Below are 56,830 nucleotides of genomic sequence, written 5' to 3'. Positions count from 1 at the left end.
TGCCCGCTCGCCGCGCCGTGCAGCGGCCCCTCGATCACGCCGAGCCCGGCGGAGACCGCCGCGTAGGCGTGGGCACGGGCCGACGCGGCGACGCGCACCGCGAGCGTGGAGGCGGCCAGGTCGTGGTCGGCGAGGAGGGCGAGGGTCGCGTCCAGGGCACGCAGCGACGGCTCGTCGGGCTCCCGCCCGGACAGCCGGGTCCAGAGGCGGTGCGCCAGGGGGCCCTCGTCGCGGCGGTCGTGTCCCGCCGGCGGCAGGGCGGCGACGAGCGTGGGGATGAGGCTGCGCGCCGTGCCGAGCACGGCGTCCTCCGACAGGTCGAAGCGCAGGGGGTCGGCGGTCGCCGCGGCGATCGTCGCGACGCGCAAGAGGTCGGTGGGCGCGGCGTGTCCGGGCAGCGCGCTGACGGCGCGGCGGGCGACGGCGACGGAGGCGGCGGGTGCGGTGAAGGCGGAGTCCGGGCGCAGCTTGCCGGTCCACAGCCACTCGGCGACCTCCTCGTAGGTGTGCCCGGTGGCCAGGTCGACCGCGTCGACACCGCGGAAGTAGTAGCGGTCGCTCTCGATGAGCGTGATGCACGTCCGTACCGACAACTCGCCCCCGGAGCCGGAGCCGGAGCCGGAGCCGCCGGCGCTCTCCCGCCTGTTGCGCCGGGCCAGTGCCTCGACCTCCCCGGCGTCGAACGTGCTGCTCCGGCCGCCCGGCACCCGCCGGCTGCTGAGCTGGCCGCGGCTCACGTACGCGTACACGGTCTCCGGCTTCACGCCGAGCAGCTCGGCGGCTTCCTTGGTGCTCAGCCGCCGTTCCGCGTCGGGTGGGGCGGACTCTTGATCGCGCATATGGGTCACCGTATCCGCCTGGCGGACCATTGATTGATGTATTGATTCAATCAATATTGACAGGAATAAAGTCAACCATGGACAGTCTAATCAAGTCCAGGGAGGTAGACGTGTCCGTCAACAGGTCCGCAGCCGCACTCGTCGACGCACCACGGGGACTCGCCGGTGTCGTCGTCACCGACACCCGCATCGGTGACGTCCGTGGTCTCGAGGGCTTTTACCACTACCGCCAGTACTCCGCCGTGGACCTCGCGCGGACCCGCTCCTTCGAGGACGTCTGGCATCTGCTCGTGCAGGGCGAACTCCCGGACCCCGGGCGGAGCGCGGCCTTCGCGGCCGAAACCGCCGAGCTGCGGAGGCTGCCCGACGAGGTGCGGGCGGCCCTGCCGGCCATCGCGGCGGCCGGCGGGCGCTCCGGCCCGCTCGCCGGGATGCGTACGGCGCTGTCGCTGCTCGGCGCCGCGAAGAGCTTCAGCCCCGTGTACGACACGGACACCGCCCGGCGTCGGCAGGACACTCTCGAGGCCACCGCGGCCGTACCCACGCTGCTCACCGCCCTGCACCGGCTGGGGAAAGGACTCGAGCCGGTCGCGCCGCGCGAGGACCTGTCGTACGCGGCGAACTACCTCTACATGCTGACGGGTTCGGTCCCCACGGAGCGGCACGCGCGGGCGATCGAGCAGTACCTGATCTCAACCATTGATCATGGATTCAATGCGTCAACCTTCACCGCCCGGGTGATCGCGTCGACGGGCGCGGACGTGGCGGCGTGCCTCGCCGGCGCGGTGGCCGCGCTGTCGGGGCCGCTCCATGGCGGTGCGCCCAGCCGGGCACTGGACACCCTGGACGCGATCGGCACCCCGGACCGGATCGACTCCTGGGTGCGTCAGCGGGTGCTCGCCGGTGAGCGCATCATGGGCTTCGGGCATGCGATCTACCGCACGGAGGACCCGCGCTCCCGGATGCTGCGGGAGGTCGCCCAGGGGTTCGGCGGCCCGCGGGTCGACTTCGCGGTCGAGGTCGAGCGGCACGTCGAGGCGATCCTGGCGGAGCTGAAGCCGGGCCGTGAGCTCCACACCAACGTCGAGTACTACGCGGGTGTGGTCATGGAACTCTGCGGCCTGCCCCGCGAGATGTTCACGCCGACGTTCGCCGCCGGGCGCGTGGTGGGCTGGAGCGCCAACATCCTGGAACAGGCGGAGGATACGAAGATCATCAGGCCGGTGGCACGGTACGTGGGGCCGGAGGCGCCGGTACCGGTGCCGGCCTGAGGCACGGCGGCGCGGCCCCCACGAGTGCCACTGACGACCGTTCACTCTTCGCGGCTCTCATGGCTCGTATCCTGGCTCGGCATCCCATCCTCGTACGTGTGCCGGGAACCCGAGCCGGTGCACCCGTCGGCATGAGAGAGGTCGCACGGTGAGCCACCCGAGCCCGAAACCGCGGCAGATCCCGGTCGTCGTCCTGGCCGGATTCCTCGGCTCGGGAAAGACCACACTGCTCAACCACCTGCTCCACCGCAGCGGCGGCAGCCGCATCGGCGCCATCGTCAACGACTTCGGGGCCATCGAGATCGACGCCATGGCCGTGGCCGGAGCACTCGGCGACTCGACGGTCTCGCTCGGCAACGGATGCCTGTGCTGTGCCGTCGACGCGAGCGAACTGGACGAGTACCTGGAGCGCCTCGCGGACCCCTCACTCGGTATCGACGTCATCGTCATCGAGGCCAGCGGGCTGGCCGAGCCGCAGGAACTCGTACGGATGGTGCTCGCCAGCGAGCATCCGGGGATCGTGTACGGCGGTCTTGTCGAGGTCGTCGACGCCGCCGAGTTCGACGACACCCGGTCCAGGCATCCCGAGATCGACCGGCACCTCGCGCTGGCCGACCTCGTCGTGGTCAACAAGGCAGACCGGGCGGCGGACGGTGAACGCGTCCTCGGGCTGGTCCGCTCCCTCGTCGACCGCGCCGCCGTCGTACCGGCCACCTACGGCCGCATCGACCCCGAGTTCCTCTTCGACTGCCGGCCGAGTGAGGAGCGCATCGGCCAGCTGTCCTTCGACGACCTGCACGAGCACGGCGGGGACGGCCACAAGGGCCACGACGGCCATGCGGGGCATCTGCACACCGGCTACGACAGCCTGTCGTTCGTCTCACGGGAGCAGCCCCTCGACCCGCGCCGGCTGATGGAGTTCCTCGACAGCCGGCCGGAGGGGCTGTACCGGATCAAGGGCTATGTCGACTTCGGGCCGTACGACGTCCGGAACCGCTACGCCGTCCACGCCGTCGGGCGGTTTCTGCGCTTCTACCCGGAGCCCTGGCCGGCCGGCGGCGAACGCCTCACCCAGCTGGTCCTCATCGGCTCCGGCATCGACGTCTCGGCCCTCGACAAGGGACTCGACTCGTGCCGGAGCGACGCCCCCCACGCCGACGAGCACGGCATGTGGGGCGTCCTGCGGTTCGTCCAGGGCTCGGAGGAGGAGCCGGCGGTCTAGACCGGGCCCGCCACCATCGCCACCGTCTTCGCCAGGGACACGCCCGAGCCGTCCCGGCGCGGGTCCATCTCCGGGAGGTCGGCCGGCGTGCCGTTCTTCTGCGCGGCGAGGGCCGGGGCAGGGCCGGCCCAGGCCAGGGACAGGCAGTCCTCACCCTTCAGGAACCGCTGGCAACGCACGCCGCCGGTGGCCCGGCCCTTGCGCGGGTACTGGTCGAATGGGGTCAGCTTGGCCGTCGTCTGGACGGAGTCGTCCAGCGTGCCCCGCGAGCCCGCCACGGTGAAGACGACGGCGTCCGCCGCCGGATCCACCGCGGTGAAGGAAATGACCTTCGCGCCCTCGGCGAGCTTGACGCCCGCCACACCGCCCGCCGGGCGGCCCTGGGGACGCACCACCGAGGCCTGGAAGCGCAGCAGCTGGGCGTCGTCGGTGATGAAGACCAGGTCCTCCTCGCCCGTGCGCAGCTCCACCGCGCCGACGATCCGGTCGCCCTCCTTGAGGGTGATCACCTCCAGCTCCTCCTTGTGGGACGGATAGTCCGGCACCACACGCTTGACCACGCCCTGTTCCGTGCCCAGCGCCAGGCCGGGCGACGACTCGTCGAGGGTGGTCAGGCAGACGACCGTCTCGTCGTCCTCCAGGGAGACGAACTCGGCCAGCGGGGCACCTCCCGCGAGGTTCGGCGTCGGCATCGACTCCGGCAGCTGGGGCAGGTCGATCACGTTCAGCCGCAGCAGCCGGCCCGCCGAGGTGACCGCGCCGATCTCGCCGCGGGCGGTGGCCGGTACCGCCGAGACGATCACGTCGTGCTTGACGCGCTTGGCTCCGGCGGAGTCCGCGAACGGCTCGCCGTTCGCCGTGCGGGCCAGCAGACCCGTCGAGGACAGCAGCACGCGGCACGGGTCGTCGGCCACCTGGAGCGGCACGGCGGCGACCGGGGCACCGCCCGACTCCAACAGGACCGTACGCCGGTCGGTGCCGAACTTCTTGGCGACCGTGGCCAGTTCGGAGGAGACCAGCTTGCGCAGCTCCGCGTCCGAGTCGAGGATCCGGGTCAGCTCCTCGATCTCCGCGTTGAGCCGGTCCTTCTCCGCCTCCAGCTCGATGCGGTCGTACTTGGTCAGGCGGCGCAGCGGCGTGTCGAGGATGTACTGCGTCTGGACCTCACTCAGCGAGAACTGCTCCATCAGGCGCTGCTTCGCCTGCGCCGAGTTCTCGCTGGAGCGGATGAGGCGGATGACCTCGTCGATGTCCAGCAGGGCCGTCAGCAGACCCTCGACCAGGTGCAGCCGGTCTCGCTTCTTGCCGCGGCGGAACTCCGACCGCCGCCGCACGACGTTGAAACGGTGGTCGAGATAGACCTCGAGCAGCTCCTTCAGACCCAGCGTGAGCGGCTGGCCGTCGACCAGGGCCACGTTGTTGATGCCGAAGGACTCCTCCATCGACGTCAGCTTGTACAGCTGCTCCAGGACCGCCTCCGGCACGAAGCCGTTCTTGATCTCGATGACCAGGCGCAGGCCGTGCTCACGGTCGGTGAGGTCCTTGACGTCGGCGATGCCCTGCAGCTTCTTCGAACCGACCAGGTCCTTGATCTTGGCGATGACCTTCTCCGGGCCGACCGTGAAGGGCAGCTCGGTGACGACGAGGCCCTTGCGGCGGGCCGTCACCTGCTCCACCGACACGGTCGCCCGGATCTTGAACGTGCCGCGGCCCGACTCGTACGCGTCCCGGATGCCGGAGAGTCCGACGATGCGGCCGCCCGTGGGCAGGTCCGGGCCCGGTACGTGCTTCATCAGGGCGTCGAGGTCCGCGTTCGGGTGCCTGATCAGGTGGCGGGCGGCGGCGATGACCTCGCGCAGGTTGTGCGGCGGCATGTTCGTGGCCATGCCGACCGCGATGCCCGACGCGCCGTTGACCAGGAGGTTCGGGAAGGCGGCGGGCAGCGCCACCGGTTCCCGCTCCTGACCGTCGTAGTTCGGGTTGAAGTCGACGGTGTCCTCGTCGATCGACTCCGTCATCAGACTCGTCGCCTCGGCCATCCGGCACTCGGTGTACCGCATGGCGGCCGGCGGGTCGTCGTTGCCCAGCGAGCCGAAGTTGCCGTGGCCGTCGACCAGGGGGACGCGCATCGAGAAGGGCTGGGCCATGCGCACGAGGGCGTCGTAGATCGACGCGTCGCCGTGCGGGTGCAGCTTGCCCATCACCTCGCCGACGACACGGGCGCACTTGACGTAGCCGCGCTCGGGGCGCAGCCCCATCTCGTTCATCTGGTAGACGATGCGGCGGTGCACCGGCTTGAGGCCGTCGCGGGCGTCGGGCAGGGCACGGGAGTAGATGACCGAGTACGCGTACTCGAGGAAGGAGCCCTGCATCTCGTCGACGACGTCGATGTCGAGGATCCTCTCCTCGTACGAGTCGTCGGGCGGCGGGTTCTTCGTGCTGCGGCGGGCCATCGCTGCCGGCTCCTCCTGTTACTGGTCGCTCGCCTGCGGGGCGTTCATGCCGGCCCCCGGGCGAGCTGATGCTGCTGCGATCCGGATCTGACGCCGACCATTGTGGACCGCCGCACTGACAACCGGGGACCAGGACCCGGATCCGGACCTGGCGGCGCCGTCCGGCACGGTCGCGGCCGGACACGTCGTCCCGCTCCGCGCGAACGCCCGCCGGGAACTTCACCAGGCCCTCGCGCGCTTGCATACAGTGGCAGGACTCGGCAGGAAAACCGCGGTTTGATCAACCGCTTCGCGATCGAAGGGACGTACATGCCCATGGGTCACACGGCCACAGCCCAGGCAGGCTCCGGGGGCCTGACAGCGACCGAGCACCGCCTGGCCAACGGCCTGCGCGTGGTGCTCTCCGAGGACCACCTGACCCCGGTCGCGGCGGTGTGCCTCTGGTACGACGTCGGCTCGCGCCACGAAGTCAAGGGCCGTACCGGCCTGGCTCACCTTTTCGAGCACTTGATGTTCCAGGGTTCCGCCCAGGTGAAGGGCAACGGCCACTTCGAGCTCGTCCAGGGCGCCGGCGGCTCGCTGAACGGCACCACCAGCTTCGAGCGGACCAACTACTTCGAGACCATGCCCGCCCACCAGCTGGAGCTGGCCCTCTGGCTGGAGGCCGACCGCATGGGCTCCCTGCTGGCCGCCCTCGACGACGAGTCGATGGAGAACCAGCGGGACGTCGTCAAGAACGAGCGCCGCCAGCGCTACGACAACGTCCCCTACGGCACCGCCTTCGAGAAGCTGACCGCCCTCGCCTACCCGGAGGGCCACCCCTACCACCACACCCCGATCGGCTCGATGGCCGACCTGGACGCGGCGACCCTGGAGGACGCGCGCGCGTTCTTCCGCACCTACTACGCGCCGAACAACGCCGTGCTCTCCGTGGTCGGTGACATCGACCCGGAGCAGACCCTGGCCTGGGTCGAGAAGTACTTCGGCTCCATTCCCGGTCACGACGGCAAGCCGGCCCCGCGTGACGGCTCGCTGCCGGAGATCATCGGCGAGCAGCTGCGCGAGGTCGTCGAGGAGGAGGTCCCGGCGCGTGCCCTGATGGCCGCCTACCGGCTGCCGCAGGACGGCACGCGCGAGTGCGACGCGGCCGACCTCGCCCTCACCGTCCTCGGCGGCGGCGAGTCCTCCCGCCTCTACAACCGCCTCGTCCGGCGGGACCGTACGGCCGTGGCGGCCGGCTTCGGCCTGCTGCGGCTCGCGGGAGCGCCCTCCCTGGGCTGGCTGGACGTGAAGACGTCCGGTGACGTGGAGGTGCCGGTCATCGAGACCGCCATCGACGAGGAGCTCGCCCGGTTCGCCGAGGAGGGCCCCACGGCCGAGGAGATGGAGCGCGCCCAGGCCCAGTTGGAGCGCGAGTGGCTGGACCGGCTCGGCACGGTCGCGGGCCGTGCCGACGAACTGTGCCGGTACGCCGTGCTGTTCGGCGACCCGCAGCTCGCCCTGACCGCCGTGCAGCGCGTGCTGGAGGTCACGGCGGAGGAGGTCCAGGAGGTCGCCAAGGCCCGCCTGCGGCCCGACAACCGCGCGGTGCTCGTCTACGAGCCCGTCGCCGACGAGGACGCCGAGAGCGACGCGACAGACGCGGACACCGCAGCCGCGGCCGGAGACGAGAACGAGGAGGCGGCCAAGTGACCGAGCTCGCCACGATGGACTTCCACCCCCAGCCGCAGGCGGGCGCCGCCAAGCCGTGGGCCTTCCCGGCCCCCGAGCGCGGCACGCTCGACAACGGCCTGACGGTGCTGCGCTGCCACCGCCCCGGCCAGCAGGTCGTCGCCGTGGAGGTGCTGCTGGCCGCACCCCTGGAGGCCGAGCCGGCCGGCCTGGACGGGGTGGCCACGATCATGGCCCGGGCCTTCTCCGAGGGCACCGACAAGCACTCCGCCGAGGAGTTCGCCGCCGAGCTGGAGCGCGCCGGCGCCACCCTCGACGCGCACGCCGATCACCCCGGCGTCCGGCTCAGCCTGGAGGTGCCGGCCTCCCGGCTCGCCAAGGGACTCGGCCTGATCGCCGACGCCCTCAGGGCACCCGCGTTCGCCGACAGCGAGGTCGAGCGGCTGGTCCGCAACCGCCTCGACGAGATCCCGCACGAGCTGGCCAACCCGTCGCGGCGCGCCGCCAAGGAGCTCTCCAAGGAGCTCTTCCCGGCGGACTCACGCATGTCGCGGCCCCGGCAGGGCACCGAGGAGACGGTCGCCGCGATCGACTCCGCGGCCGTACGCGGCTTCTACGAGAAGCACGTCAGGCCCGCCACGGCCACCGCCGTGGTCGTCGGCGACCTCACCGGTGTCGACCTCGACGCGCTGCTCGGGGACACGCTGGGCTCGTGGACCGGCTCCTCGGCCGAGCCGCGCCCGGTGCCGCCGGTGACCGCCGACGACACGGGCCGGGTCGTGATCGTGGACCGGCCGGGCGCCGTCCAGACGCAGCTGCTGATCGGCCGCATCGGCGCGGACCGGCACGACCGTGTGTGGCCCGCGCAGGTGCTCGGCACGTACTGCCTGGGCGGCACCCTCACCTCCCGCCTGGACCGCGTCCTGCGTGAGGAGAAGGGCTACACCTACGGGGTGCGGGCGTTCGCCCAGGTCCTCAGGTCCGCCCCGGACGGGACCGGCGCCGCGATGCTCGCCATCAGCGGTTCCGTGGACACGCCCAACACCGGCCCGGCGCTTCAGGACCTGTGGACGGTGCTGCGCACCCTCGCCGCCGAGGGACTGACCGACGCCGAGCGGGACGTCGCCGTGCAGAACCTGGTCGGCGTGGCGCCGCTGAAGTACGAGACGGCGGCGGCCGTCGCGTCCACGCTGGCCGACCAGGTCGAGCAGCACCTGCCCGACGACTACCAGGCCACGCTGTACCGGCAGCTCGCCGCGACCGGCACGGTGGAAGCCACCGCGGCGGCCGTCAGCGCCTTCCCGGTGGACCGTCTGGTGACCGTCCTCGTCGGTGACGCGGCGCAGATCAAGGGCCCGGTCGAGGCCCTGGGCATCGGCGAAGTCACGGTCGTCGCCGCCGAGTAGGGGCACACGCGTAGGGGCCCTGGTTGTCTTCTTAGGCACCAGGGCTCCTTTATGCCCGAATTGATACGGGAGTTGCCCGTCTGCCCTGTGGGATGCACTACAAAAGCGGCGATCCGTTTGGGAATTGAAAGTGGCCCCGCTTAGCGTCGTCCGGGCTGTTCGTCAGGCAGTGCGCCGCAACCGCGGCACCGGACAGTCATCGCCGAGTCCCCATACGGCGCGAGCCAGGGGAGCCGGGGACCCAACCGCAGTCCCTGGGGTGAATCGGACGCCCGCGCGCACCGCGAGGGGGTCCGTAGGAGACCTTCCTGCTCCGAACCCGTCAGCTAACCCGGTAGGCGAGAGGGAAGGAAAGGATCAGCCACTCCATGGCGTTCACGCGCGCCACCGGGAAGCACCGTCGTCCCAGCCGTATCCAGCGCCGTACGGCCCGCGCCGCGGGCGTCGCGGCCCTCGCCACCACCGGTGTCATCGGCACCGTGGCGGCTCCGGCGGCCATGGCGGCGGAGCCCGCAGCCGAGCAGACCGGCCTCACCCCGGTCGTCACCATGGGCGACACCGTGGCCCATCAGATCGACGCCCAGGCCGCCGCCCAGAAGCAGGCCGCCGAGGAGGCCGCCGCCAAGAAGAAGGCCGAGGAGGCCGCGCGCAAGCGGGCCGCCGAACTCGCCGAGAAGGCCAAGAAGGCGGCCGAGCAGGCGGCCGAGGAGGCCCGCGAGGCCAAGGAGCGTGCCGCCCGCGAGGCCGAGCGCAAGCGCCTCGGCAGCTACGTGTCCCCGATCTCCGGCTCGTACGTCTCCACCGGCTACCAGACCAGCAGCGGCCTGTGGTCCTCCGGCAGCCACACCGGCGTCGACTTCCACGCCGCCACCGGCACCTCCGTCCGCGCGGTCGGCATGGGCACGGTCGTCGAGGCCGGCTGGGGCGGCTCCTACGGCAACCAGGTCGTGATCAAGATGAACGACGGGACATACACCCAGTACGGCCACCTGTCGTCCGTCGGCGTCTCGGTCGGCCAGCAGGTCACCCCCGGCCAGCAGATCGGCCTGTCCGGCGCCACCGGCAACGTCACCGGCCCGCACCTGCACTTCGAGGCCCGCACGAGCCCCGAGTACGGCTCCGACATCGACCCCGTCGCCTACCTCCGCTCGCACGGCGTGAACGTCTGACGGCACACCGTTTCGGATTCCCGAAGCCCCGGCTCCCCGAGCCGGGGCTTTCGGTGTTTGCCACGGCCCACTGTCCAAAAAATATCCATGGATTCCCACCTGCCGTCGGAAATCCGGGCTGATTGCAATAGAGTCACGGAACACGCGTCACTCCTCGACGTTTCACGGGGATTAAACGGAGGTCGGTCATGCGTATTCCCGCGCACTCGGTGTGCACGGCCATCCGGGACGACATCGTCGCGGGTGTCTACGAACGCGGCAGCCGGCTGACCGAGGAACTCCTCGCGCGCCGCTACGGCGTCTCGCGCGTCCCCGTCCGGGAGGCCCTGCGCACCCTGGAGGCCGAGGGCTTCGTGGTGACCCGGCGGCACGCGGGCGCCTGCGTCGCCGAACCCACCGAGCAGGAGGCCGCCGACCTGCTGGAGATGCGCATGCTGCTGGAGCCGCTCGGTGCCGCCCGGGCCGCCCAGCGCCGCACCGAGGCCCATCTGAAGGTCCTGCGCGGACTGGTCCGGCTCGGGCAGGAGCGTGCCCGCCGGGGCAACAGCGACGACCTGCGCTCTCTGGGCGGCTGGTTCCACGAGACGCTGGCACAGGCATCCGGCAGTCCGGCGCTGACCTCGATGCTCACCCAGCTGCGCCACAAGATCGCCTGGATGTACGCCGTGGAGGTGCCGGACAGTCCCATGGAGTCCTGGACCGAGCACGGCGCGATCGTCGACGCGGTGGCGCGCGGCGACGGCGAGCGCGCGCGGGCGGTCACGGCGCGGCACACCGAGCGCGCGACGGCCGCGCACCGACTGCGTTTCGGTTCCACCGGGGAGCGCGCCGAGCGTGTGAGGAACTCGCAACATTCCGTAAACACGGCGAGCCTGCGGCATTAACACAAGAGCCGTATACAAAGAGCAGCTAATTCGCGGGGGATTATTTCTGCTGCCCGCAATCCGGGAATTCGCCGAAAAGGCGAAGGGCCCGCCCGATGAATCGGGCGAGCCCTTCAGGGTGCGCCGGGTCCGGCGCGGAGAAAAACTCAGACGGTCTCGGGAAGTTCCTCGAGACCCTCGGAGACCAGCTTCGCGAGCCGGTCGAGAGCGGCGTCCGCGCCCTCGGCGTCGGAGGCGAGGACGATCTCCTCGCCGCCCTGTGCGCCGAGGCCGAGAACGGCCAGCATGGAGGCCGCGTTCACGGGGGTGCCGCCTGCCTTGGCGATCGTCACCGGGACGCCTGCGGCCGTGGCGGCTCGGACGAAGATGGAGGCGGGGCGGGCGTGGAGGCCCTCGGCCCAGCCGACGTTGACGCGGCGCTCAGCCATGTGTTGCTGCCCTTCGGTGTTCAGGGTTGTCTAGACCAGTTTCCCACAGCGTGAAGTTGTACCGGGGCGGTCCTCGAGGGACCGCCCCGGGGTGCCGTCGGGTCGCGGCCTCGACCCGGCTGACGCCCTCCGGAGACCGTCTCGCGCCGTTGCCGGACACGAGCCGTACTCTGGGGCCCATGCAGACCTCGCCGGACCGGCACGAGTATCCCGCCCACTGGGAAGCCGACGTGGTGCTGCGCGACGGTGGCACCGCGCGCGTCCGGCCCATCACCGTTGATGACGCCGAGCGCCTGGTCAGCTTCTATGAGCAGGTCTCCGACGAGTCGAAGTACTACCGCTTCTTCGCGCCGTACCCTCGCCTGTCCGCCAAGGACGTCCACCGCTTCACGCACCACGACTTTGTGGACCGGGTGGGACTCGCGGCCACAGTGGGCGGCGAGTTCATCGCCACCGTACGCTACGACCGGATCGGCCCGGACGGAATACCCGCGTCCGCACCCGCCGACGAGGCCGAGGTCGCCTTCCTGGTGCAGGACGCCCACCAGGGCCGCGGCGTCGCCTCCGCCCTCCTCGAACACATCGCCGCCGTGGCCCGCGAGCGCGGCATCCGCCGCTTCGCCGCCGAGGTGCTGCCCGCCAACACCAAGATGATCAAGGTGTTCACGGACGCCGGGTACACCCAGAAGCGCAGCTTCGAGGACGGCGTCGTCCGTCTGGAGTTCGACCTCGAACCCACCGACCGCTCCCTCGCCGTGCAGTACGCGCGCGAACACCGCGCCGAGGCACGCTCCGTGCAGCGGCTGCTCGCGCCCGGCTCGGTCGCCGTCATCGGCGCCGGACGCAACCCCGGCGGCGTGGGCCGCAGCGTTCTCGGCAACATCCGCGACGCCGGGTTCACGGGCCGCCTCCACGCCGTGAACAAGGCCCTCCCCGAGGGGCAGAGGGAACTCGACGGGGTGCCCGCCCACCGCTCGGTCCGCGACATCGACGGCCCGGTCGACCTGGCGGTCGTCGCCGTACCCGCCGAGCACGTCCCCGAGGCCGTCACCGAGTGCGGCGAACACGGCGTACAGGGTCTCGTCGTCATCTCCGCCGGGTACGCCGACAGCGGCCCCGAGGGCCGTGAACGCCAGCGCGCCCTCGTGCGGCACGCGCGCACCTACGGCATGCGGATCATCGGGCCGAACGCCTTCGGCCTCATCAACACCTCCCCGGAGGTGCGGCTCAACGCCTCCCTCGCCCCCGAGATGCCGCGCCCCGGCCGGATCGGACTCTTCGCCCAGTCCGGCGCCATCGGCATCGCCCTGCTGTCCCGGCTGCACCGGCGCGGCGGCGGCGTCACGGGTGTGACCGGCGTCTCCACCTTCGTCTCCTCCGGCAACCGGGCCGACGTCTCCGGCAACGACGTCCTCCAGTACTGGCACGAGGACCCCGACACCGACGTCGTCCTCATGTACCTGGAGTCCATCGGCAACCCCCGCAAGTTCGCCCGCCTCGCCCGCCGGACCGCCGCGGCGAAACCGCTGGTCGTGGTCCAGGGTGCCCGGCACGGCGCCGCCCCCCAGGGGCACGCGGTACGGGCGACCCGGCTGCCGCACGCGACCGTCTCGGCGCTGCTGCGCCAGGCCGGCGTCATCCGGGTCGACACCATCACCGACCTGGTGGACGCGGGCCTGCTGCTCGCCCGCCAGCCCCTGCCCGCCGGTCCCCGGGTGGCGATCCTCGGCAACTCCGAGTCGCTCGGCCTGCTCACCTACGACGCGTGCCTCGCCGAGGGGCTGCGGCCGCATCCCCCGCTCGACCTGACCACGGCGGCATCGGCGGCGGACTTCCACGCGGCCCTGTCCCGGGCGCTGGCGGACGACTCGTGCGACGCGGTGGTCGTCACCGCCATACCGGCGGTGGGGGAGGGGTCGATCGGGGACGCGGCCCTCGCCGAGGCGCTCCGCTCCGCGGCGGCCGCGGCTCCGGCCAAGCCGGTCCTGGTCGTCCACGTGGAGCTCGGCGGCCTGGCCGAGGCCCTGTCGGCAGCGGCCAGCACGGCACCACAGGCCGGGACGGACAATCCGCCGCAAAACAGCCCCGACGCCCCTCAAGTCCCGTCCCATCCGACGCCCGCCGAAGAACCCCCCGACGGCACCCACCTCATCCCCGCCTATCCCGCCGCCGAACGTGCTGTACGGGCCCTCGCCCAGGCCGTCACCTACGCCCAGTGGCGACGCGACGCCGCCGAGCCCGGCAAGGTGCCCGAGTACGAGGACATCGACGTCAGGGGCGCCGCCACGCTGATCGACGGGCTCCTCGCGCGCGGGAAGGGCTTCACGCTCGGCGCGGGCGAGACCTGCGACCTGCTCGGCCACTACGGCGTCCACGTCCACCGCACCCTGCCCGCCCCGACCCCCGACGCCGCCGCCGAGGCCGCCCGCGGCCTCGGCTACCCCGTGGCCCTCAAGGCCACCGCCCCGCACCTGCGGCACCGCGCCGACCTGGGCGGCGTACGCCTCGACCTCGCGGACGAGGACCAACTGCGACGCGCGTACGCGGAGTTGACGGAACTGTTCGGCACGCCGGACGAGCTGCGCCCGGTGGTACAGCGGATGGCGCCGCGCGGCGTGGACGTCGTCGTACGGGCCGTCATCGACCCCGCGGCCGGAGCCGTGCTCTCCTTCGGGCTCGCCGGAGCCGCCTCCCAGCTGCTCGGGGACACCGCCCACCGGCTGATCCCGGTCACCGACAAGGAGGCGACCTCGCTGGTGCGGTCGATCCGCACGGCACCCCTGCTGTTCGGCTGGCGCGGCTCCGCACCGGCCGACACCCGTGCCCTGGAGGAGCTGCTGCTGCGGGTGTCCCGGCTGGTCGACGACCATCCCGAGGTGGTCGCGGTCACCCTGGAGCCGGTCGTCGTCGCCTCGCACGGCCTGAGCGTCCTGGGCGCCTCCGTCCGCCTGGCCCCACCGCCCGCCCGCGACGACCTCGGCCCGCGGACCCTCCCCGCGTACTGACAGGGGGCGAGCTGTCCCTCGCAGTCAGTGGTCCCCCGTAGGATGGGCCTCATGGCCAAGACCAGTACGACGACCCAGGGGCTGCGGGCGGCGATCGAGCGCAGCGGCTACTACCCGGCCCTCGTGGCCGAGGCGGTGGAGGCCGCGGTGGGCGGCGATCCCATCCGGTCGTACCTGGTCCACCAGGAGACGACGTTCGACCAGAACGAGGTCCGGCGCCATGTGACGGTGCTCGTCCTCACGGACCACCGCTTCATCGTCAGCCACACCGACGAACAGGCCGCCGACAGCACCTCCCCGACGCCGTATGCCACCACGTCCACGGAGTCCGTGAAGCTCGGGCGCATCTCCTCGATCGTGGTCAGCCGCGTGGTCGCCAACCCGGAGTCGTACAAGCCGGGCACCCTGCCCCGCGAGGTCGTCCTCACCATCGGCTGGGGCGCCGTCTCCCGCATCGACCTGGAGCCGGCCGCCTGCGGCGACCCCAACTGCGAGGCGGACCACGGCTACACCGGCAACTCGACGGCGGACGACCTCAGCCTGCGCGTCAGCGAGGCCGGGGACGGGCCGGAGACCGTGCGCCAGGCACTCGCCTTCGCGCAGGCCCTCTCCGAGGCGACCGCGGACACCACCCGCTGATGACACAGCTCCCCACGGCCTGGGACCAGCACCCCGAACCGCTCACCGTCTCCTCCGCGCCGGTCCCCGAATACGGCAGCGGCTCACTCGCCGACCTCCTGCCCACACTGGCCGCGGGCATGGACGTGCCCGGCATGACCGCCGCGATCTCCGAGCTCACCCCCGCCGACCGGAACTGCGTGTTCCTGATCGACGGCCTCGGCTGGGAGCAGCTCAAGGCGCACCCCGAGGACGCCCCCTTCATGACGTCCCTGCTCGCCACCTCGCGCGGCGGCACCGGGCGTCCGCTCACCGCCGGCTACCCGGCGACCACGGCGACCTCCCTCGCCTCCGTCGGCACCGGCCTGCCGCCCGGCGCGCACGGCCTGCCCGGCTACACCGTGCGCAACCCCGACACCGGCGAGCTGATGAACCAGCTGCGCTGGCAGCCGTGGGCCCCGCCCGGCCCCTGGCAGCCCTACCCGACGGTCTTCCAGCTGGCGCACCGGGCGGGCGTGCACGCCGCGCAGGTGTCGTCCCCCACCTTCGAGCACACCCCGCTGACCAAGGTGGCGCTCAGCGGCGGAACGTTCCTCGGGCGGCTCTCCGGCGAGGACCGCGTCGACCTGGCGGCCGAGCAACTCGCCGCCGACGACCGCTCCCTGGTCTACACGTACTTCGCCGAAGTGGACGGCGCCGGCCACCGCTACGGCGTCGACTCCGACACCTGGCGCGGCCAGCTCATGTACGCCGACCGCCTGGTCCAGCGCCTCGCCGAGCAACTGCCGCCGCACAGCGCGCTCTACGTCACCGCCGACCACGGCATGATCGACGTGCCCTTCGACGAGCAGCACCGCATCGACTTCGACGAGGACTGGGAACTGAGCGCCGGAGTCGCCCTGCTCGGCGGCGAGGGCCGCGCCCGGCACGTCTACGCGGTGCCCGGCGCCGCGAACGACGTCCTGACCTGCTGGCGCGAGGTGCTCGGCGAGCAGTTCTGGGTGGCCTCACGCGACGAGGCCATCGCGGCGGGCTGGTTCGGCCCGCACATCGACAAACGGGTCCACGGCCGTATCGGCGACGTCATCGCCGCCGCGCGCGACGACGTCCTGCTCATCGCCTCCCAGCGGGAGCCGAAGGAGTCGGCGATGGTCGGCAACCACGGCTCGATGACCCCTGCCGAGCAGCTGGTCCCCCTGCTCGAAGTACGCTCCTGACGTCCCGCCACCCCCCGCTACACCGAAAGGCGCACAACTCTCCATGCCCGAGCTGGTGTTCTTCTCCGGAACGATGGACTGCGGGAAGTCGACCCTGGCTCTCCAGATCGAGCACAACCGCTCGGCGCGCGGCCTGTCGGGCATGATCTTCTCGCGGGACGACCGCGCGGGCGAGGGCAAGCTGTCGTCGCGGCTGGGCCTGGTCACCGACGCCGTGGAGGTCGAGGACGGCCAGGACCTCTACGCCTACCTCGTCGACCACCTCTCGCACGGCGGCCGCGCGGACTACGTGATCGCCGACGAGGCGCAGTTCCTCGCGCCGGAGCAGATCGACCAGCTCGCGCGCGTGGTGGACGACCTGGGCCTGGACGTGTACGCCTTCGGCATCACGACCGACTTCCGCTCCAAGCTGTTCCCCGGCTCCCAGCGGCTGGTGGAACTGGCCGACCGGGTCGAGGTGCTGCAGGTCGAGGCGCTGTGCTGGTGCGGCGCCCGCGCCACGCACAACGCCCGCACCATAGGCGGTCAGATGGTGGTCGAGGGCGCCCAAGTCGTCGTCGGCGACGTCAACCAGCCCGACGACATCGGCTACGAGGTCCTCTGCCGCCGCCACCACCGCCGCCGTATGACGGCGGCGACGGCCCGCGCGGCGGCCCTGTCCCCGGACGTCCTGCCCATCACTTCGGCCTGACCCCGTCCGGGAGGCGAAGCCGTCCGGCGCCGTGTCTCCTCTGCGACCACGGACCTCGCATTCTCTCGGCAGACCCTCTACCGGCACGTCTCATGTGGGTGGATACCCCGAGAGGCGGCATCGCGGACCCGGCGGCCGTCGCTCACATGGTGTCGGTCTGGGAGTCGTCGTCCCAGTCGGTCGCCAAGGCGGTCGGCAGCGGCAGCCCGTACTTGTCGCACAGGAACCGGGTCTGGCAGTACCGCTGCGCGTCGGCGGCCACCCTGCCGAGGATCGCAGAGTTCATCCCGGCACCGATGAGGACCCCCACGAACGGCACGACCTTGGCCACGTTCTTGACGGGCACCCTTGAGCCCGCTGGGCCCAGCTGTTTCATCAACTTCTCGAGGGCGGCCAGGAGGCGGTGGTCGTTGCGCAGCTTCTGTGACCAGTTCACGCGTCCCTTGACCGCGTCCGCCGCCCGTGCGACGTCGCGCAGCGGCCTGGCTTTGGCCGCCTGGGCCATGAATGACCGTTGGACGAGGCGCTGGATGAAGTCCTGCTCCTTGGGGTCCTTGGCGTCGTAGCCGTAGGAGTACGCGATGCGCGCCGCTATCGACGTGCTCAGGACCTGGACGACGAGGATGTCCGCCGTCATCGCGGTGAGGGTACCGGCGACGGGGACCGTGGCCAGCAGACCCATGGCGCCGCCTTCGACCGCGCCGGTGGTCCGCCACCTGAGGGTGTTGCGGGTCAGCAGCCGGTCGCAGACCTTGAGGTCCTGCTGCCGCAGTTCGGTGAAACTGTCGATCTCAAGGCCCTGCTTGCGGGCGAGGTCCTCAACGCTCTTCGGGTCATTGAGATCCATGGCCTTGTCGTTGACCAGCTCGAGCAACGCCGCCGCGCCCGCGAGCGCCGGTCGCAGGGCCGTGTCGGCGACCGCGTCGCCTGCGCGACGGATGGGCTCCGCGACCGCCTCCGGCACGGCGTCCTTGACCCGTCGTGCGGCGTTTCCCGCGACCTCACCGGTGCGGCCGAGCGCGTTGCTCGCCCAGTTCGGCAGACCACGGCGGTCGTCGCGGCGCTGCCAGTGCTCGTTGAGCGCGACCCATACCTGCCTCTCGTACGCGCTCATCGGGATCGCATCGTCGACGAGTGGGTCGGCGTACGTGCTCATTCGAGGTTCTCCCTTTCGACTGTGATCGCCGGTTCCACGGTGCCCTATCAGCCGACACGTGGGTGAGGTACATCGTTCAGTGACAAGTTCCGAAAGAAGTGGGAATGCAGAAGCCGGAAACCGAGCAATCTCCCAGCGCAGTTTGCCCGTTCAGTCACCGAGAGTGAACGCGAGGCCGCCCGCGCGCAGTTCGTCCTCGGTCTGGGTGAGACCGCCGCGGTGGGAGACCTCGACCGTGTAGAACTTCGAGCCCGGCGTGATGTCGTCGACCGTGAAGGGGAACTCGCAGCCTTGCTCCGTCTTCTCGCCGAAGCCCAGGCTCCCCACGGCGACGAGGGTTCCGGCGGCGTCGGTGACGTTGACCTGGGTGCCGAAGTCGATGTCGGAGTAGCCGCCCGTCCCGGAGCACAGCTCCTCGGACTCCAGACCGGCACCGATCCCGGCGACGGTGAGGGTTCCGTCGGTGCTGAACGGCCCCTCCACGTCCGCGTCCTGCTCGGCTCTCACGGAGGGCGAACCGGTCGTACCGGCCTCGGGTGTGTCGGCCCCGTTGCCACCGGCCAGCGACACCCCTGCCCAGCACGCTCCCACGACGGCGGCGCCGAGCCCGGCCCCGATCGCGAGGACCGTGCCGCGCGACAGCCGCGACCAGAGGGAGACGGAGGCGGACGCTGACTCCGACTCCTCGGGCGCGACCCCGGGTTTCTCGGGAATCGTGCTCGGGGGAGGGGTGTGCGGCTGCTGCTCCGGGACGGGCATCGCGGGACTTCCTTTCGGTACGAAGGGTGAGGTCACGAGGGGGAGCGGTGCGGCGGAGGGCCTGGGGACGCGGGCGGTTGCCGAACTCGGCGGCGGTCCCGTACCCGCCGGTACTCGGCCAGGGCTCCACCCGCCGAGAGCGTGACCCGCGAGGGATATCGGTTACCGGCATGGATGCTGGAGAGAAGAGCCGGGGCGGGCGGTCAGGGGCTCTGCCGGGCCGCCCGCCCCGCGTCCGCCGCGCCCCCCCACGAATGCGGCGGCGTGTGCGACGCCAGGTCAGCCGACCCTGGTCCACTCCTGGCAGCCGTTGGTCTCGAAGTACTCGCCCTTGTTGACCGTCACGCGGCCCTGGCCCTCGAGGTTGTCGTTGGCGATGATCGCCTCGAACTCCCCGGAGGCGTCCTTGGTACGTGCCCAGTAGCAGTTGTCGATGATGCCGTCCTTGTCGGGCCCCGCGGTCTTGTAGGTGCCGGCCTGCATGTCCTCGCCGACGAGGTACTGGCCGTCGCCCTCGACCGTGGTGGCCGGTCCGGACTTCTCGGCGGGCTTCGGGGTGGCCTTGCCCTTCTCGGTGGCCTTGGGGGCCGGTTCCGGTTCACCGGCTTCGGCGGACACGGTCTCGGTGACAGTGGCGGCCGGTGCGGGAGCGGCGGAGTCGTCCTTGCCGCCGGAGTCCCCGTCGCCGCCGATGCCGGCTCCGATCACGAGGGCGACGAGCGCGGTCGCGCCGTGGGTGAGCCATGCCTTGCGGCGCGACGGCTTCGGTCCCGCCGGCATGCCCGCCGGAGGCTGCCCGGCACCGCCCGGCGTGGCGGGCATCGGCGGTACGGCGCCCCAGCTCGGTGCGTTTTCGGAGCCGGAGGGCTGCGGGGTGCTGGGCGGTGTCGAGGGCGGGTTGCTCATCGCGGTGATCCTCCGGTCGGCGTTGTGGCGCGTGGTGGTCACAAGGTGCCCGCCGTTCCGGGGTCGCGGTGATGAGATAGCTGATAACCCGTATTATCAAGTGGGTTTTCCTGTGTCTGGCGACCTCGCTGTAGATTGCTGACGCCTGCCCATGAAGGGGGCGGACCGCGAGGCGAGGAAGCCGGCCTCGGCAACCCAGGGGAGAGGGGGGACACGTCCGATGACGACGCACACGGCCGCGCAGACGTCCTCCGCCATCCTGCCCGAAACCCCGGCCTGGCGGATCACTTACGCCGAGATCGCCGCCCTCGCCCAGGTCAAGCGCCCGGTGCCCACCACGTGGGCTCGCCGGCATCCCGACTTCCCCGCACCCGTGACCCACGAGGACGGGCGTCCGCTCTTCGACGCCCGCGCCGTCGTCGACTGGCTCGCCTCCACCGGCCGCGGCAACACCGATCCCCGCCGACTCCGCGCCGAGCTCGCCCTGCACACCCTGGCCGCCTGGCGCACCCCGGCCCTGTCCGCGTCCGTCCTGCTCGGCGCGCTGACCTCTCTGGTCTGCCTGCACCAGCAGCTCGACGCCCGGGTCGCTGACGGCCGCCCCTGGAGCACCGTCCTGGATCGGGCCGCCGACCTCGACCCCGACGACTGCTTCCTCCTCTCCGAGCTGCGGGCCCTGCCCGACCCGGAGCGCACCGGCCCGGCCCTCGCCGCACTCGCCGACGAGCTGATCGACGCCGCGTACAACCCCGCCGAGGCCTTCGACTGGATCCTCCAGGCGCGCCCCCGCCTCGGCGCCCACGACCCGGCCGCCGACGGGCCCACTCCGGCCGTGGTTCGCGCCCTCGTCGCGCTCTCCGGGGTCGACACCCTCGACGAGGGTGCGGTGATCGCCGTCCCGCATGCCCGCGCCGGCGACCTCCCGGCCGCCCTCCACGACCACGCCGCCGAGGACTCCGGTCACCTCTACCTCGCCGCCGACCCAGATCCGGCCCGAGTGCGCATGGTCCGTCGGCGGATGCTGGTGCGCGGGGTGTACGAGTTCCGGCTCGACGTCGTCGAGGGCGAGGAACTGACCGCCGACGAGTGGGGCTACCCGAACCTCCTCGTCTGCGCCCTGCCGTACGAGGCCGCCGAGACCCGTGACGCGAAGGCCGTCCTGGAGCAGGTCGCCGCCCTCACCGACTACCTCGACACCGGAGCCACCGCCGTCGTCCTCGGCCCCGCCGACGTCCTCACCGGCCCCCTCGCCCGGCACGGCGACGCCGACCGCCTGCGCCGCTCGTTCCTCAAGCCCGGTTTACTCAAGGCGGCGATCAGCCTCCCCGACGGCGCGTACGCTTACCGCCCCGGCTACCGCACGGCGGTCTGGGTCCTCGCCCGTGTTCCCGAGGAGCAGCGCACGGGCCTCGTCCTGCTTGCCGACTACTCCGCCCGGCCGCTCACCGAGCCCGTGCTCGACGCCCTCGCCGAGGACATCGCCATCTGGCGCGCCTCGGGCTGGTCCTCCGACCGGCGTCACGAACCCCGCCACGCCGCCATCGTCCACGGCACGGACCTCGACGACCGTCCCGGTGCCGCGTTCACCCCGCAGCACCGCACGCTCGCGTCCCGTCACACGCGGACGGTGGTAGAACGCCCGGCCGTCATCGCGGACCTGGAACGCCGGCTGAGTGAGCTGCAGGAGCGTGCGCGACAAGGAGAACTCCGGCTGCACGCCCACGCGGAGCTGCGCCCCGAGACGCAGCCGGTACGCCGTACGACTGTGGATCGCCTCCTGCGTACCCGTCGGCTGCGTCGCCGCCCCGGCCACCGCTTCGCGCCCGAACACCTCACCCCTGAGGGCCACTACACGGTTCTCACCCCCGAGGAGATCCTCGGCACCGCTCGTGTGGGCGGTCGGCGCATCGACCGAGGCATCCTCCTCACCGCGTACGAGCACGCCCAGTTCACCGAACCCGGGGACCTTGTGGTCACCGCCCACCCGCACTTCGGCGTGTACGTCGACACGGAGGGCGTCTCGCTGGTCGCGGCCCCGGCCCGCATCCTGCGCGTGCATCCCGACGCGGACCCGCCGGTACGACCCCGGGTGCTGGCGGCGCTGTTGCGCGCTGCGGCGGGGGAGCACGCCCGCATCAGCGGGGCCGTGCGCGCGTCCCGCCGTATCGAGGATCTGGTCCTCCCCGACCTGAGCGGCGCCGAGGCCGACTTGTACGAGGGCGTCCTCGCGGAGATCGAGGCACGGTCGGCGCTGCTGCGCGAGCAGACGGCCGCGCTCGACGACCTGACCCGCGTGATGGCGGCCGGCATGACCGACGGCACGCTCACCATCCAGCCACTTCCGTACACCGACACCCCTGAAGGAGACGGTCCACCCGATGCCCGCAAGTAAAGGCAAGCCCGCCGACCAGGCGGAGCTGTTCAGCGCCTCCACCGCCAAGGAGATCCAGGACATCCTCTGGAAAGCGGCGGACAAGCTGCGCGGCTCCATCGACGCCGCCCAGTACAAGGAGTTCGTCCTCGGCCTGATCTTCCTGAAGTACGTCTCGGACGCCTTCGACGAGCGCCGCACCGAGCTCGCCAAGGAACTGATGGAGGAGGGCATCGCCGAGGACCGCCTCGACGACTTCCTGGAGGACCGTGACGAGTACACCGGCGCGCACGTTTTCTGGGTCCCGGAGACCGCCCGCTGGTCCTGGATCGCCACGCACGCGAAGGCCCAGGGCGTCGGCAAGCTCCTCGACGAGGCGATGGACGCCATCATGCGGGAGAACGCCTCCCTGACCGGAGTCCTCCCCAAGATCTTCAACCAGGACCGCGTCGACCAGAAGCGCCTCGGTGAACTCGTCGATCTGATCAGCGACGCTCGGTTCGGCGGCAGCGGGGACAAGCCGGCGCAGGATCTGCTGGGTGAGGTGTACGAGTACTTCCTGGGTAACTTCGCGCGGGCCGAGGGCAAGCGGGGTGGCGAGTTCTATACGCCGAGCTCTGTCGTCCGGCTGATCGTCGAGATCCTGGAGCCGTACGAGGGGCGGGTGTACGACCCGGCGTGCGGGTCGGGTGGCATGTTCGTGCAGGCCGCCAAGTTCGTCGAGGCGCACCGGGGGCGTGGCCACAAGGCCGACATCTCGGTCTACGGCCAGGAGCTGAACGAGCGCACTTGGCGCCTGGCCAAGATGAACCTCGCCATCCACGGCATCGACGGCAACCTCGCCGCCCGCTGGGGCGACACCTTCGCCGATGACAAGCACCCGGACCTCAAGGCCGACTTCGTGATGGCCAACCCGCCCTTCAACATCAAGGACTGGGCGAGGGACGAGACTGATCCGAGGTGGAGGTACGGCGTCCCGCCGAAGAACAACGCCAACTATGCCTGGCTTCAGCACATGATCTCCAAGCTGGGGGAGAGGGGCACGGCGGGCATTGTCCTGGCCAACGGCTCCATGAACTCTCAGTCCAGCGGCGAGGGCGAGATCAGGCAGGCTCTGATCGAGGCCGATCTGGTGGCGTGCATGGTGGCGCTGCCGCCCCAGCTGTTCCGTACGACGCAGATCCCTGCTTGCCTGTGGTTCCTTTCCAAGGATAAGTCTCCGCAGGGTGCGCGGCGGTTGGACGACCGACGGAACGAGATCCTGTTTATCGACGCCCGGGAGACGGGCGAGATGGTCGACCGGACAGAGCGCGCCTTTTCGGAGGAGGACCTCCGGAAGATTGCCGACACATATCACGCCTGGCGGGGCACGGCATCGGCGGGTGAGGCGGGACTGACCTACGAGGATGTGCTGGGCTACTGCTACTCGGCCGACCTCGAGGAGGTCCGGGAGCACGGGTACGTTCTGACGCCGGGGCGGTATGTGGGAGCTGCCGAGGCTGAGGAAGAAGATGCGGAGGCTGTCGCCGAGCGGATCAGCGAGCTGACGGAGGAACTGTTTGGGCTGTTCGACGAGTCGGCGGAGTTGGAGAAGTCGATTCGCGAGCAGTTGGGGGCCATTCATGTCTGAATGGCGTACGGTCCGCTTCGAAGAGATCCTCAGCAGCCCGTTGCGAAACGGCGTCAGCTATCCTTCGAAAATGCGAGGCCAAGGCATTCCGATGGTCAACATGCGGGAAATCTTCGCATACGACATCATTCGGGACCAGGAATGCGAACTTGTCCCGTTGAAGGAGCACGAACTTGGCAACTCCCTCCTGGCCGAGGGTGATCTCCTTTTCGCCCGCCAATCTCTGACCTATGAGGGCGCAGGTAGATGCGTGCTCGTGGGGGCTTCGGAAAGGCCTCGCACCTGGGAAAGCCACCTTATTCGCGCCCGAATCAACAGGAAGCTCGCGGACCCGCGCTTCATCTACTACTACTTCAGGTCGGCGAAGGGCCGGCGAAACATCGAGACGATCATCAATCAGGTTGCTGCGGCAGGCATTAGGGGCAGTGACCTGAAAAAGCTGCAGGTGCCCATTCCTCCGCTGCGCAGGCAAGTGGAAATTTCTGCCCTGCTCGGGGCGCTGGATGACATGATTGCTGTCAACGAGCGCATCGTCATCACCTCGCGTGAACTCGGTCTTGCTCTCTTCGCTCAAGCGGTTGCACAGGAAGCGGGCATGGAGGTCAGTGTCGAATCAGTGTCGTGCGTTCTTACCCGAGGCGTCGCGCCGAAGTATTCTGAATCGCCGGACGAGCTGATGGTCTTGAATCAGAAGTGTATTCGAGGCGGGCGCGTGAGCCTCACCCCCGCGCGTCGCACACTTCGAGACAAGGTGAAGGCTCCCAAACTGCTGGTGAGAAACGACGTCTTGGTGAATTCGACCGGTGTCGGCACGCTCGGCCGGGTTGCACTGTGGACTTCCGACGAGGCCGCGACGGTCGATTCGCACATCACTATCGTGAGGTTCGACGAGGCCCAGGTGGATCCCATTTGCGCAGGATTTGCCATGCTTCGCGCACAGCCCGAGATCGAGGCGATGGGCGAGGGCAGTACCGGCCAGACCGAACTTCGTCGCACGCAGCTGGGTGAGCTGGAGATCTCTCTCCCCAGTAAGGAGCGGCAGCGTGAGCTTCGCCCCAAGCTTGATTCCCTTGAAGCGAGGGCTGGTCAGGCTGTGCATGAGTCCCGGGCCCTCGCCACCCTCCGCGACACCCTCCTCCCCCAACTCATGTCCGGCCGCCTCCGCGTCAAGGACGCCGAGAAGATTGTCGAGGACGCCACATGACGACGCCCCACGACGGAAATGAGCCTGACGGCAGAACCCACCGCCGCCCCACCGAGGCCGACTGGGAGATTCTCGCCCTCGACGAGCTGGCCGAGTTGGCCTGGCAGCCGGCCTCCGGTAATGCGTTCGCCCCCGGCTCCGACCACCGGAAGTCCTGGGACGACCTGATCCTCTACCCGGACCTCCAGGAGGCGATCGAGCGCCTGAACCCGGACCTGCCCCCGGACGCCGTCCGCGAAGCCATGGCGACCGCCGCCACCCCCGGCTCCCAGGACACCTACGAGGAGAACCGCGCCGCCCACCGCCACCTCACCACCGGCATACGGTCCGTCACCTACACCGACTCCCACGGCGCCGAGCACAACCCCACCATCCGCCTCCTCGACTTGGCCGACCCGGACGCGAACACGTACCGCGCCCTCAACCAGGTCACGGTGATCGACGGCGACAAGAACCGCCGCTTCGACGTCATCCTGTACGTCAACGGCCTGCCCCTCGCCGCCATCGAGCTGAAGCGCGCCGGCGACGAGGACGCGACGCTCCAGACGGCCCACGCCCAGGTGGCGCGGTACGTCCAGGAGTTCCCGACCGCGTTCCGCTACAACGCAGTCGTCCTGCTCTCCGACGGCATCACCGCGAAGTACGGCACGCCGTTCACGCCGTACGAGCACTTCGCCCCCTGGAACACGGACGAGTTCGGCGCCCGCGTCGACCCGTTGACCGCCGACGGCTTCTCGGAGTCGGGGCAGAACCTGGCGCTGCACGGCCTGTTCACCCAGTCCCGCTTCCTCGAACTGATCCGGTCCTTCATCAACTTCGTGCCATCGAAGCGGATGAAGCGGATCGCGAAACCGCACCAGTACCACGCGGTCACCCGCGCCGCCGACCACGTCCGCACGGCCTCCGCCAGTGACGGCAAGGCCGGTGTCGTCTGGCACACCCAGGGCTCCGGCAAGTCGGAGGAGATGGTCCTCACCGCCACCATGGTGATGCGGGACCCGGCCCTGCTGAACCCCACCGTCGTGGTCGTCACGGACCGCACGGACCTCGACGACCAGCTCTACTCGACGTTCCAGGAAAGCGAGATCCTCCCGGAGACGCCGAAGCAGGTCGTCACCCGCGCCGAACTCCGAGAAGAGCTCGCGGCGAAGAGGACGGGAGGGATCCTCTTCACCACGCTCCAGAAGTTCGGCAGGACCAAGGAGGAGCGGGAGTCGGGCACCGACCACCCGATGCTCTCCGACCGCCGGAACATCGTCGTGATCGTCGACGAGGCCCACCGCAGCCACTACGACGACCTCAACGGCCTCGCCCGCCACCTGCGCGACGCGCTCCCGCACGCCACGCTGCTCGCCTTCACAGGCACCCCGATCTCGGAGGCCGACCGCAACACCCGCGAGGTGTTCGGCGACTACATCGACGTCTACGACCTCAAGCGGGCCGCCGACGACGGCGCGACCGTGAAGGTCTACCACGAGAGCCGCGTGATCCAGCTCGTCCTGGACCGCGACGTCGATCCGACCACCATCGACGAGGAGGCCGACCGCATCACCGACGGCCTCGACGACACCGAGCGCCGCCGCGTCGAGCAGGCCGTGGCGACCATGAACGCCATGTACGGCGCACCGGCCCGCATACGGGACCTGGCCGCTGACCTGGTGGAGCACTGGGAGGCCCGCCGGGAGCGGATGAAGCCGTTCGTCGGTGCCTCCGAGTCGGGTGGGGCGCCCGGCAAGGCGATGGTGGTGTGCGCGACGCGCGAGATCTGCGTCCGCGTCTACGACGCCCTGCGCGAGCTGCGTCCCGAGTGGCACAGCGACGAGTTCGAGAAGGGCACGATGAAGATCGTCTTCTCGTCGAACTCCCGCAAGGACTCGGACGCGCTGCTCGCCCACGCGCTGACCGACAGCCGCCGCAAGGCCGTCATCAACCGGGCCAAGGACCCCGACGACGAGCTGGAACTGCTCATCGTCAACAACATGCTGTTGACCGGCTTCGACGCCCCGCCGATCCACACCATGTACCTGGACCGGCCGCTCAAGGGCGCCAACCTGATGCAGGCCCTGGCCCGCGTCAACCGCCGTTTCCGCGGCAAGGAGGACGGCCTCCTCGTCGGTTACGCCCCGCTGACGGAGAACCTCCAGCGGGCCATCGCCGAGTACACCGAGGCCGACCAGCGGGACCGCACCCTCGGCCAGGATGTCGAGCGCGCACTGGACGAGCTGCGCAACGAGTACGACGTCCTCACCGGCATCCTGCGCGGCTTCGCCTGGGAACCCCTGCTGGACCGCCCCGGCCCCCGTGCTTTCGTCGACGCAGCCCTGAAGACCGCCAACCACCTGCGCGACCCCCGCACCAAGGGCAACAACCCCGACCTGCTCGACGACCCGCGCCAGACCCTGGGCCGCCGCTTCCGCGACCACGCCTACCGGCTGGAGCGCTTCTGGGCGCTGGCGGGCAGCTCGAAAGAGGTGGGGAGCCGGTTCGCGGACACGCCGGCCTGGAAGCGGCACATCCAATTCCTCGTCGAGGTCCGCGCCTACATGGCCAAGCTGGACGCCATGGAGCGCGAGGCGCGTGGTCTCCCCGTGGCGCGCGATGTCGAGCTGTACCTCTCCCAGCTCACGTCGTCCGTGGTGGAGACGGGCGGAGTGACGGACCTGTTCGCCGAGGCCGGACTGGAGACCGCCGACCTCACCCACCTCACCGACGCGCTCGTCGCCCAGCTCCAGCAGAGCGACACCCCGCACCTGGCGGCCGAGGCACTGAGGCGGCTCGTCGAGCGGAAGATGCGCGAGGTCACCCGGCACAACATCGTCCGGCAGACCACCTTCTCCGAGCGGCTCCAGGACCTGATGGTGCGCTACATGCGCCAGCAGTACACCAGCGCCGAACTCATCGCCAAGCTGGTCGAGATGGCCAAGGACGTCATGGCCGACGCCAACCGGGGTGAGAAGTTCGACCCGCCCCTGAACTGGCGCGAACTCGCCTTCTACGACGCCGTCGCCGACCACGGCTCGGCCCGCTCCCTCATGGGCGACGAGGTGCTGGCGGGCATTGCCCGCGAACTGGTCGCCGAGGTCCGTCGCCAGCTCAAGCCCGACTGGATCGCCCGCGAGTCCGTCCGCGCCCGCCTGCGCAGCACCATCAAGCGCCTCCTAGCCCGCAACAACTACCCGCCGGACCAGCAGAAGGAGGCCATCGACCTGGTCCTCCGCCAGATGGAGCACTTCGCCAACGAGTGGTCCGAGAAGGGGATTCCGGAGGACTGAACGTAAGAGCCCTGCCGACCGAGAGTCTGGCTGGCAGGGCCCTCACGACCGTACGAGCGTCACACGCGCAGTTTCGACGAAGCCAGCCCAACGAAGCCCGTCCATGCCTCACGCGACACCCTGAGCATGGGCCCGGTGGTGGCCTTCGAGTCACGAACGCGCACAGCAGCCGAACCGGCTGCGACCTCTACACACTGACCGCCCTCGGTCCCGCTGTAGCTGCTCTTGAACCAGGCGAGGCCGTATGCGGCGGTTGACGACGAAACCCATCAATCCCGCCGACACCACCCAACCCACCACCCCCTGCACTTCCTTGAAGACGCCTCCGCCGCCCGACCGCGCCTTCGAGATGCGCTTCACCTCCACACCCCGCGGAGCCGCCTCGCCCGCCGTCTCGCGGCCGTCCGGCTGGACGCGTGGGGCATCCCGTACGGCAGCGACGCGCACGACGCGATCGTGCTGATCGTCGCCGAACTCACCGCGAACGCCGTGAGCCACGGTCACGTCCCCGGCCGGGACTTCCACCTCCGCCTCCACGCCACCCCCGACGGCCGCACCGTACGCGTCGAGGTCACCGACACCCGCACCGAACGCAACCCCCGCCCCGCCCTCCCGGAGAGCGCCGCCGGCGCCGAGGAGACCGGCCGCGGGCCGCTCCTCGTATCGCAGCTCGCGGCCCGATGGGACTGGCACCCGCGCCCGAGCGGCCCGGGCAAGACCGTCTGGGCGGAGTACGAGCAGGTACGCGCCGCTCAGCGGGAGCGGAACAGCCACGACGGTGGTGCGCGCGAACAGGTGCCGCTGGACGCCGAGTCGGACAGGCTGATCGGCGAGACGCGGGGGCAAACCAACTGATCATCGAGGCGGGCGAACCGGTATTCTCCCCGCCTCGAATGATCACGCCACTACTCTCAACTGTTCTGATAACAGCCGTTATCAAAAAGGACATGCCGCGCTACTTCCCTCCACGCCTACGGTTCCGTCCGTCGACAGGCACCCCAGCGGTTCGGCGCGGTTCGGCCGCCGCCGGTGCCTTTCGGTGCTCACCCCCTTCCACCTCAGCACGGGAAACACGGGAGACACCCCATGGACGACACGACGGACCGGACCACCGACAACGCACTGCCTCTGCCGGAGCTCGTCGAGGCCCGGCTGGCCGGCGACCGCAAGCTGTCCGCCCCGGTGAAAGCCCTCATCCGCGAGGCACTCGGCGGCCCCGAGGACGTCGAAGGCGGCGCCCGCGTCTCCGCAGGCCCCGTCTACCTGGGGAACATCTCGGTCACCGGCTTCCGCGGTGTCGGTTCGAAGGCGCTGCTCAAGCTGAAGCCCAAGCCCGGCGTCACCCTCGTCGTCGGACGCAACGGCTCCGGCAAGTCGAGCATCGCCGAGGCCGTCGAGACCCTGTTCACCGGCACCAACGCCCACTGCTCGGGACAGCACCCGAGCCACGCCGTCCGCTGGCGCAACCTGCACCAGGGTGAACGGACCGTCGTCGACGCCAAGTTGACCGTCGAGGGCGACCCGTCGCCGAGCACCCTCACCCGCACCTGGACCGGCGACAACTTCACCGACTCCGAGGCCGTGCTCAGACGGCCGGGACACGGCACCGTACCGCTGGAACAGGCGGGCTGGGAGCAGGCGACCCGCGCCTATCGCCCGTTCCTGTCGTACGCCGACCTGGACAACCTGATCAACGGCAAGCCGTCCGAGATGTACGACAATATCGCCGCCATCCTCGGCCTCGACGACCTCAACGCCGCCGCGCGACGGCTGACGGCCGCGAAGAAGGAACTCGACGCCGTCGTCAACGCCGAGAAGGACAAGAAGCCGCTCCTGCACGCGGCCCTGGAGGAGGTCGGGCACGACGACCGGGCGCTCAAGGCCCTCGTGGCGATGGAGGAGAAGGGCGGGCCCGACCACGCCGTGCTCGACGCCCTGATCGCCGGTGCGCCCACGGCTGACGAGGGCCGGCTGCGGGAGGCGCGGCTGGAGGCCGCCGCCGAGATCGAGAGCCCTGATCTGAACCGGGTCGGCGCCGCCGTCGACGCGCTGCGCAGTGCCCTCGCCGACGTCGACGACCTGGAGGGCACCGCGGCCGCCGACGCCCACAGCAGGGCCGAACTGCTCCAGGCGGCGCTCGGCCACAGCGACCGCCACGTCGACGACACGTCCTGCCCGGTCTGCGGGACGGAACAGGTCCTGGACCGGGAGTGGGCCACGCGCGCCGAGGCGCAGATCGCCGCCCTCCTGCGCGAGGCCGAAGCCGTGCGCGAGGCCGAGGCCCGCCTGCGGACCACCATGCGCGCCCTGCACGACCTGGCCCTCCCGCCGCGCGAGATCCCGGCCGCGCTCGCCGAACCGTGGGAGGCCTGGGTCGACTGCCGCCGGATCACCGACCCCGCAGAACTCGCCGAGCGCGCGCTCAAGGCGGCGGTCACGCTGACGGACGCGTGCGCGATCGTGGCCGCTGCCGCGCGCGAGGAACTCGCGGCCAAGGACGAGCGCTGGCACGCGGTCGTCGGCCTGCTCGCCGAGTGGACGAAGCTCTCCCGGGAAGCCGAGGCCGCCAAGCCCCGCAGGACGGCGGTCAACGCCGCCCTCACCTGGGTCAAGAAGCTCACGACCGAGATCCGCGACCTCCGCGTCGACGCCTTCGCCGGCCACACGCAGCGGATCTGGGAGAAGCTGCGCCAGCAGAGCAGCATCGACCTGACCCACGTCGGCCTGCACGGCAGCGAGAAGGCGACCGTCCGCAAGCTGATCATGGACGTCACCGTCGACGACACCGAGGCTTCCGCCCAGGGCGTCATGAGCCAGGGCGAACTGCACTCGCTCGCGCTCTCCTTGTTTCTGCCCCGCACCGCGACGGCCGACAGCCCCTTCGGCTTCGTCGTCATCGACGACCCCGTCCAGTCCATGGACCCGGCGAAGGTCGACGGCCTGGCCCAGGTGCTCGACGAACTCGGCCGCGACCGGCAGGTCGTCGTCTTCACCCACGACACCCGCCTCCCGCACGCCTTCCGCAGCCAGAACCTTCCGGTGACCGTGCTGAAGGTGGAGCGAGGCGAGAAGTCCAAGGTGCACGTCACCGCCGACACCGACCCGGTCAAGGAGGCCATCGACAACGCCATGGCCCTCGCCCACACCCAGAACTGCTCCGAGACGGCCCTTCGCCACGTTCTGCCGTCCCTGTGCCGCGAGGCCCTGGGCACGGCGATCGTCGAGGCGGCCTGGCTCCGGCGCAACCGCACCGGGCAGCCCGCCGAATGCCTCCAGGCCGCCATCGACGCGACCGAACGGCTCATCCCGCTCGCGTCGTTCGCCCTGTTCGACGACGGCCTCGTCCACTCCGACGAGGAGGTCCGGAGCCGTCTGCGCACCCTCTACGGCAACGAGAGCACAACTCTCATCCACCAGTGCCAGCAGGGCGCGCACCCCGGCGGTTTCCTCCCGCACGACCCGATCGCCTTCGTCCGGAGGGTCGAGGCCCTCGCCGCCCGGATCCGCACCCCGGAGGTGAACGTCTGATGCCCGCCACCCTCACGGTCGCCGCACTCCTCGCGACCGCCGACGACCTCCTCACCGAAACCCCGGACCGCGACGGCCCGTTGACCCCGGCAGGCCGCGACCGCGGTGCGGCCTACGCACTCCGGATCGCCCTGGAAGTGGCCGTCGACGCGGCCCTCGCGACCCGGGAAGGCTCGCTTCGCGAGGTGAGCATGCGAGCGAAACTGCTCTGCCTGCGTCACTACTCCGGCCCCGGCCCTGCCCGCCGGGTCAACGCCCTCTGGACCCGCCTCAGCGCGGCCTGCAAGTTCCACCACGACGAACTCGGCCCGACACACGCCCAGGTACGCGCCTGGTACGCAGCCGTCGAGAGCCTCGTCGCGGAACTCTGCCAGCCCGGTGCGGGCATCGAGTTCCCGCAACAGAAGGGCACGGACCGCCGCTCCGCGCAGAGGCACGGCAGCCGGTCATAGCGGCCGCTGCAGCAGCGCGAACTCTGCCCCCTCCGGGTCCGTCACCGTCGCCACGCGCCCATGCTTCGTGTCGTGGGCCGGCCTGAGGGCCTGTCCGCCCAGGCGGGCGAGAAGGGCCAGCGCGTCATCGACATCGGCGACCTCGAAGTACGTCACCCAGTGCGGGCCCCGGTCGCGGGGCAGGGCCTGCCCCAGGCCGTGGATGCCGGCGACGGGCTCGCTGTCACGGCGCAGGGTCACGTAGTCGGAGCCGGTGGAGACCGCCGGTTCGGCCGGTTCCGTCGATTCCTGCTCGTAGCCGAAGACCGTCCGGTAGAACTTGGCGACGCTCGCCGACTCGAAGGTCAGCAACTCGTTCCAGGCGGGTGTGCCGGGGACGCCCGACACGGCCGTGCCGAGGTGCGCGCCGGCCTGCCAGACGCCGAAGACCGCGCCCGAGGGGTCGGAGCCGATCGCGAGGCGGCCGGCGTCGGCGGCGTCCAGCGGGCCCACGCCGATCGTGCCACCGCAGCTGCGCACCGACTCGGCCGTCCGGTCCGCGTTCGGTGAGGCGAAGTAGGGGGTCCACGCGATGGGCAGATGGCGCTCGGGCGGCAGCCGGCCGAGGCCCGCGACCTCTCGCCCGTCGAGCACCGCCCGCACGTACGGTCCGAGTTGCTGAGGGCCCGGCCGGAACTCCCAGCCGAACAGCGCTCCGTAGAAGTCCTCGGTCGCGGCCAGTCCGTGCACCATCAGGCTCACCCAGCAGGGCGTGCCGGGCGTGTGCCGAGCGGGTGTTTCGCCGTTCGGGCCGGCGGCCTCCCGTGCGTCGGTCATCGTCGCTCTCTTCTCGGCCTCGCGGCGGCCGTGCTCTCCACAGCCCTCGTGGACCCGTCCCGCGAGGACGGTCCTCGTCCCGGGGAGAATGCCCGATGTGCGGGCGCTGTCCGTCGCGGCGCGCTTGTCGGCACGTGTCGCTCAGCTGTACAGCATGTGCTTGTTCCGGTACGCCATGTGACAAGGACCCGGTTCGGCCGAGCAGAGTAGCCGGACATGGGCGGCTCGGCCACCCCCGTGCGCGAGGATGGGGCCATGAACGCCATCATCTCCGCACCCGGACTCGCGAACGCCCTGACGGGCGTCAACCCGCCGGTCCTGCTCGATGTCCGCTGGCAGCTCACGGTGGCCAAGGCGGCGGGTGAACCGCCGTTCGACGGCCGGGCCGCGTACGAGGCGGGGCATCTGCCCGGGGCCGTCTTCGTCGACCTGGACCGGGAGTTGGCGTCCGCGCCGGGTGAGCGTGGTCGCCATCCGCTGCCCGACCTCGCGGTGTTCGGTGCCGCGATGCGCCGGGCGGGCGTGTCGTCCGGGAGGCCGGTGGTCGTCTACGACGGCGGCCAGGGCTGGGCGGCCGCCCGGGCGTGGTGGCTGCTGCGCTGGGCGGGTCACCCGGACGTGCGGGTCCTCGACGGCGGGTTGCCCGCCTGGGAGGGGCCGTTGGAGAAGTCCGTACCGACTCCGGTGGAGGGCGGCTTCGTGCCCGAGCCGGGGGCGGCGGGGCTGCTCGACGCCGATGCCGCCGCGGTGTTGGCCCGGTCCGGGGTGCTGCTGGACGCGCGGGCGGGGGAGCGGTACCGGGGTGAGGTGGAGCCGATCGATCCGGTGGCGGGGCACATTCCGGGCGCCGTGTCGGCGCCCACCACGGAGAACGTGGGGCCGGACGGCCGCTTCCTGTCCGCGGAGGAGCTGCGGGCCCGTTTCAAGGGGCTGGGCGTGACCGGGGATTCCCGGGTCGGCGTGTACTGCGGGTCGGGCGTCTCCGCGGCCCACGAGGTCCTGGCGCTGGCGGTCGCGGGTATTCCGGCGGAGCTGTACGTGGGGTCGTGGTCGGAGTGGTCCTCCGACCCGGGCCGGCCGGTCGCGGTGGGGCCGGATCCCGAGTAGGCCGACGTGCGGTGGGGCCGGATCCCAGCCGGATGCCCAGCAGGTCCCTATGAGGAGAGGGCCGTGCCCGGAAGACACGGCCCTCTGCGTCACTCGGTCGGTGCCAGCACCGCGGCGCCCGGCTACTCCTGCTTCTTGCGCCGTGTCCCGAACACGATCTCGTCCCAGCTCGGCACGGCGGCTCTGCGGCCGGGACGGACGCCGTCGGCCTCGGCCTGCCGGTCGGTGGCGCCGACGAGACGGTCGCGGTGACTGCCGACCGAACGCGGCATGAGGACATCCGCGTAGGCGGAACCGGCCGACGCCGCGGGGGCCGGGGGCTCCTCGGCCTCGGGCTCGGCGACGGGCTCCTCCTCGGCCTCCGCCGGGGGCAGCTCCGGAACCACCAGGTCGCCGCGGAAGCTGGGCACCGCTTCCAGCAGGCTGGTCAGCGAGTCCCGCTCGCCCGTGCTCTCCTCGGCCGGTTCGGACGCCTGGGCCGGCAGGCTGGGCCGCTCCCGGTCGGCGGGACGGTCCAGTGGCCGGTCGCGCGGCAGCCGGGCGATGCGCGGCACGAACGGGAAGCTGGGCTCGGGTGCGGCCAGGTCGTCGGACTCGCCGATGAGCATGCGCGCCTCGTCGTCGACGGCCTGGACGAGCCGCCGGGGCGGGTCGTACGTCCAGCTCGCCGAGTGGGGCTCGCCCGCGACCCGGTAGACCAGCATGACCTCCCACGTGCCGTCGTCGCGACGCCACGAGTCCCACTGGACGGTGTCTCTCTCGACACCGCGCATCAGCAACCGCTCCTGCACGGCCTCACCCAGCGGCGGACCGGAGTTCTCGCCGGGGCGGCGGACCGGGGTCTTGCGGGCCCGCTCGGCCATGAACGCACGCTCGGCGAGCACCGGGCCCTCGAAGCGGCGGACCCGGTCGACGGAGATGCCCGCGAGTTGCGCGACCTCTTCCGCGGTCGCGCCGGCTCGTATACGGGCCTGGATGTCTCGGGGGCGGAGATGGCTCTCCACCTCGATCTCGATCTGGCCGAGGCGGGGACGGTCGCCGCGCACGGCGGCGCGGAGCCGTTCGTCGATGGGAAGCGTGTACTCCGTGCTGTCCGCAGCCTTCAGCACCAGCCGTGTGCCGTCATTCGAGACGGCCACGACACGCAGTTCGGGCATGGGGACCTCCCGGGTGGTGCCTGCCGACGTCACGTGCGTCGCTGCTTCCGCTAGTCGAGTGTGGCCTGCCCGGGTGCAGCCTGCCACAACCTTGCCGAGTTGCCCGGCGTGTCGGGCACGGGCCCTGGATCGCCGTTATGGCACGGTTACCTATTCGCAACGCTAAGTGACGAACTCTGTCACCCTGTGCAACTAGCCCCCTCCCGGCGGTCCTTAAAGGCCCCGTACACCCTGATGGGAGACCGGGCCCAGGGCTCGCCACAGTACTCCATTTGGGCCACGTGCGTGGATTGGCACGCCGTCCAATCTTTTGGCAAGGGGGCGACTCGGCCGCCCCGTTCCCGACTTCCGTGATCTTGAACGTGGGGAAGTTCACGTAATCACGAGAAACGCGGCGCGATGGCGAGGAGGCGGTCAACGGCTGGTCCGGAACCGGCCCCGAGGGGAGTGAACCGAGGAGAACACAACCCCTCGCGCGTCACCTACGCCCCCAGAACCCTCCGCAAGTAGTCGTTCTGGAACCGCCGATCAGGGTCGAGGCGGTCCCGCAGCGCGGTGAACTCGGCGAAGCGCGGATACACCCGGGAGAAGTACTCGGCGTCCCGTGTGTGCATCTTGCCCCAGTGCGGGCGTCCCTCGTGTGCCGTGAATATCCGTTCCGCCGCGGTGAAGTATCGCTGGTACGGCGTGCCCTGGAACATGTGGACGGCGATGTACGCGCTGTCGCGGCCGGAGGCGGTGGACAGCGTGATGTCGTCGGCCGGGGCGGTGCGCACCTCCACGGGGAAGCTGACCCGCAGGCCGGAGCGGTCGACCATGGCCTTCAGCTCGCGCAGCGCCTCGACGACGGCCGCGCGCGGAACGGCGTACTCCATCTCCACGAAACGCACCCGGCGCGGCGACGTGAAGACCTTGTAAGGAATGTCGGTGTACGTCCGCGCGGACAGCGCCTTGCTGGAGATCTGCGCGATCGCGGGGATCGTCGCGGGCACCGCGCGGCCGACCCAGTTGGCCACCTGGAAGACCCCGTTGGAGAGGAACTCGTCCTCGAACCAGCCCTGAAGCTGCGGTACCGGCTTCTCCGGGCCCGCGCTGCGGTTGTTGCGCTTGGTGTTGGTGCTGCCGGTGTGGGGGAACCAGTAGAACTCGAAGTGCTCGTTCTCGGCCCACAGTTCCTCGAAGCCGGAGAGGACCCTGTCCAACGGCATCGGCTCCTCGCGGGCCGTCAGCAGGAAGACCGGCTCGACGGCGAAGGTGATCGCCGTGACGATGCCCAGGGCGCCGAGGCCGATCCGGGCGGCGGCGAAGACCTCCGGGTTCTCCTTCTCGGAGCAGTTCAGGACGGAGCCGTCGGCGGTGACCAGTTCCAGTCCCTTGATCTGGGCGGCGATCGAGGCGGAGTCGCGGCCCGTGCCGTGCGTGCCGGTGCTGGTGGCTCCGGAGGCCGTCTGCTCCATGATGTCGCCCATGTTCGTCAGCGACAGTCCCTCACGCGCGAGGGCCATGTTGAGCCTCTTGAGCGGAGTGCCGGCCTCCACCGTGACGGTCATGGCCTCGCGGTCGATGTCGCGTATGCCGGTCAGCAGCTGAGGACGGATCAGCACACCGTCCGTCGCGGCTATGGACGTGAAGGAGTGCCCGCTGCCGACGGCCTTCACCCTGAGGCCGTCCTCGGCGGCCCGCCGCACGGCGGCGGCCAGCTCGTCGACGGAGGCCGGGGTGACCTCCCGCGCGGGACGCGCGGAGACGTTGCCGCCCCAGTTACGCCACGTGCCGTTCTTTCCGTTCGCTGTGCTGCTCAACGGAGCCTCCCCGACCCGGTGCCGGCCGCTTGAGCCGGCGGAACCCGAGGAAACCCACCGCGACCGCGACGGCACCGGCCACCACCGGAACCCCGTACCCGGCACGCGCCCCGGCCGCGTCGATCACCCAGCCGGCCGCGGAGGAGCCGAGCGCGACTCCCGCCGCGAGCCCGGTGCTCACCCAGGTCATGCCCTCGGTGAGCTGCGCGCGTGGTACGTGCTCTTCGATGAGGGACATCGTCGTGATCATCGTGGGAGCGATGGACAGACCCGCGACGAAGAGCGCCACGGCCAGAGACGGCAAGTTTCCGACCAGTAGGAGGGGGATCATACTCACGGCCATGGCACACACGCCCAGCAGCCACCGGCGTTCCGGCGCCCCGGCGAAGCGCAGCAGCCCGAAGACCATCCCCGCGACGCAGGAACCCGCCGCGTACAGCGCGAGGACGATGCTCGCCGCGGCCTTGTGCCCCTCCTCGTCGGCGAAGGCCACGGTGACCACGTCGACCGCCCCGAAGATCGCCCCGGTCGCCACGAAGGTCGCCACCAGGACCTGAAGGCCGCCCGAGCGCATCGCCGTGCCGCCGCCGTGCCGCTCGCGCGGGTGCGGCTCGGGCTCGGTGGCGCGCTGCGCGGTCAGCCAGAAGACGCCGACCGCCAGGAAGCACGCGGCGAGCAGCGGACCGGCCTCCGGGAACCAGGCCGTGGACAGGCCGATGGAGATGATCGGTCCGAAGACGAAGCAGATCTCGTCCACCACGGACTCGAAGGAGTACGCGGTGTGCAGTTGCGGAGTGCCCCGGTACAGGGCGGCCCAGCGGGCCCGGATCATCGCGCCGACGCTGGGGACGCAGCCGATGCCGACGCACGCCACGAACAGCACCCAGTCCGGCCACCGGTAGTGCGCCGCGCACAGCAGAACCGCCGCCGCGGTCAGCGCGAGCAGCGTCGCCGGCCGCAGCACCCGCCGCTGCCCGTACTGGTCCACCAGCCGCGAGACCTGCGGTCCGGCCACCGCCGCGGACAGCGCGATGGTCGCCGACAGGGCACCGGCCAGGCCGTACCGCCCGGTGAGCTGGGAGACCATCGTGACCACGCCGATGCCCATCATCGACACCGGGATGCGACCCAGGAAACCCGCAGCGGAAAAGCCCTTGGAGCCGGGGGCGGTGAACAGGGCGCGGTAGGGGCTGGGCAACGGGGTCTCCGAAAGGCTCGTAAGCTGCGAACGCAGTCGAGACAGCTTACGGCTCAGAGCGCTCCCACGCACCGGTCCGGCTCAGTCCCGCACCGGCCCGGGCCGGCCGCCGCGCAGGCGTCACCCGTCGTTTCCCGGCTGTCAGTGCGGGGTGGCAGGATCGACTCATGCCAGACGCGCGCGATGCCACCCCCTACGACGCCCTGCTCCTGCTCTCCTTCGGCGGCCCGGAAGGCCCGGACGACGTGGTCCCGTTCCTGGAGAACGTGACGCGCGGGCGCGGCATCCCCAAGGAGCGCCTCAAGGAAGTCGGGCAGCACTACTTCCTGTTCGGCGGGGTCAGCCCCATCAACGACCAGAACCGCGCCCTGCTGGACGCCCTGCGCAAGGACTTCGCCGACCATGGTCTGGACCTGCCGGTCTACTGGGGCAACCGCAACTGGGCGCCGTACCTGACGGACACGCTGCGCGAGATGGTCCGTGACGGCCGCCGCCGCGTCCTGGTCCTCGCCACCAGCGCGTACGCCTCGTACTCGGGCTGCCGCCAGTACCGCGAGAACCTCGCCGACGCGCTCGCCACCCTGGAAGCCGAGGGCCTGGAGCTGCCGAAGATCGACAAGCTGCGGCACTACTTCAACCACCCGGGTTTCCTCGAGCCCATGATCGACGGGGTGATCCGGTCCCTCGCCGAGCTCGACGAGGACGTCCGGGACGGGGCGCACATCGCCTTCTCGACGCACTCGATCCCGACGGCCTCCGCCGACACCTCCGGGACCGTCGAGGACCACGGGGACGGCGGCGCGTACGTCAGGCAGCACCTGGACGTGGCGCGGCTGATCGCGGACGCCGTCCGGGAGCGCACCGGCGTCGACCACCCCTGGCAGCTCGTCTACCAGTCCCGCTCGGGCGCCCCGCACATCCCGTGGCTGGAGCCGGACATCTGCGACCACCTGGAGGAGCGGAACGCGGCGGGCGTTCCGGCCGTGGTGATCGCGCCCATCGGGTTCGTCTCCGACCACATGGAGGTCCTGTACGACCTCGACACGGAGGCGAAGGCCAAGGCCGAGGAGCTGGGGCTGCCGATGCGCCGCTCGGCCACGGTCGGCGCCGACCCCAGGTTCGCCGCGGTGGTCCGCGAGCTCGTGGTGGAGCGCGCAGCCGTCGAGCGCGGGCAGGAGGTCACACCGTGCGCCCTGGGCTCCCTCGGGGCGAGCCACCACCTCTGCCCGGTCGGCTGCTGCCCGGCCCGCGCCCCCCGGCCCGCCGCCGCGGGCGCCGACAGCCCCTACGCGTGAGGAGCCCTGTGACCGACCCCCTGCACATCGAACTGCTCGAACTCGCCCAGGAGGCCGCCCGGCGCGCGGGAGCGTTGCTGCGGGACGGGCGCCCGGCCGACCTGGCGGTCGCCGCGACCAAGTCCAGCCCCATCGACGTCGTGACGGAGATGGACATCGCGGCGGAGAAGCTGATCACCGGCCTGATCGCCGAGCGCCGCCCGGACGACGGCATCCTCGGCGAGGAGGGCGCCTCCACCGAGGGCACGAGCGGTGTCCGTTGGGTGATCGATCCGCTCGACGGCACGGTGAACTACCTGTACGGGCTGCCCACCTGGGCCGTCTCCATCGCCGCCGAGCAGGACGGCGAGACCGTCGTCGGGGTCGTCACGGCCCCGATGCGCGCGGAGACGTTCCACGCGGTGCTCGGCGGGGGTGCCTGGGCCACCGGGGCCTGGGACGGCGAGCGCAGGCTGGCCTGCCGTCCCGCGCCGCCCCTGGACCAGGCGCTGGTCTCGACGGGCTTCAACTACGTCGCCGAGGTCCGCGCCCACCAGGCCGAGGTCGCCCAGCGGCTGATCCCGCGGCTGCGCGACATCCGCCGCGGCGGGTCGGCCGCGGTCGACCTGTGCGACCTGGCCGCGGGGCGCCTCGACGGCTACTACGAGCGCGGCCTGCACGCCTGGGACCTCGCGGCGGGCGACCTGATCGCCCGTGAGGCGGGCGCGCTGACCGGTGGACGCCCCGGGGAGCGCCCGTCGGGCGATCTGACGGTGGCGGCCACCCCTGGCGTCTTCGAACCCCTCCAGCGCCTCCTGGAGGACTTCGGCGCCTGGCACGACTGAGGCCCTTCGCACCGCGTGCTAACGCACGAAGCGGGCCCCGGCGCTGGATTCGCCGGGGCCCGCTCCGTACGGCTTGATCAGACGCTCGACGCGCCGACTTCCACACCGTGCTCGGCCGCGAGACGGCGCAGGTCGTCGAGCTCACCCTGCTCCACCTCGACGAGGAAGTCGTCGCCGTCGTCCCGGGCCCGGGTCAGATCGGACTCGGTCGCCCTTATGCGCTGCAGAAGTCCTGCGGTGAATGCGTCCATGCTGCGCCCCCTCGTCCTGGGTCGTGGGTCGATGGCACGGGGGTGTGCCGTTCGGAAGGGACGATCACGTCTCCGGTGGATGCCCAGCGCCGCTCGGCTGGGCGGCGACGGTGCCGGACACCCACGTCCGCTCTGCGGAAGCGGATTGATGCGCACCGCATGGTGGTGCGGTACCAGCAGAGTGTGATCGTGGGATGTAAAGCCGTCCTCCCCAAGCTCCCTTCCGAGGAAACCTAACCGGAGGAGAAAATCTCGTATTCCCTCCCGCGGTCACGGCCCCCTCACCCGCCTTACCTCCGACTTATGGCCGAAAAGGGCAGGATGGAGGGCAACACCAACACACTGCCGAAGACCCCTGCCCGCGTGTGCCCGTCGAGGGCCGTGCGGGTGGACATCAGGAAGGACCAGGGACGTGCGCGTACTCGTCGTCGAGGACGAGCAACTGCTCGCCGATGCGGTGGCCACCGGACTGCGCCGGGAGGCCATGGCCGTCGACGTCGTGTACGACGGTGCGGCCGCCCTCGAGCGCATCGGCGTCAACGACTACGACGTGGTCGTCCTCGACCGCGACCTCCCGCTCGTGCACGGCGACGACGTCTGTCGCAAGATCGTCGAGCTCGGTATGCCCACGCGTGTGCTGATGCTCACGGCCTCCGGCGACGTCAGCGACCGTGTCGAGGGCCTGGAGATCGGGGCCGACGACTATCTGCCCAAGCCGTTCGCGTTCAGCGAGCTCATCGCGCGTGTGCGCGCCCTCGGCCGGCGCACCAGTGTGCCCCTGCCGCCCGTCCTGGAGCGCGCCGGGATCAAGCTCGACCCCAACCGCCGCGAGGTCTTCCGCGACGGCAAGGAGGTGCAGCTCGCCCCCAAGGAGTTCGCCGTTCTGGAAGTGCTGATGCGCAGCGAGGGAGCCGTCGTCTCCGCGGAGCAGCTTCTGGAGAAGGCCTGGGACGAGAACACCGACCCGTTCACGAACGTCGTGCGGGTGACGGTCATGACTCTGCGCCGCAAGCTCGGCGAGCCGCCCGTGATCGTCACCGTGCCCGGCTCCGGCTACCGGATCTGATCCCGTGGCCGCGACACCCGCGCCTCCGCAGGCACCCCCGAAGCCCACCTGGGACCCCAGGAGGCCCGCGCCGCCCTTCCCCTGGCTGCGCCCGACCATCCGGATACGGCTCACGCTGCTGTACGGCGGCATGTTCCTGATCGCCGGCATCCTGCTGCTGTCGATCATCTACCTGCTGGCCGCGCAGGCCCTGAACGTGGGCAGCGAGCTGCCGTTCAAGATCGTCGAGGGCAAGGTCGTCAGTGACATCTGCAACCTGCCCGACCAGGCCTCGCCCAGCGAGTTCAACAACGCGATGAACCAGTGCGTCAACGATCAGCGCCAGCACGCCCTGGACAACCTGCTCAGCCGCTCGCTCCTGGCCCTGCTGGGCCTGGCGGTCATCGCCTTCGCCTTCGGCTACGCCATGGCCGGCCGCGTCCTGTCCCCGCTGGGCCGGATCACCCGCACCGCACGCACGGTGGCGGGCTCCGACCTGTCCCGCCGGATCGAGCTGGACGGCCCTGACGACGAGCTGAAGGAGCTCGCGGACACCTTCGACGACATGCTGGAGCGGCTCCAACGTGCCTTCACCGCCCAGCAGCGCTTCGTCGGCAACGCCTCGCACGAGCTGAGAACGCCGCTGGCGATCAATCGCACGCTCCTCGAGGTGCACCTGTCCGATCCGAACGCGCCCGTGGAGCTCCAGCAGCTCGGCAAGACGCTGCTGGCCACCAACGAGCGCAGCGAGCAGCTCGTGGAGGGCCTGCTGCTGCTGGCCCGCAGCGACAACCAGATCGTCGAGCGCGGGCCGGTGGACCTCGCCGAGGTCGCGGGGCAGGCCGTCGACCAGGTGCACGCGGAGGCCGAGAGCAAGGGCGTGACGATCCGCGGCGAGCAGAAGCCCGCGGTCGTCCAGGGCAACGGGGTGCTGCTGGAGCGGATCGCGCTGAACCTGGTGCAGAACGCCGTGCGCTACAACATCCCCGAGGACGGCTGGGTCGAGGTCACCACCGACGTCCAGCACGGCCAGGCCGTCCTGGTCGTCTCCAACACGGGCCCGGTGGTGCCGGCGTACGAGATCGACAACCTCTTCGAGCCGTTCCGGCGGCTGCGCACGGAGCGTACGGGCAGCGACAAGGGCGTGGGACTGGGTCTGTCCATCGTCCGGTCCGTGGCCCGGGCGCACGGCGGGCACATCTATGCCCAGCCCCGCGAAGGGGGTGGGCTCGTGATGCGGGTCGCGCTGCCCATCTGAGATCATGGCGCCGATCAACTCGGGGCTCACGGGGATGTTCGCTTTGCGCGGAATTTTTGAGACTTCACCGCGCGTGCACCGTGTGTGATCGATCACAGAGGCGACTTTCCGGCCATCTACTCTCCGTGATCATGCACCCTGTCGGAAAGCCGGGAAAATCCCGGTTTTCGAGGGTCTTGATCACGGGAAGTACACGGTGAGACGCCTTTGGCGCGGGGCATTCGGACCGTGTACGGTCCCCTTCGCCATCCAAGCCGATCACTCATGAGGAGTCCGGTTGGGTGTCGATTGAGTAACAGACCTTGATGTGAGGCAAAATCTCCGCCTCAGGTCGGGCACAAGTCCGGCCTCTCACGCGTTAGTGCGCTGGAGACACCGCAGACACCCAGAGGGGGAGAGCGACATGGCAACCGATTACGACACTCCACGCAAGACCGACGACGACGTCGACTCGGACAGCCTCGAAGAGCTGAAGGCTCGTCGAAACGACAAGTCGGCATCCGCCGTGGACGTCGACGAGTTCGAGGCCGCCGAGGGCCTTGAGCTGCCCGGCGCCGACCTTTCGAACGAGGAGCTGGCCGTCCGGGTGCTCCCGAAGCAGCAGGACGAGTTCACCTGCATGAGCTGCTTCCTGGTGCACCACCGCAGCCAGCTGGCCCGGGAGAAGAACGGCCAGCCGATCTGCCGCGACTGCGACTGAGGAGGGGTCGGCCGTGACTGGCTCGACCCCTCCCTGGAAGCGCCCCTTCTCCAGGCGGAAGGCGGACGAAGGGCCGATCGACGGCCCGCGGTACGGCGTGCGCGACGACGAGCGAGGCCCAACCGGTACGGGGGCGGCCTCGCTCGAACCTGCAGCGGACCGGGGTGACCACCCGGCCTCCGTGGACCTCCCCGCACCTGTCACCCGGCGGGCGGCGGGGACGTTCCGGGAACGGGCCAGGGACGGCGCCCGCAAGGGATCGGTGCGGGCCCGCGCCGCACTCGCGCACCTCGCCGACCGGATCATCGAACTGGCCCCGCGGGTCCCCGTGAGGGACCTGGCGACCCTCCGCAGGCAGTTCCCGGGACTGGGGCCCGAAGAGCTCGCGGACAAGCTCGTCGCGGGCGCGGCGACGGCGACGGCGACGGTCGGAGCCGGTGTCGGCGCGGCGGCGATGCTCCCCGTACCGCCCGCGATGCCGACGGAACTCGCCGCCGAGATCACCGCAGTCGCCGCGATCGAGCTGAAGCTGATCGCCGAACTCCACGAGGTCTACGGCGCACGACCGCCCGGCAACCTCAAGCAGCGCAGCACCGCGTACCTCGACTCGTGGTCGGGCGAGCGCGGCATCGACGCGACCAAGCCGTCGACCGTGACCACCGCGCTGAACAGCCGTATGAAGCGCGAGCTGCGGCAGCGGATCACGAAGCGGATGATCCGCAACATGCCGAACCTGATCCCCTTCCTGGTGGGGGCCGCCGTCGGGGCGGCCATGAACCGCAGTGAGACCAGAAAGCTCGCCGCCCGGATCCGCGAGGACCTGCGCAAGATCCAGGTCCCCTGGGACGCCCTCGAGGCGCTTCCCGCCCTGGAACGCCCTGCCCACGCCCTGGAGATGGGCGAGATCACCCACGACCCCCTCGGGCGCCGCGAGGACGACGGGTGAAATCCCGCGCAGATGTGCTACGCGGCTTTCGCCGCCCTTAGCGCCTCCGCCAGGCGCTCCGGCTCGCGCGTGGAGAGGTACAGGTACGGAGTCGGGTCTTCCGGGTCCGTGACCTCCACGCGCAGGGCTGTGGGAATGTAGGCGCGCAGCAGCAGGAAGGCGCGCGGGTCGGCCTTGTGGGTGCGCCAGGCGCGGGTCTCCTCCGCGTCCAGCACCTCCGCCTCGCCCAGCGCCGCCACCGGGATCTTCGCCTCGCCCGCGATCAGGGAGTCGCCCACCACGCGGATGCGGATCGAGCCGTACGAACTCGCGGCGACGGCCGCGACCGCGGTGCCCCCGGCCAGGCCGCCGAGCATCGGCAGCGTGCCGAAGGGGAGCAGGACCAGGGCCATGGAGACCCCGACGAGGAACGACATCAGCCACCAGGACCGGGGAGCGGTGAGGCGTTCGTCGTACGGGGCTGCGGAGAGCTGCATGGAGCCAAGCTTGGCACGGTGTCCGCGGCGGCCCGACGCGCGGGTAAGGTCTGCGGCTGTGAGTGGTACTTCCCCAGCTCTTCGACCTCCGGCCGACGCCGTGCCACCGGCGCGTCACCCGGACGCTCCGGCGCCCGGTGAGCTCCTCGGCGCGCACTACGGCCAGTGTTTCGGCTGTGGCGGCGACCAGCCGCACGGGCTGCGTCTGGAGGCAAGGGCCGGCGAGGGAGTGTCGCTCACCGCCGAGTTCACCGTGCGGCCCGCCCACCAGGGCGCCCCCGGCCTCGCACACGGTGGCGTGCTCGCCAGCGCCCTGGACGAGACCCTCGGCTCGCTGAACTGGCTGCTGCGCACGATCGCCGTGACCGGGCGGCTCGAGACCGACTTCATACGGCCCGTGCCCGTCGGCACCACGCTGTACCTGGAGGCCGAGGTGACGGCGGTGGCCGGGCGGAAGATCTTCTCGACCGCCACCGGACGGGTAGGCGGTCCGGACGGGCCGGTCGCCGTCCGCGCCGACGCGCTGTTCGTCGAGGTGAAGGTCGACCACTTCGTCGACCACGGCCGCCCCGAGGAGATCCAGGCCGCCATGAACGACCCGGACCAGGTCCGGCGCGCCCGTGCGTTCGAGGTGAACCCGTGAGCGAGGAAGGCCTCTTGGGTCCGGGCGGCCTCACGAGCCCGGGGAACCCTGTGAGCCACGGTGACCTCGTGAGCCCCGGGAGCCTTCCGGGCCACGGTGACCTCGTGTGCCCCGGGAGCCTTCCGAGCCACAGTGACCTGGTGAGCCCCGGGAACCCCCAGAGCCGCAAAGGCCTCTTGAGTCCGGGGAGCCCGTCCAGCCCGTGCAGTCCCTCCAGCCCGGAGGGCGCCTCGAGCGGCGGTGCCCCCTCAAGCCGTCCGGAAGACGCTCCGCCTCCCATTCCGACCACGAGCCCCGCCAGCCCCATGAGCCTGGAAGACCCCATGACTCCCACCAGCCCCGAGAGTCGTCACCCCGTGGACGTGCTGATCCGGCGCGTCGACCCGGAGGTGCCGCTTCCGTCGTACGCGCACCCCGGTGACGCGGGAGCCGATCTGCGCACCACGGAGGCGTGTCAACTGGCCCCGGGGGAGCGGGCCGTACTGCCCACGGGAGTGTCTGTGGCTCTGCCGGAGGGGTACGCGGCCTTCGTGCACCCGCGATCCGGCCTCGCCGCCCGCTGCGGCGTCGCCCTGGTGAATGCCCCGGGGACGGTTGATGCCGGGTACCGTGGGGAGATCAAGGTGATCGTGGTGAATCTCGACCCGCGCGAGACCGTGCGGTTCGAGCGCTTCGACCGGATTGCCCAACTGGTTGTCCAGCAGGTCGAGAGGGTCCGCTTCCAGGAGGTGGCGGAGCTTCCCGACTCCGCGCGGGCCGAGGGGGGCTTCGGATCCACCGGAGGCCACGCCGCGGTGGACGGGATAAGCGGCACAAGCGGTCAGGCCGCCTTCGGCGGTCAGACGGGTGGGAATCGATACGCTTCGGTCGTATCCGACCGGGAAGGACAGTGACGTGTTCGGACGTCGCAAGAAGAGGGATGCCGCCGAGGACGCGGCCGGCGAGGCCGAGCAGGTCGTCGACGGTGTCGACACTGAGGCGGACGGTGAGGGCGAGCGCCTGAGGCTCGAGCCGGCGCCGCGGCCCGATGGGCCCTGGGACAGCTCCGAGGTGCGCGACCCGGCCGAGGGCCGGGTCGACCTGGGCGGCCTGTTCGTGCCGGGCGTCGACGGCATGGAGCTGCGGGTCGAGGTCGCGGGTGACGCGATCGTGGCGGCGACGGTCGTGCTGGGGGACAGCGCCATCCAGCTCCAGGGCTTCGCCGCGCCCAAGCGTGAGGGCATCTGGGGTGAGGTGCGCGAGGAGATCGGCACGGGCATCACCCAGCAGGGCGGCATCGTCGACGAGGTCGAGGGACCGCTGGGCTGGGAGCTGCGGGCCCAGGTGCCGGTGCAGCTGCCGGACGGCACCAGCGGCTTCCAGGTCGTGCGGTTCGTCGGTGTGGACGGCCCCCGCTGGTTCCTGCGCGGGGTCATCTCGGGCCAGGGCGCGGTGCAGCCGCAGGCCGCCGGGGTACTCGAGCAGATCTTCCGGGACACGGTCGTGGTCCGTGGCGAGGGGCCCATGGCGCCCAGGGACCCGATCGTCCTGAAACTGCCGAACGACGCACAGATGGTCCCCGAGGGTGTCCAGCAGGAGGAGGGCTCCCGCTTCGCCGGCGGAATGGGCCAGCTCCAGCGCGGACCGGAGATCACCGAGGTCCGCTGAGCATCGTCAGCACATCAGGGCCGCATCCCGAGGGGTGCGGCCCTTTGTCGCGTACCCATGCGCGCGTCAGAGTTCCGTCAAGACGGCCCCTGAGCCGCGCCGGGCACCTATGTGTCGTGATTGTTGGCCGTAAGGTCGACGCTGCGCCATCAGCGGACCGGAAGACAATGAGGCCATGGGACGCGGCAAGCTTCGGATCTACCTCGGTGCGGCACCGGGCGTCGGAAAGACGTACGCGATGCTCTCCGAGGCGCACCGCCGCGTCGAGCGGGGCACGGACTGTGTGGTGGCCTTCGTCGAGCACCACGACCGGCAGCGCACCGAGGTGATGCTGCACGGTCTGGAGCAGGTGCCGCGCAGGCGGCTGGAGTACCGCGGCGGTGTCTTCCCCGAGATGGACCTGGACGCCGTCCTCGCCCGCCGCCCACAGGTCGCCCTGGTCGACGAACTCGCCCACACGAACGTCCCCGGTTCACGCAACGCCAAGCGCTGGCAGGACGTGGAGGAACTGCTCGCCGCCGGCATCGACGTGATCTCCACCGTCAACATCCAGCACCTGGAGTCGCTCGGCGACGTCGTCGAGTCGATCACCGGGGTGCGGCAGCAGGAGACCCTGCCGGACGAGGTGGTGCGGCGGGCCGACCAGGTCGAGCTGGTCGACATGTCGCCCGAAGCCCTGCGGCGGCGGATGGCCCACGGCAACATCTACCGGCCCGACAAGGTCGACGCCGCCCTGTCGAACTACTTCCGGCCCGGCAACCTGACCGCACTGCGCGAGCTGGCGCTGCTGTGGGTGGCCGACCGGGTCGACGCCTACCTCACCCAGTACCGCAGCGAGCACCGGGTCTCGAAGATCTGGGGCTCCCGCGAGCGGATCGTGGTCGGGCTGACCGGCGGCCCGGAGGGCCGGACGCTGATCCGCCGGGGCGCTCGGCTGGCCGAGAAGGGCGCCGGCGGCGAGGTGCTGGCCGTCTACATAGCCCGCAGCGACGGACTGACCTCGGCCTCGCCCAAGGAACTCGCCCAGCAACGGACCCTGGTGGAAGACCTCGGCGGCACCTTCCACCACGTCGTCGGCGACGACATACCGGCCGCCCTGCTCGCCTTCGCCCGCGGAGTGAACGCCACCCAGATCGTGCTGGGCTCCTCACGCCGCAAGACCTGGCAGTACGTCTTCGGACCCGGCGTCGGAGCGACCGTCGCCCGGGAGTCCGGCCCCGACCTCGACGTGCACATCGTCACCCACGAGGAGGTCGCCAAGGGCCGCGGTCTGCCGGTGGCCCGGGGCGCGCGCCTCGGGCGGTCCCGGCGGGTGTGGGGCTGGGTCGTGGGTGTGGCGGGGCCCCCGGTCCTGACGGCGCTGCTCAGCACGGTCGACCTCGGCCTCGCCAACGACATGCTGCTCTTCCTGGCGCTGACGGTGGCCGCGGCCCTGCTCGGCGGGCTGTTCCCGGCGCTGGCCTCGGCGGCGGTGGGCTCGCTGCTGCTGAACTACTTCTACACACCGCCCCTGCACCGGTGGACCATCGCCGACCCGAAGAACATCGTCGCCATCGTGATCTTCGTGGCCGTCGGCGTGGCCGTGGCCTCCGTCGTCGACCTCGCCGCCCGACGCACCCACCAGGCGGCCCGGCTGCGGGCGGAGTCCGAGATCCTTTCCTTCCTGGCGGGCAACGTGCTGCGCGGCGAGACCGGCCTGGAGGACCTGCTGGAACGGGTCCGGGAGACGTTCGGCATGGAGTCGGCGGCCCTGCTGGAGCGGGCGAGCGACGTCGAGCCGTGGACCTGCGCGGGCCGCGCCGGCCAGGGAGGCCCCGTCGAGCGGCCCGACCAGGCGGACGTGGACGTGCCGGTCGGCGACCACATGGCGCTCGCGCTGACGGGCCGCGTCCTGCCCGCCGAGGACCGCCGGGTGCTGGCCGCCTTCGCCGCCCAGGCCGCCGTCGTCCTGGACCGCCGCCGGCTCCAGGAGGAGGCCGACCGGGCCAGGGCGCTCGAAGAGGGCAACCGCATCCGCACGGCGCTGCTGGCCGCCGTCAGTCACGATCTGCGCACCCCGCTCGCCGGCATCAAGGCGGCGGTGTCCTCCCTGCGCGCCGAGGACGTCGAGTGGTCCGAGGAGGACCGGGCGGAGTTGCTGGCGGGCATCGAGGAGGGCGCCGACCGCCTCGACCACCTCGTCGGGAACCTGCTCGACATGTCCCGGCTCCAGACCGGCACCGTCACCCCGCTGATCCGGGAGATCGACCTCGACGAGGTCGTGCCGATGGCGCTGGGCGGCGTACCCGAGGACAGCGTCGACCTGGACGTCCCGGAGACCCTGCCCATGGTCGGTGTGGACCCGGGACTGCTCGAGCGGGCGATGGCCAACCTGATCGAGAACGCCGTCAAGTACAGTCCCTCCGGCGCGCCCGTGCTGGTGTCCGCCAGCGCGCTCGCCGACCGGGTCGAGGTACGGGTGGTCGACCGGGGGCCGGGCGTTCCCGACGAGGCCAAGGACCGCATATTCGAGCCGTTCCAGCGCTACGGCGACGCCCCGCGCGGCGCCGGGGTGGGCCTGGGCCTCGCCGTGGCGCGCGGCTTCGCCGAAGCCATGGAGGGCACCCTGGACGCCGAGGACACACCCGGTGGCGGGCTCACCATGGTCCTCACCCTCCGCGCTGCGGGAACGCACCCGGAGCCCCTCCAGCCGGCGGAAACAGAGAGGCAGGCCTCATGACCCGGGTGCTGGTGGTCGACGACGAGCCGCAGATCGTGCGCGCCCTCGTGATCAACCTCAAGGCACGCAAGTACGAGGTCGACGCCGCTCACGACGGCGCCACCGCCCTCCAGCTCGCCGCCGCGCGCCACCCCGACGTGGTCGTCCTCGACCTCGGACTGCCCGACATGGAGGGCGTCGAGGTGATCCGGGGCCTGCGCGGCTGGACCCGGGTGCCCATCCTGGTGCTGTCCGCCCGGCACGCCTCCGACGAGAAGGTCGAGGCGCTGGACGCGGGCGCCGACGACTACGTCACCAAGCCGTTCGGCATGGACGAGCTGCTGGCCCGGCTGCGGGCCGCCGTGCGCCGGGCCGAGCCGGCCGGAGGAGACGAGGACGACGTGATCGTGGAGACCGACGAGTTCACCGTCGACCTGGCCGCGAAGAAGGTCAACCGGGCCGGGAAGGACGTACGGCTGACCCCCACGGAGTGGCACCTGCTGGAGGTCCTGGTACGCAACGGGGGCCGCCTGGTCGGACAGAAGCAGCTGCTCCAGGAGGTGTGGGGGCCGTCGTACGGGACGGAGACCAACTATCTGCGCGTGTACATGGCACAGCTGCGGCGGAAGCTGGAGGCGGACCCCTCGCATCCGAAGCACTTCATCACGGAGCCGGGCATGGGGTATCGCTTCGAGAGGTGAGCCGTGCGGCCGGGGGCCCGGGGGCGGTCCACGGGCGGATGCAGCACACGGAGACGCGGATGGGGTGCCGGTTCGAGAAATGGGGTCCTCGCCACAGGGCTTCGAGACTGTCAGGACGCCCCGGTACGCTCTAGTCATGAGTGCTGTTCCTCGTTCGCAGAAGCCGGGGAGCCGGTTCCGGCGCATGCTCGACCGGCTTTCCTCGTCGCAGGAGGACCTGGAGTCCGAGGAACTGCGAGAGGACTCCGAGACCACCGGCTGTATCCGGATCGGAGACTGTCAGGACCGCCAGATAGTGACGGTTACTGGTACCTTGCGCACGGTCACCCTGCGACCGCGCGCCGGAGTCCCGGCCCTGGAGGCCGAGCTGTTCGACGGCTCCGCCGCGCTGGACGTGGTGTGGCTCGGCAGGCGCTCCATCGTGGGCATAGAGCCGGGGCGCAAACTGATCGCATCCGGCCGCGTCTCGATGAGCAGGGGCCGCCGGGTGTTGTTCAATCCCAAGTACGAACTGAGACCCCTCGGACGGGAGTAGCCGGTGACGTCGCTCGACAAGCCGACCGAAGAGACATCTGCGGACGACGCCCGGGCGGTGACCGAGGCGGCCCTGTTCGAGGCGTTCGGCGGCCTGCGGGGCATGATCGAGACGGTGCTGCCCGGCCTGCTCTTCGTCACCATCTACACGATCAACAAGGACCTGCACCTGTCGGCGATCGCGGCGCTGGCCGTGTCGCTGGTGCTGGTCGTGGTCCGGCTGGTGATGAAGGACACCGTCAAGCACGCCTTCAGCGGTGTCTTCGGCGTGGCCTTCGGCGTCGTCTTCGCGATGATGACCGGCAACGCCAAGGACTTCTACCTGCCCGGCATGCTCTACACGCTGGGTCTCGGGCTGGCGTACATCATCACGACCCTGTGCGGTGTTCCGCTGATCGGGCTGATCCTCGGCCCGGTCTTCAAGGAGAACCTCTCCTGGCGGACGCGGAACCCGGGCCGCAAGAAGGCGTACGCCAAGGCCAGCTACGCCTGGGGCGCGATCCTGCTCGCCAAGTGCGCGATCCTCTTCCCGCTCTACTGGTGGGCCGACACCACGCAGCTGGGCTGGGTCCTGGTCGCTCTGAAGATCCCGCCGTTCCTGCTCGCCGTGTACCTGACCTGGGTGTTCCTGGCGAAGGCGCCCGCGCCGATCGACGTGTTCGCGGAGATGGAGGCGGAGGAGAAGGCGGCGGAGGAGAGGGAGCGGGAGGCTGCCGCCCGGCCGGGCGAGTAGTGCCCGGCATGTGCGCCGGACTCGATAAGTGAAGCAAGAGACAGGGGCGTCCTGAGAACCCAGGACGCCCCTTCCGTGTGCCCCGCAGGGCCCCGCTCAGCTGCCCGCGCCGTCCCGCCGTACGGACAGCAGGTCCTCCAGCTGCTCCTCACGCGCCTGCGCGGCCACGAAGAGGAGTTCGTCGCCCGCCTCCAGGGAGTCCTCCCGGGAGGGGGTCAGGACGCGGGTGCCGCGGATGATCGTGACCAGCGACGTGTCCTCGGGCCACTCGACGGCCCCGACCCGCGTGCCGGCCAGGGCCGACTCCTCCGGCAGGGTCAGCTCGACCAGGTTGGCGTCGCCGTGGCTGAAGCGGAGCAGACGGACCAGATCGCCCACGCTCACCGCCTCCTCGACCAGGGCCGACATCAGTCGCGGCGTGGAGACGGCGACGTCCACGCCCCAGGACTCGTTGAACAGCCACTCGTTCTTCGGGTTGTTCACCCGGGCGACCACCCGCGGAACGCCGTACTCCGTCTTGGCCAGGAGCGAGACGACGAGGTTCACCTTGTCGTCACCGGTCGCGGCGATGACGACGTTGCAGCGCTGGAGCGCCGCCTCGTCCAGGGACGTGATCTCGCAGGCGTCGGCGAGCAGCCACTCGGCCTGCGGGACGCGTTCGACCGAGATGGCGGTCGGCGCCTTGTCGATCAGCAGGACCTCGTGGCCGTTCTCCAGCAGTTCGGCCGCGATCGAGCGGCCGACCGCGCCGGCTCCGGCAATGGCGACCCTCATCAGTGACCGCCCTCCTCTTCGGGACCCTTGGCGAACGCCGCCTCGACCGTGTCGACCTCGTCGGTACGCATCATCACGTGCACCAGGTCGCCCTCCTGCAAGACCGTCTGCGAGGTGGGCAGGACCGCCTCGCCGAGCCGGGTCAGGAACGCCACGCGCACGCCGGTCTCCTCCTGGAGCCGGCTGATCTTGTGGCCGACCCAGGCGGTGGAGGTGTGCACCTCGGCGAGCTGGACGCCGCCGGTGGGATCGCGCCACAGCGGCTCGGCTCCGGAGGGGAGCAGACGGCGCAGCATCTGGTCGGCCGTCCAGCGGACGGTCGCGACGGTGGGGATGCCCAGGCGCTGGTAGACCTCGGCGCGCCGGGGGTCGTAGATGCGGGCGGCGACGTTCTCGATACCGAACATCTCGCGGGCGACGCGCGCCGCGATGATGTTGGAGTTGTCGCCGCTGGAGACGGCCGCGAAGGCGCCGGCCTCCTCGATGCCCGCCTCGCGCAGGGTGTCCTGGTCGAAGCCGACCCCGGTCACCCGGCGGCCGCCGAAGGACGACCCCAGGCGGCGGAAGGCGGTGGGGTCCTGGTCGACCACGGCGACCGTGTGGCCCTGTTGCTCCAGGTTCTGGGCCAGGGCGGATCCCACCCGTCCGCAGCCCATGATGACAATATGCATCGCGTCACACCGCGCTTCCTGCAGGCCCTCTGACCTTCATGACTGTCGTGCTCATGTCTCTCTTTCGGCTCGCCAGGCACCACGTCGCGGCCTGAGTGCGCACCGCCATGCAACATCATGCCGGTGGGATCACGCCATGACGTCCCTCGGGTCCGGTGCTCCCGCGTTCGGCCGCCCGAGTCCAACGTATCGGCAAAGTCCAGGGGATTGCCCAGGGCCCTGCCAGGGCGGGGTGTGGCCGTGCCGGCCCCTGGGCAGGGCTTGTGCCGGGGTATCGACGGGGGAGGAATACGCCATGAGCACCGAGATCGACGTTCTCGTCCTGGGCGGCGCGGGTGTGGACACGATCGTGCACGTGCCCGAACTGCCCGTGCCACTCGCTGACAGCCACATGATCCGGCCGGGGATCGTGACGCGGGCCGGCCAGAGCGGCGACTTCTTCGCCCTCGGGACGAACGCGCTGGGGCTGCGCACACACCACCTCGACATGCTGGGCGACGACCCCGAGGGCGACCTGGTCCGCACCCTGCACCGCGACCACGGCGTCGCCCTCACCGCCGTCCCCCAGCCGCTCGGTACCAAGCGCGCGGTCAACCTCGTCGGCCCCGACGGCAGACGCGTGTCCCTCTACGACGCCACGCGCGCCGCAGACACGGACCGGCTGCCCGAGGCCACGCTGCGACAGCTCGCGGCCGCCAGCCGGCACGCCCACGTGGTCATCACCCAGCCGTGCGCCCACGCGCTGCCCGCCCTGCGCGAGAGCGGCATCACGATCTCGACCGACCTGCACGACTGGGACGGGGCCAACCCCTACCACGAACCCTTCGCCCACCAGGCCGACCTGGTGTTCCTGTCCAGCGCGGCACTGGCCGACCCGGAGCGCACCATGCGGCGGATCGCCGAGCGGGGCCGGGCCCGGGCGGTCGTCGCCACCGCCGGGGCGGACGGGGCGTACCTGCTGGCCGACGGCGACCTGACCCACGTACCCGCCGCCCCGCCTCCGGCCCCGGTGGTCGACTCCAACGGCGCGGGCGACGCCTTCGCCGCCGCCTTCCTGCACGCCTGGCTGAACGCCGAGCCACCCCACCGGTGCGCCCTGTACGGCACGGTGGCCGGCGCGTACGCCTGCACGGTCCCGTCGACCCGGGCGGCGGCCATAGGGCGGGAGGAACTGCGCGGCCGGGTGGCGGAACTGGAGCGGGCCGGCGTCGGAAACCGGCCGTGCGAGCGAAGCTCGTGATGTTGAGCTCGATGCCCCCTGCGGACTTCAAGGTCGTGGGGAGCCCCCTGAGCAGTTCGTCTTCTCACTGCTGTGGTGCGAGCACGGACGAGAACCGGCGGTGGTGCCTGGTCATGGCCACGTCCTCCTCGTGCTCGCCCGGGGGTGCTTCCCTGCGGCGGCCGATGCTCCGCACACTCGCCAACGTGAGGATTCCGAGGACAACCAGTGCGGCCGCTGCGCCGATCAGCTCTGCGGTCGGGTGCATGGAACCTCCGGAGTGGCGACGGGCGAAGCGGACAGGGCTTAGTCATATAGGCATGTGAAGCGGGTGACCTGCGGAATCCGCATCCGCACCCGCCCCTGAATTCACTCGGAGAGCAGACGGAACACGATGAGGGGTGGCGGGTGGTCGAGCCCGCGATCGAACGCTTACGATCCTCTGTTGTGTCCAAACTGACCGACGTGCCCAAACGGATCCTGATCGGGCGCGCACTGCGCAGCGACAGGCTGGGCGAAACGCTCCTGCCTAAGCGCATCGCACTCCCCGTCTTCGCCTCCGACCCGCTGTCCTCCGTCGCGTACGCGCCCGGCGAGGTCCTGCTGGTCCTGTCGATCGCGGGAGTGACGGCGTACCACTTCAGTCCGTGGATCGCCGTCGCGGTCGTCGTGCTGATGTTCACCGTGGTGGCCTCGTACCGGCAGAACGTGCACGCCTATCCCAGCGGCGGCGGCGACTACGAGGTGGCGAACACCAACCTCGGCCCCAAGGCAGGCCTCACGGTCGCCAGCGCGCTGCTCGTCGACTACGTCCTCACCGTCGCGGTGTCGATCTCCTCCGGCATCGAGAACCTGGGCTCCGCGATCCCGTTCGTGGTCGAGCACAAGGTCCTCTGTGCGATCGCCGTCATCGTGCTGCTGACACTGATGAACCTGCGCGGAGTGAAGGAGTCGGGCTCGCTGTTCGCGATTCCGACCTACATCTTCGTCGCGGGCGTCTTCACCATGATCGCCTGGGGCGCCTTCCGCGGACTGGTCCTGGACGACACCATGCGGGCACCGACCGCGGACTACGTCATCAAGCCCGAGCAGCAGGGGCTGGCCGGCTTCGCCCTAGTCTTCCTCCTCCTGCGTGCCTTCTCCTCCGGCTGCGCCGCCCTCACCGGCGTCGAGGCGATCTCCAACGGCGTCCCGGCCTTCCGCAAGCCCAAGTCGAAGAACGCCGCGACCACCCTCGCGCTGATGGGTCTGCTGGCCGTCACCATGTTCTGCGGCATCATCGGCCTCGCCATGGCGAGTGACGTCCGCATGGCCGAGCACCCGGCCACGGACCTCGTCCACAACGGCGTCCCGCTCGGCCCGGACTACGTCCAGAACCCGGTGATCTCCCAGGTCGCCGAAGCCGTCTTCGGCAAGGGCAGCTTCCTGTTCATCATCCTGGCCGCGGCCACCGCGCTGGTCCTGTTCCTCGCCGCGAACACCGCCTACAACGGCTTCCCGCTGCTCGGCTCGATCCTCGCCCAGGACCGCTACCTGCCGCGCCAGCTGCACACCCGCGGCGACCGCCTGGCCTTCTCCAACGGCATCGTGCTCCTCGCGGGCGCCGCCGCACTGCTGGTGTGGATCTACGGCGCCGACTCCACCCGCCTGATCCAGCTCTACATCGTCGGCGTGTTCGTGTCCTTCACGCTCAGCCAGACCGGCATGGTCAGGCACTGGAACCGCCACCTGGCCACCGAGACGGACCAGGCCAAGCGCCGCCACATGATCCGCTCGCGCGCCATCAACACCTTCGGCGCCTTCTTCACCGGCCTCGTACTCGTCGTCGTCCTCGGCACGAAGTTCACGCACGGCGCCTGGGTCGCCCTGCTCGGCATGGTGATCTTCTACGCGACGATGACGGCCATCCGTAAGCACTACGACCGGGTCGCCGAGGAGATCGCCGCCCCCGAGGGCCCGAGCGACGACAGCGTACGGCCCTCCCGCGTCCACTCCGTCGTCCTGATCTCCAAGATCCACCGCCCGACGCTGCGCGCCCTCGCCTACGCCAAGCTGATGCGCTCGGACACGCTGGAGGCCCTGAGCGTCAACGTCGACCCGGCCGAGACCAAGGCGCTCCAGGAGGAGTGGAACCGGCGCGGCATCGACGTACCGCTGAAGGTCCTGGACTCGCCCTACCGCGA

The 56,830-nt window shown here is 70.8% G+C and carries 48 protein-coding genes, 1 pseudogene and 1 riboswitch (2 of these 50 only partly in view); of the genes and pseudogenes, 33 read left to right on the top strand and 16 right to left on the bottom strand.

The annotated features are described in order from the left end of the window. Positions 1 to 839, bottom strand: the 5' portion of a protein-coding gene (locus tag IE97_RS0110255; protein ID WP_030235246.1) for a citrate synthase. 430 nt of this gene lie to the left of the window's left edge; 839 of the gene's 1,269 nt are visible here — the first part of the coding sequence; the start codon lies at positions 837 to 839; the stop codon falls past the left edge of the window. Positions 840 to 949: 110 nt separating this feature from the next. Between IE97_RS0110255 and IE97_RS0110250 the strand changes: the two genes are divergently transcribed. After that, on the top strand, positions 950 to 2,110 hold the full coding sequence (locus IE97_RS0110250; protein ID WP_030235243.1) for a citrate synthase/methylcitrate synthase: 1,161 nt from the start codon (positions 950 to 952) through the stop codon (positions 2,108 to 2,110). Positions 2,111 to 2,258: 148 nt separating this feature from the next. Next, a complete protein-coding gene (locus tag IE97_RS0110245) occupies positions 2,259 to 3,332 on the top strand; it encodes a CobW family GTP-binding protein (RefSeq protein WP_030235240.1) in 1,074 nt (357 codons plus the stop codon). On the opposite strand, the gene IE97_RS0110240 is transcribed toward IE97_RS0110245, so the two are convergent. Beyond that, positions 3,329 to 5,785 carry a DNA gyrase/topoisomerase IV subunit A gene (locus IE97_RS0110240; protein ID WP_030235236.1) on the bottom strand — a complete coding sequence of 819 codons (2,457 nt, stop codon included), beginning with the start codon at positions 5,783 to 5,785 and terminating at the stop codon, positions 3,329 to 3,331. The two genes, IE97_RS0110245 and IE97_RS0110240, sit on opposite strands and share 4 nt — an antisense overlap. Positions 5,786 to 6,100: 315 nt before the next feature. Between IE97_RS0110240 and IE97_RS0110235 the strand changes: the two genes are divergently transcribed. From IE97_RS0110235 to IE97_RS0110220, 4 genes are all read left to right on the top strand, one after another. Next, the gene (locus IE97_RS0110235; RefSeq protein WP_051704914.1) at positions 6,101 to 7,477 is read left to right on the top strand and encodes a M16 family metallopeptidase; all 1,377 of its coding nucleotides are present in this window, start codon (positions 6,101 to 6,103) and stop codon (positions 7,475 to 7,477) included. Further along, positions 7,474 to 8,862, top strand: a complete 1,389-nt coding sequence (locus IE97_RS0110230; RefSeq protein ID WP_030235229.1) for a M16 family metallopeptidase — start codon at positions 7,474 to 7,476, stop codon at positions 8,860 to 8,862. Before IE97_RS0110235 ends, IE97_RS0110230 begins: the two co-directional genes overlap by 4 nt. Positions 8,863 to 9,052: 190 nt before the next feature. Beyond that, positions 9,053 to 9,218, top strand: a riboswitch (cyclic di-AMP (ydaO/yuaA leader). A gap of 12 nt (positions 9,219 to 9,230) precedes the next feature. Then, positions 9,231 to 10,031 carry a M23 family metallopeptidase gene (locus IE97_RS0110225; RefSeq protein WP_030235226.1) on the top strand — a complete coding sequence of 267 codons (801 nt, stop codon included), beginning with the start codon at positions 9,231 to 9,233 and terminating at the stop codon, positions 10,029 to 10,031. A 188-nt stretch (positions 10,032 to 10,219) separates the two neighbouring features. After that, positions 10,220 to 10,915 carry a GntR family transcriptional regulator gene (locus IE97_RS0110220; protein ID WP_030235223.1) on the top strand — a complete coding sequence of 232 codons (696 nt, stop codon included), beginning with the start codon at positions 10,220 to 10,222 and terminating at the stop codon, positions 10,913 to 10,915. A 146-nt stretch (positions 10,916 to 11,061) separates the two neighbouring features. On the opposite strand, the gene IE97_RS0110215 is transcribed toward IE97_RS0110220, so the two are convergent. After that, complete coding sequence (locus IE97_RS0110215; protein WP_030235221.1) at positions 11,062 to 11,343, bottom strand: HPr family phosphocarrier protein; 282 nt, start codon at positions 11,341 to 11,343, stop codon at positions 11,062 to 11,064. A gap of 179 nt (positions 11,344 to 11,522) precedes the next feature. Here IE97_RS0110215 and IE97_RS0110210 point away from each other — a divergent pair, with 179 nt between their 5' ends. The 4 genes from IE97_RS0110210 to IE97_RS0110195 are packed head-to-tail and all read left to right on the top strand — an operon-like array spanning position 11,523 to position 16,874. Then, positions 11,523 to 14,348: a bifunctional GNAT family N-acetyltransferase/acetate--CoA ligase family protein gene (locus IE97_RS0110210; protein ID WP_030235216.1), complete on the top strand. Its 2,826-nt coding sequence runs from the start codon at positions 11,523 to 11,525 to the stop codon at positions 14,346 to 14,348. A 51-nt stretch (positions 14,349 to 14,399) separates the two neighbouring features. Further along, positions 14,400 to 14,987: a DUF5998 family protein gene (locus tag IE97_RS0110205; protein ID WP_030235213.1), complete on the top strand. Its 588-nt coding sequence runs from the start codon at positions 14,400 to 14,402 to the stop codon at positions 14,985 to 14,987. Beyond that, on the top strand, positions 14,987 to 16,183 hold the full coding sequence (locus tag IE97_RS0110200) for an alkaline phosphatase family protein (RefSeq protein ID WP_030235210.1): 1,197 nt from the start codon (positions 14,987 to 14,989) through the stop codon (positions 16,181 to 16,183). Before IE97_RS0110205 ends, IE97_RS0110200 begins: the two co-directional genes overlap by 1 nt. 43 nt (positions 16,184 to 16,226) lie before the next feature. Beyond that, the gene (locus IE97_RS0110195) at positions 16,227 to 16,874 is read left to right on the top strand and encodes a thymidine kinase (RefSeq protein WP_030235207.1); all 648 of its coding nucleotides are present in this window, start codon (positions 16,227 to 16,229) and stop codon (positions 16,872 to 16,874) included. 142 nt (positions 16,875 to 17,016) lie between these two features. Here IE97_RS0110195 and IE97_RS0110190 read toward each other — a convergent pair whose 3' ends face one another. The 3 genes from IE97_RS0110190 to IE97_RS0110180 all read right to left on the bottom strand — a co-directional run bounded on the left by IE97_RS0110190 (position 17,017) and on the right by IE97_RS0110180 (position 19,695). Beyond that, positions 17,017 to 18,030 carry an EcsC family protein gene (locus IE97_RS0110190; RefSeq protein ID WP_030235204.1) on the bottom strand — a complete coding sequence of 338 codons (1,014 nt, stop codon included), beginning with the start codon at positions 18,028 to 18,030 and terminating at the stop codon, positions 17,017 to 17,019. Between the two features lie 150 nt (positions 18,031 to 18,180). Next, entirely contained in the window at positions 18,181 to 18,789 is a 609-nt protein-coding gene (locus tag IE97_RS39595) for a hypothetical protein (RefSeq protein ID WP_051704908.1), read from the bottom strand. Between the two features lie 279 nt (positions 18,790 to 19,068). After that, positions 19,069 to 19,695 (bottom strand): hypothetical protein, encoded by a 627-nt coding sequence (locus tag IE97_RS0110180; RefSeq protein WP_234324081.1) that lies wholly within the window; start codon positions 19,693 to 19,695, stop codon positions 19,069 to 19,071. 220 nt (positions 19,696 to 19,915) lie between these two features. On the opposite strand from IE97_RS0110180, the gene IE97_RS0110175 reads away from it, so the two are divergent. The 4 genes from IE97_RS0110175 to IE97_RS0110160 are packed head-to-tail and all read left to right on the top strand — an operon-like array spanning position 19,916 to position 28,172. Next, positions 19,916 to 22,087 carry a hypothetical protein gene (locus tag IE97_RS0110175; protein ID WP_051704907.1) on the top strand — a complete coding sequence of 724 codons (2,172 nt, stop codon included), beginning with the start codon at positions 19,916 to 19,918 and terminating at the stop codon, positions 22,085 to 22,087. Continuing rightward, positions 22,074 to 23,696 (top strand): type I restriction-modification system subunit M, encoded by a 1,623-nt coding sequence (locus IE97_RS0110170; protein ID WP_030235194.1) that lies wholly within the window; start codon positions 22,074 to 22,076, stop codon positions 23,694 to 23,696. Before IE97_RS0110175 ends, IE97_RS0110170 begins: the two co-directional genes overlap by 14 nt. Further along, complete coding sequence (locus IE97_RS39235; protein ID WP_078603158.1) at positions 23,689 to 24,900, top strand: restriction endonuclease subunit S; 1,212 nt, start codon at positions 23,689 to 23,691, stop codon at positions 24,898 to 24,900. Before IE97_RS0110170 ends, IE97_RS39235 begins: the two co-directional genes overlap by 8 nt. Beyond that, a complete protein-coding gene (locus IE97_RS0110160) occupies positions 24,897 to 28,172 on the top strand; it encodes a type I restriction endonuclease subunit R (RefSeq protein ID WP_030235188.1) in 3,276 nt (1,091 codons plus the stop codon). Before IE97_RS39235 ends, IE97_RS0110160 begins: the two co-directional genes overlap by 4 nt. A gap of 59 nt (positions 28,173 to 28,231) precedes the next feature. Here the strand turns inward: IE97_RS0110160 and IE97_RS40065 are convergent. Beyond that, positions 28,232 to 28,432 (bottom strand): annotated as a pseudogene (locus IE97_RS40065) (DUF397 domain-containing protein); the annotation flags it as partial. On the opposite strand from IE97_RS40065, the gene IE97_RS38355 reads away from it, so the two are divergent. The 3 genes from IE97_RS38355 (at position 28,398) to IE97_RS38350 (ending at position 32,152) form a co-directional block, all read left to right on the top strand. Next, positions 28,398 to 29,027 (top strand): ATP-binding protein, encoded by a 630-nt coding sequence (locus tag IE97_RS38355; protein WP_324605876.1) that lies wholly within the window; start codon positions 28,398 to 28,400, stop codon positions 29,025 to 29,027. The pseudogene IE97_RS40065 and the gene IE97_RS38355 sit on opposite strands and share 35 nt — an antisense overlap. 231 nt (positions 29,028 to 29,258) lie before the next feature. Beyond that, entirely contained in the window at positions 29,259 to 31,700 is a 2,442-nt protein-coding gene (locus IE97_RS0110150; RefSeq protein WP_030235185.1) for an AAA family ATPase, read from the top strand. Further along, a complete protein-coding gene (locus tag IE97_RS38350; protein WP_051704905.1) occupies positions 31,700 to 32,152 on the top strand; it encodes a hypothetical protein in 453 nt (150 codons plus the stop codon). The genes IE97_RS0110150 and IE97_RS38350 overlap by 1 nt, the downstream gene beginning before the upstream one ends. Here IE97_RS38350 and IE97_RS0110140 read toward each other — a convergent pair. Beyond that, complete coding sequence (locus IE97_RS0110140) at positions 32,147 to 32,968, bottom strand: VOC family protein (RefSeq protein ID WP_030235179.1); 822 nt, start codon at positions 32,966 to 32,968, stop codon at positions 32,147 to 32,149. The genes IE97_RS38350 and IE97_RS0110140 overlap by 6 nt on opposite strands. 255 nt (positions 32,969 to 33,223) lie before the next feature. Here IE97_RS0110140 and IE97_RS0110130 point away from each other — a divergent pair, with 255 nt between their 5' ends. Beyond that, positions 33,224 to 34,075, top strand: coding sequence for a sulfurtransferase (locus tag IE97_RS0110130; protein WP_030235176.1), 852 nt, complete (start codon positions 33,224 to 33,226; stop codon positions 34,073 to 34,075). A 122-nt stretch (positions 34,076 to 34,197) separates the two neighbouring features. Here IE97_RS0110130 and sepH read toward each other — a convergent pair whose 3' ends face one another. From sepH to IE97_RS0110115, 3 genes are all read right to left on the bottom strand, one after another. After that, on the bottom strand, positions 34,198 to 35,232 hold the full coding sequence (gene sepH / locus IE97_RS0110125) for a septation protein SepH (RefSeq protein WP_030235174.1): 1,035 nt from the start codon (positions 35,230 to 35,232) through the stop codon (positions 34,198 to 34,200). A 482-nt stretch (positions 35,233 to 35,714) separates the two neighbouring features. Beyond that, complete coding sequence (locus tag IE97_RS0110120; protein ID WP_030235173.1) at positions 35,715 to 37,034, bottom strand: D-arabinono-1,4-lactone oxidase; 1,320 nt, start codon at positions 37,032 to 37,034, stop codon at positions 35,715 to 35,717. Beyond that, positions 36,994 to 38,232 (bottom strand): MFS transporter, encoded by a 1,239-nt coding sequence (locus IE97_RS0110115; RefSeq protein WP_030235171.1) that lies wholly within the window; start codon positions 38,230 to 38,232, stop codon positions 36,994 to 36,996. Before IE97_RS0110115 ends, IE97_RS0110120 begins: the two co-directional genes overlap by 41 nt. Before the next feature lie 167 nt (positions 38,233 to 38,399). Between IE97_RS0110115 and IE97_RS0110110 the strand changes: the two genes are divergently transcribed. Together IE97_RS0110110 and IE97_RS0110105 are read left to right on the top strand one after the other, a co-directional pair. Next, the gene (locus IE97_RS0110110) at positions 38,400 to 39,527 is read left to right on the top strand and encodes a ferrochelatase (protein WP_030235169.1); all 1,128 of its coding nucleotides are present in this window, start codon (positions 38,400 to 38,402) and stop codon (positions 39,525 to 39,527) included. Between the two features lie 8 nt (positions 39,528 to 39,535). Then, entirely contained in the window at positions 39,536 to 40,351 is an 816-nt protein-coding gene (locus IE97_RS0110105) for an inositol monophosphatase family protein (RefSeq protein ID WP_030235167.1), read from the top strand. Between the two features lie 77 nt (positions 40,352 to 40,428). Here IE97_RS0110105 and IE97_RS42460 read toward each other — a convergent pair whose 3' ends face one another. Next, the gene (locus tag IE97_RS42460) at positions 40,429 to 40,602 is read right to left on the bottom strand and encodes a hypothetical protein (RefSeq protein WP_199807004.1); all 174 of its coding nucleotides are present in this window, start codon (positions 40,600 to 40,602) and stop codon (positions 40,429 to 40,431) included. A 412-nt stretch (positions 40,603 to 41,014) separates the two neighbouring features. Here IE97_RS42460 and IE97_RS0110095 point away from each other — a divergent pair, with 412 nt between their 5' ends. The 4 genes from IE97_RS0110095 (at position 41,015) to IE97_RS0110080 (ending at position 44,551) form a co-directional block, all read left to right on the top strand. Continuing rightward, positions 41,015 to 41,668, top strand: a complete 654-nt coding sequence (locus IE97_RS0110095) for a response regulator transcription factor (RefSeq protein WP_003993508.1) — start codon at positions 41,015 to 41,017, stop codon at positions 41,666 to 41,668. 4 nt (positions 41,669 to 41,672) lie between these two features. Further along, the gene (locus tag IE97_RS0110090) at positions 41,673 to 42,905 is read left to right on the top strand and encodes a sensor histidine kinase (RefSeq protein WP_030235164.1); all 1,233 of its coding nucleotides are present in this window, start codon (positions 41,673 to 41,675) and stop codon (positions 42,903 to 42,905) included. Positions 42,906 to 43,308: 403 nt separating this feature from the next. Next, the gene (locus IE97_RS0110085) at positions 43,309 to 43,605 is read left to right on the top strand and encodes a DUF4193 domain-containing protein (RefSeq protein WP_003993510.1); all 297 of its coding nucleotides are present in this window, start codon (positions 43,309 to 43,311) and stop codon (positions 43,603 to 43,605) included. A gap of 13 nt (positions 43,606 to 43,618) precedes the next feature. After that, the gene (locus IE97_RS0110080; protein ID WP_037836537.1) at positions 43,619 to 44,551 is read left to right on the top strand and encodes a hypothetical protein; all 933 of its coding nucleotides are present in this window, start codon (positions 43,619 to 43,621) and stop codon (positions 44,549 to 44,551) included. A gap of 17 nt (positions 44,552 to 44,568) precedes the next feature. On the opposite strand, the gene IE97_RS0110075 is transcribed toward IE97_RS0110080, so the two are convergent. Beyond that, entirely contained in the window at positions 44,569 to 45,027 is a 459-nt protein-coding gene (locus tag IE97_RS0110075; protein WP_030235158.1) for a DUF3093 domain-containing protein, read from the bottom strand. 58 nt (positions 45,028 to 45,085) lie between these two features. Between IE97_RS0110075 and IE97_RS0110070 the strand changes: the two genes are divergently transcribed. The 7 genes from IE97_RS0110070 (at position 45,086) to IE97_RS0110040 (ending at position 51,983) form a co-directional block, all read left to right on the top strand. Continuing rightward, positions 45,086 to 45,670, top strand: a complete 585-nt coding sequence (locus tag IE97_RS0110070) for a PaaI family thioesterase (protein WP_030235155.1) — start codon at positions 45,086 to 45,088, stop codon at positions 45,668 to 45,670. A 323-nt stretch (positions 45,671 to 45,993) separates the two neighbouring features. Beyond that, positions 45,994 to 46,563 (top strand): dUTP diphosphatase, encoded by a 570-nt coding sequence (gene dut / locus IE97_RS0110065; RefSeq protein ID WP_030235152.1) that lies wholly within the window; start codon positions 45,994 to 45,996, stop codon positions 46,561 to 46,563. Position 46,564: 1 nt separating this feature from the next. Next, positions 46,565 to 47,317: a DUF3710 domain-containing protein gene (locus tag IE97_RS0110060; RefSeq protein ID WP_030235150.1), complete on the top strand. Its 753-nt coding sequence runs from the start codon at positions 46,565 to 46,567 to the stop codon at positions 47,315 to 47,317. A 175-nt stretch (positions 47,318 to 47,492) separates the two neighbouring features. After that, the gene (locus IE97_RS0110055; RefSeq protein WP_030235146.1) at positions 47,493 to 50,036 is read left to right on the top strand and encodes a sensor histidine kinase; all 2,544 of its coding nucleotides are present in this window, start codon (positions 47,493 to 47,495) and stop codon (positions 50,034 to 50,036) included. Then, entirely contained in the window at positions 50,033 to 50,716 is a 684-nt protein-coding gene (locus tag IE97_RS0110050; protein WP_030235143.1) for a response regulator, read from the top strand. The genes IE97_RS0110055 and IE97_RS0110050 overlap by 4 nt, the downstream gene beginning before the upstream one ends. A gap of 136 nt (positions 50,717 to 50,852) precedes the next feature. Beyond that, positions 50,853 to 51,251, top strand: coding sequence for an OB-fold nucleic acid binding domain-containing protein (locus IE97_RS0110045; RefSeq protein ID WP_078603166.1), 399 nt, complete (start codon positions 50,853 to 50,855; stop codon positions 51,249 to 51,251). A 3-nt stretch (positions 51,252 to 51,254) separates the two neighbouring features. After that, positions 51,255 to 51,983 (top strand): DUF3159 domain-containing protein, encoded by a 729-nt coding sequence (locus IE97_RS0110040; RefSeq protein ID WP_030235137.1) that lies wholly within the window; start codon positions 51,255 to 51,257, stop codon positions 51,981 to 51,983. Positions 51,984 to 52,079: 96 nt separating this feature from the next. Here the strand turns inward: IE97_RS0110040 and IE97_RS0110035 are convergent, their stop codons facing one another. Next, positions 52,080 to 52,757 (bottom strand): potassium channel family protein, encoded by a 678-nt coding sequence (locus IE97_RS0110035; protein WP_030235133.1) that lies wholly within the window; start codon positions 52,755 to 52,757, stop codon positions 52,080 to 52,082. Beyond that, positions 52,757 to 53,428: a potassium channel family protein gene (locus tag IE97_RS0110030; protein ID WP_030235130.1), complete on the bottom strand. Its 672-nt coding sequence runs from the start codon at positions 53,426 to 53,428 to the stop codon at positions 52,757 to 52,759. The genes IE97_RS0110035 and IE97_RS0110030 overlap by 1 nt, the downstream gene beginning before the upstream one ends. A gap of 295 nt (positions 53,429 to 53,723) precedes the next feature. On the opposite strand from IE97_RS0110030, the gene IE97_RS0110025 reads away from it, so the two are divergent. After that, positions 53,724 to 54,668, top strand: a complete 945-nt coding sequence (locus tag IE97_RS0110025; protein ID WP_030235126.1) for a PfkB family carbohydrate kinase — start codon at positions 53,724 to 53,726, stop codon at positions 54,666 to 54,668. Positions 54,669 to 54,732: 64 nt separating this feature from the next. Here the strand turns inward: IE97_RS0110025 and IE97_RS0110020 are convergent, their stop codons facing one another. Then, complete coding sequence (locus IE97_RS0110020) at positions 54,733 to 54,915, bottom strand: hypothetical protein (protein WP_030235123.1); 183 nt, start codon at positions 54,913 to 54,915, stop codon at positions 54,733 to 54,735. A gap of 179 nt (positions 54,916 to 55,094) precedes the next feature. Here IE97_RS0110020 and IE97_RS0110015 point away from each other — a divergent pair, with 179 nt between their 5' ends. Beyond that, a protein-coding gene (locus IE97_RS0110015; RefSeq protein ID WP_030235119.1) for an APC family permease crosses the window boundary here: on the top strand, positions 55,095 to 56,830 show its 5' portion. Its footprint extends 316 nt past the window's final position; only the first 1,736 of its 2,052 coding nucleotides appear in the window; the start codon lies at positions 55,095 to 55,097; the stop codon falls past the right edge of the window.

Origin of the sequence: Streptomyces sp. NRRL S-455 (genome assembly GCF_000717875.1) — a bacterium.
In the GTDB taxonomy this organism is placed as follows: Bacteria; Actinomycetota; Actinomycetes; order Streptomycetales; family Streptomycetaceae; genus Streptomyces.
This window is presented reverse-complemented; position numbering and strand designations above follow the sequence as displayed.

What these genes read in the sequence shown, in the direction of transcription:
- IE97_RS0110240 (WP_030235236.1), bottom strand. Translation starts at nt 5,785, where the DNA reads ATGGCCCGCCGCAGCACGAAGAACCCGCCGCCCGACGACTCGTACGAG.
- IE97_RS0110235 (WP_051704914.1), top strand. Translation starts at nt 6,101, where the DNA reads ATGGGTCACACGGCCACAGCCCAGGCAGGCTCCGGGGGCCTGACAGCG.
- IE97_RS0110225 (WP_030235226.1), top strand. Translation starts at nt 9,231, where the DNA reads ATGGCGTTCACGCGCGCCACCGGGAAGCACCGTCGTCCCAGCCGTATC.
- IE97_RS0110220 (WP_030235223.1), top strand. Translation starts at nt 10,220, where the DNA reads ATGCGTATTCCCGCGCACTCGGTGTGCACGGCCATCCGGGACGACATC.
- IE97_RS0110215 (WP_030235221.1), bottom strand. Translation starts at nt 11,343, where the DNA reads ATGGCTGAGCGCCGCGTCAACGTCGGCTGGGCCGAGGGCCTCCACGCC.
- IE97_RS0110210 (WP_030235216.1), top strand. Translation starts at nt 11,523, where the DNA reads ATGCAGACCTCGCCGGACCGGCACGAGTATCCCGCCCACTGGGAAGCC.
- IE97_RS0110205 (WP_030235213.1), top strand. Translation starts at nt 14,400, where the DNA reads ATGGCCAAGACCAGTACGACGACCCAGGGGCTGCGGGCGGCGATCGAG.
- IE97_RS0110200 (WP_030235210.1), top strand. Translation starts at nt 14,987, where the DNA reads ATGACACAGCTCCCCACGGCCTGGGACCAGCACCCCGAACCGCTCACC.
- IE97_RS0110195 (WP_030235207.1), top strand. Translation starts at nt 16,227, where the DNA reads ATGCCCGAGCTGGTGTTCTTCTCCGGAACGATGGACTGCGGGAAGTCG.
- IE97_RS0110190 (WP_030235204.1), bottom strand. Translation starts at nt 18,030, where the DNA reads ATGAGCACGTACGCCGACCCACTCGTCGACGATGCGATCCCGATGAGC.
- IE97_RS39595 (WP_051704908.1), bottom strand. Translation starts at nt 18,789, where the DNA reads ATGCCCGTCCCGGAGCAGCAGCCGCACACCCCTCCCCCGAGCACGATT.
- IE97_RS0110180 (WP_234324081.1), bottom strand. Translation starts at nt 19,695, where the DNA reads ATGAGCAACCCGCCCTCGACACCGCCCAGCACCCCGCAGCCCTCCGGC.
- IE97_RS0110175 (WP_051704907.1), top strand. Translation starts at nt 19,916, where the DNA reads ATGACGACGCACACGGCCGCGCAGACGTCCTCCGCCATCCTGCCCGAA.
- IE97_RS0110170 (WP_030235194.1), top strand. Translation starts at nt 22,074, where the DNA reads ATGCCCGCAAGTAAAGGCAAGCCCGCCGACCAGGCGGAGCTGTTCAGC.
- IE97_RS39235 (WP_078603158.1), top strand. Translation starts at nt 23,689, where the DNA reads ATGTCTGAATGGCGTACGGTCCGCTTCGAAGAGATCCTCAGCAGCCCG.
- IE97_RS0110160 (WP_030235188.1), top strand. Translation starts at nt 24,897, where the DNA reads ATGACGACGCCCCACGACGGAAATGAGCCTGACGGCAGAACCCACCGC.
- IE97_RS0110150 (WP_030235185.1), top strand. Translation starts at nt 29,259, where the DNA reads ATGGACGACACGACGGACCGGACCACCGACAACGCACTGCCTCTGCCG.
- IE97_RS38350 (WP_051704905.1), top strand. Translation starts at nt 31,700, where the DNA reads ATGCCCGCCACCCTCACGGTCGCCGCACTCCTCGCGACCGCCGACGAC.
- IE97_RS0110140 (WP_030235179.1), bottom strand. Translation starts at nt 32,968, where the DNA reads ATGACCGACGCACGGGAGGCCGCCGGCCCGAACGGCGAAACACCCGCT.
- IE97_RS0110130 (WP_030235176.1), top strand. Translation starts at nt 33,224, where the DNA reads ATGAACGCCATCATCTCCGCACCCGGACTCGCGAACGCCCTGACGGGC.
- sepH (WP_030235174.1), bottom strand. Translation starts at nt 35,232, where the DNA reads ATGCCCGAACTGCGTGTCGTGGCCGTCTCGAATGACGGCACACGGCTG.
- IE97_RS0110110 (WP_030235169.1), top strand. Translation starts at nt 38,400, where the DNA reads ATGCCAGACGCGCGCGATGCCACCCCCTACGACGCCCTGCTCCTGCTC.
- IE97_RS42460 (WP_199807004.1), bottom strand. Translation starts at nt 40,602, where the DNA reads ATGGACGCATTCACCGCAGGACTTCTGCAGCGCATAAGGGCGACCGAG.
- IE97_RS0110085 (WP_003993510.1), top strand. Translation starts at nt 43,309, where the DNA reads ATGGCAACCGATTACGACACTCCACGCAAGACCGACGACGACGTCGAC.
- IE97_RS0110075 (WP_030235158.1), bottom strand. Translation starts at nt 45,027, where the DNA reads ATGCAGCTCTCCGCAGCCCCGTACGACGAACGCCTCACCGCTCCCCGG.
- dut (WP_030235152.1), top strand. Translation starts at nt 45,994, where the DNA reads ATGACTCCCACCAGCCCCGAGAGTCGTCACCCCGTGGACGTGCTGATC.
- IE97_RS0110055 (WP_030235146.1), top strand. Translation starts at nt 47,493, where the DNA reads ATGGGACGCGGCAAGCTTCGGATCTACCTCGGTGCGGCACCGGGCGTC.
- IE97_RS0110050 (WP_030235143.1), top strand. Translation starts at nt 50,033, where the DNA reads ATGACCCGGGTGCTGGTGGTCGACGACGAGCCGCAGATCGTGCGCGCC.
- IE97_RS0110045 (WP_078603166.1), top strand. Translation starts at nt 50,853, where the DNA reads ATGAGTGCTGTTCCTCGTTCGCAGAAGCCGGGGAGCCGGTTCCGGCGC.
- IE97_RS0110035 (WP_030235133.1), bottom strand. Translation starts at nt 52,757, where the DNA reads ATGAGGGTCGCCATTGCCGGAGCCGGCGCGGTCGGCCGCTCGATCGCG.
- IE97_RS0110030 (WP_030235130.1), bottom strand. Translation starts at nt 53,428, where the DNA reads ATGCATATTGTCATCATGGGCTGCGGACGGGTGGGATCCGCCCTGGCC.
- IE97_RS0110025 (WP_030235126.1), top strand. Translation starts at nt 53,724, where the DNA reads ATGAGCACCGAGATCGACGTTCTCGTCCTGGGCGGCGCGGGTGTGGAC.
- IE97_RS0110020 (WP_030235123.1), bottom strand. Translation starts at nt 54,915, where the DNA reads ATGCACCCGACCGCAGAGCTGATCGGCGCAGCGGCCGCACTGGTTGTC.